Here is a 53982-nt window from a genome sequence, read left to right as displayed (position 1 = left end):
TGCACGCGGGCGGTGGCGCCGCTGCCGCTTACCGTGTCGCCGATGATCCAGCGCACCGTGTCGCCGGCCGCGACTGGCCCAGGTCCAACGAGCTGCTCACCTTCCTGAAGCGCGATGTCCGTCACCTGGCCGGGAGCGGCATAGACTTGATACAGCGCGCCGTCGGTCCACGGATATTGCTGAATGGCGTTGAGGAAGCCGTCGCGCACCGGCTGCACGCGAGCGGCGTCGTTGGCGTCGCCGACACGGCGGCGCGGATCGGCGGGCTCTGGCGGTCGCGCGCTCTCCGTCATCGGCTTCAACTGGCCGGGCAGCGGCAACGGCTCGAGGATCGTGACGATCTCGACCGCGCGGGGCGGCTCTGCCGCGGGCGTCGCGGCGATCGCGGGGGGCGGATCGTCGAACGCGATCACGGGCGGCCTGGCCGACGTGGTAGCGCAGCCGGCGAGCGCGGATGCGGAGACGAACAGCGCGGCAGTGGTCGCGCGGCGGATGGGTATGCCGGTCATTGCGACAGCTCCTTCGACCAGTTGAGGGCATTGACGAAGACGCCAAGCGGATTCTTGCGCAGGGCGTCGGGGGTGCGCGGAGGCTGGACGACGATGGTGAGGATCGCGGACCAGCGTTCGGTGGCGGCAAGGCTGCCGTCCTGATAGCGGCGCTCGATCCAGGCGACGCGGAAGCTGTCAGGCGATGCCCGGATGACGCTGGACACTTCCACCGCGACCTGCACCCGCCCGACATTGGCGAACGGGTCGTTGGCCCGCGCATAGTCATTGAGCGCAAGCGCGCCGCGATCGGTCGTGAAGTCGTAAGCCCTGAGCCAGTTCTGACGGACGATCACCGGGTCGGCGGGGATCGCGCGGACCTGCTCGATGAAGCGGGCGAGATGGAACGCGACCTGCGGATCGGTCGGGCGATAGCCGGCCTCGGCGGGCGCAACCGCCTGAGCTTCGCCCAGCCGATCGACCTGCACGACCCACGGGACGATATGGCCGCGCGTCGATTGCCAGACGAGGCCGCCAGCTAGACCGCCCGAAAGCGCCAACGTGCCGAAAAACGCGAGCCGCCAGTTCTTCGCCTGCACGCGCGCCGAACCGATGCGGTCGTCCCATGCCTGCGCGGCGCGCTGATAGGGTGTGGCCGGCTCGGGCGTCTGGCCGTAGCGGATGGTCGGTCGCTTGAACATGGATCAATCCTTCTGGCTGGTATCGACCGACGCGCCGCTGCCGCCGCCGTCGCCGGAGCGCAGCGTGTGGGCGGCTATGGTCGCGCCGTGAGTCATAGTTTGACGGTTCTTCATCGCGGACGCCCAGGCGGGCGCACCGGCGGAAGTGTCCGGCGACGGCGTGGAACTGCCGCCTGAAATGGTCCCGCCCGTTGCGGTGACGGCGGCGCGGCCGCCCGAGCGATAGCTGTCCTTGAGCGAAGCGGCCGCCTTGCGAAGCGGTGACATGACCGCACCGGCCGCCGCCTGGCCGACGCCGCCAGCGCCGCCGGCGACCGCAGCCCCGCCGGTCTTACCGGCGGAGCCGAGCGCATAGGCGCTGTTGGCTGCGCCCGAGGTGAAGGCGGCGCCTCGCGCCGCGCCGCCGATCGCACCCGCCGCAGCGCCGGCGCCGAGGCGGGCGGCAGCGGCGCCACCGACAAGCGCGCCGCCGGCTGCGAGCACGGTTCCCGCTGCGGCGCCTGCGCCAAGCGCCGGGCCGCCTGAGACGATGCCATTGGCGATCGACGGGCCGAAGATGCCGAGGCCGAGAAGACAGAGCGAGGCGAGCGCGACGGCCATCGCGTCCTCGATGCTGGGCTGCGCGCCGCCGAACCCGGCGCGGAACTCGTCGAACAATGTCGAGCCGATGCCGACGATGACGGCGAGCACCAGCACCTTGACGCCCGACGAGATGACGAGTCCCAGCACGCGCTCGGCCATGAAGGCGGTCTTGCCGAACAGGCCGAAGGGGATGAGGACGAAGCCGCAGAGCGTCGCCAGCTTGAACTCGATCAGCGTCACGAAGAGCTGGATCGCCAGAATGAAGAAGGCGAGGATGACCAGCAGCCAGGCGATCAGCAGCACCGCAATCTGGATGAAGTTCTCGAAGAATGCGACCCAGCCCATCAAGTCTGAAATGGATTCTAGGATCGGCTGACCCGCCTCCAGCCCGACTTGGGCGACGCGGCCCGGCTGGAGCAGTTCGGCCGCCGTAAAGCCGGTGCCCGACGCTTTGAGCCCGAGCCCGGCGACGCTCTCGAAGACGATGCGTGCCAGGCTGTTCCAGTTGCCGATGATGTAGGCGAAGACGCCGACGAACAGCGTCTTCTTGACGAGGCGCGCGATGATGTCGTCGCCTTCGCCCCACGTCCAGAACAGCGCGGCCAAAGTCACGTCGATGACGATCAGCGTCGTGGCGATGAATGCCACCTCGCCGCCGAGCAGGCCGAACCCGCTGTCGATATAGCGGGTGAAGACATCCAGAAAGCGATCGACGACGCCGGTGCCGCCCATATCAATTCTCCTGCGGGGTAGCGCCATCGGCGATGCGGGCGGCGGGACGCGCGCCGGGCGCGAGGAACCGACGACGGTTCTCGGCCCAGGCGCGCAGGCAATCAGGGTCGCTCGCCCCGGCCGCGCCGATCGACTGGCAGCGGCGCAGCTCGATCAACAGCGGGTCCGTCGCCGATTTCTCGGCGACGGCCACCGGCCCCGCGCGCGGTGGCTCTGGTGCTCGGCTCATCTCGATCGCCGTCATCGTGGTGGCGATGGCGATGAAGATGACGGTGCCGATGCGCGCGAGGAGCTTGCTGTCCATTACGATCAGTCGTGGAACATGCGGGCGTTGCCCGGCTGATAGCCGGTGGACCGCGTGAGGAAGCGGCGAAGCCGTTCGCGGCTCTCGGCTTCGACCGCGGCGTTGCGCGCCGAGTCGAGCGCCTGCGCCCGGCCTTGCGCGGCGAGCAGTGCCGTCAGGTCCGCGAGCTGCTGCGATTGCAGCGCGAGTAGCTGGTTGCCCGCCTGTGCCGCCTGAAGCGCGCCGGTCGCCGACTGGCTGGACGTGACCAGGCCGTCCATCGTGATGCGCGCGCCGTCGATATTGCCGACCACGCCAGCCTGAACACGCAGCGCGTCCTCGAATGCGCCGACGCTATCCTCCCAGCGCGCATTGGCGTTGGCGACCATCTGCGCGTGGGTGCCGGTGAGCGCCGCGCCCTTGTAGCGGCTGCTGAACGCCTGCTGGACGTTCTGCACGTCGTAGGCGATGCGCTGCGCCTCGCCGAGAAGCTGCTGGGTGCGCTGCACTTGGCTCTGCAACTGTTGGAGCGAGCTGAACGGCAGCGAAGTCAGATTGCGAGCCTCGTTGATGAGCGAGGTCGCCTGGTTCTGGATTTGCTGAATCTGGTTGTTGATCTGCTGGAGCGACCGAGCGGCGGTCAGCACGTTCTGCGCATAGTTGGTCGGGTCATAGACGATCCCGCCGAACTGAGCGTGCGCCGGCGTGGCGGCGGTGATGCCGATCATGCTCGACGTGGCGATGGCGCCGGCCAGCATGGCGCGGTGCAGGATGTTGGGCTTCATAGGGTCATATCCTTCAAGGCAAGGGGGATCTGGCCGGCATCTTCCCGGCGACCGGTCAGCGGATCGGGTTGGGGTTCGGGAAGAAGATCGACCGCCCAGGCCAAGCCGCGATGGCGCAGCCACTCGGCGGCGAAGCGTTCGCGGCCGAGAGCTTCAACCAGTTCGGCGATGCGGAGCTGGTCTGACTTCGACGACGCGGCAGCGAAGGCCAGCGCGACCTCGCCCAGCCCCAGCTCGAACAGCCGGTTGCCGCGCCGCGACTGGCAGTAATAGTCGCGCTTGGGCGTGGCCCGGCTGAGGATTTCGATCTGGCGGGCGTTGAGGCCGAACCGCTCGTAGATAGTGGCGATCTGCGGCTCGGCGGCGCGCTCATTCGGCAGGAAGATGCGCGTCGGACAGCTTTCGATGATGGCCGGCGCGATGTTCGAGGTTTCGATGTCGGCGAGGCTCTGCGTGGCGAGCACCACACTGGCGTTCTTCTTGCGCAGAGTTTTCAACCATTCGCGGAGCTGCGCGGCGAAGTCCGGGCTGTCGAGGACCAGCCAGCCCTCGTCGATGATGATGAGCGTGGGCGAGCCGTCCAGCCGGCCTTCGATCCGGTGGAACAGATAGGACAGGACGGCGGCCGCCGATCCGGCGCCGACCAAGCCTTCGGTCTCGAACGCCTGAACCGACGCCTCGCCGAGACGCTCGGCCTCCGCGTCGAGCAAACGGCCCCACGGCCCGCCGATGCAGTAGGAGGCGAGCGCCTGTTTGAGCTGCTGCGATTGCAACAGCACGGCCAGCCCGGTCAGTGTGCGCTCGCCGATCGGCGCGGACGCAAGTGAGCCGAGCGCCGACCATAGGTGCTCCTTGGCCTGGGGATCGACCGCGACGCCTTCGGACGCAAGGATGGCAGCCAGCCATTCCGCCGCCCATGCCCGCTCGGCGGGATCGTCGATGCGCGCCAATGGTTGAAGCTGGACACCCGTGCCGGCCTCGTCGGACAGCATTCCGCCGAGATCCTGCCAGTCCCCGCCCATGCCGAGCGCGGCGGCGCGGATGCTGCCGCCGAAATCGAAAGCGAACACCTGTGCGCTCGGATAGCGGCGGAACTGCATCGCCATGAGGGCGAGCAGCACCGACTTGCCCGCGCCGGTCGGGCCGACGATCAGCGTATGGCCGACGTCGCCGACATGAAGGGAAAACCGGAACGGGGTCGAGCCTTCGGTCCTGCCATAGAGCAAGGGGGGGTGTCCGAAATGCTCGTCCCGTTCCGGCCCCGCCCATACCGCTGACAGGGGGATCAGGTGGGCGAGATTGAAAGTGGAAAGCGGGGGCTGACGGACGTTGGCATATGTGTGACCGGGAAGTGAGCCGAGCCACGCTTCCACGGCGTTCATCCCCTCGGGAATGACGGTGAAGTCGCGGCCCTGAATGACCTTCTCGACCAGCCGCAGCTTCTCGGCAGCGATGGCGGGATCGCGGTCCCACACCGTCACTGTCGCGGTGACATAGGCCATGCCGGCATAGTCGGCGCCCAGCTCCTGCAGGGCGGTGTCGGCGTCTGCGGCCTTGTTGGAGGCGTCGCTGTCGAGCAGCGTGCTCGCCTCGTTGGTCATCACCTCCTTCAAGATGGCTGCGACGGACTTGCGCTTGGCGAACCACTGGCGACGAATACGGGTGAGCAGCTTGGTCGCGTCGGTCTTGTCGAGCATGATGGCGCGGGTGCTCCAGCGATACTCGAAGGCCAGCCGGTTCAACTCGTCGAGCAGGCCGGGAAAGGTGACGCTGGGAAATCCAATGATGGTGAGCGTGCGGAGATGATGGTCGCCCAGGCGCGGTTCCAGCCCGCCGGTCAGCGGCTCGTCGGCGAGCAGCGCGTCGAGGTGCATCGGGGTCTCGGGAACCCGGACTCGCTGGCGCCGGGTCGAGATGGTGCTATGCAGATAGGTGAGCGTCTCGCCGTCATCGAGCCAACGGACCTCGGGCACGAAACCCTCGACCAGATTGAGAACGCGGTCGCTGCGATCGGTGAAGCCGGCCAGCATCTCCCACGGATCGACGCCAGTGCTGGACCGGCCCTCGTAGAGCCAGGTTTCGGCCCGCGCCGCTTCCTCGGCCGGCGGCAGCCACAGCAGCGTCAGGTAGTAGGCGCTCTCGAAATGCGCGCCGTCCTCGCGGAACTGCTCGCGCCGCTCCATCTCGACCAGAGCGGAGACCGGATCGGGAAATTCGGCGTCCGGGTAGTCGAGCGCGGGCGCTCGCCGCGCCTCGACGAAGATCGCCCAGCCCGAGCCCAGGCGGCGCAGTGAGTTGTTGAGCCGAGCGGTGGTGGCGACCAGCTCGGCGGGCGTCGCCGAATCAAGGTCCGGTCCCCGGAAGCGCGCAGTGCGCTGGAACGAACCGTCCTTGTTGAGCACGACGCCTTCGCCGACCAGCGCGGCCCAGGGCAGGAAGTCGGCAAGGTGTGCCGCCTTGTTGCGGTATTCGCGCAAGCTCATCATGGCTGCATCCAGCTCGGGTAGCGGAGGTGGCGGCGGGCCACGTCCACGAATTGCGGGTCACGGCGCGCCGCCCAGACTGACAGGGCATGGCCGATCGCCCAGATGACGAGGCCAGCGATCCAGAGGCGCAGGCCGAGGCCGATCGCACCGGCCAGCGTGCCGTTCACGATAGCGAGCGAGCGCGGAGCGCCGCCGAGCAATATCTGCTCGGTCAGCGCCCGATGGACCGGGGCGAAATAGCCCGCGATCGGTTCGCCATGATCGGCCGCCCCGTTCATGCGATCAGCGCTCCGCCGCCGAAGCTGAAGAAGCTCAGGAAGAAGGAGCTGGCCGCGAAGGCGATCGACAGGCCGAACACGATCTGGATCAGCCGGCGCGAGCCGCCCGATGTGTCTCCGAACGCCAGCGTCAGGCCAGTCACGATGATGATGATGACCGCGACGATCTTCGCCACCGGCCCCTCGATACTTTCGAGGATCGACTGGAGCGGGGCTTCCCACGGCATCGACGATCCGCCCGCATGAGCCGGAACGGCGAAGGTCAGCGCGACGACGCTGGCGGTGGCGGCGAGCATGGCGCGGCGTGCGCCACGCCGAAGGGCATGGATCATGGCAGGTCTCCTGGCTGGGATTGGGAAAGCGGGATGAGGCGGTAGTCGCCGGTCGAGGGGTCGAGCCCTTCGACACGGGCCAGCTCGGCGAGGCGGCGGCCGTGTCCGTCGCGGACCAGCACGGCGATGAGGTCGATGGTCTCGGCCAGCAGAGCGCGGGGGACCGTGATGACGGCCTCCTGAATGAGCTGCTCCATGCGGCGCAGTGCGCCGAGCGCCGTGCCGGCATGGATCGTGCCGATGCCGCCGGGGTGGCCGGTGCCCCAGGCTTTGAGGAGATCGAGCGCCTCCGCGCCGCGCACCTCGCCGATGGGGATGCGATCCGGGCGCAGCCGCAGAGAGGACCGGACGAGATCGGACAGCGAGACGACGCCGTCCTTGGTCCGCATGGCGACGAGGTTGGGCGCGGCGCATTGCAGCTCGCGCGTGTCTTCGATCAGGACGATGCGGTCGGTGGTCTTGGCGACTTCGGCCAACAGCGCATTGACCAGCGTGGTCTTGCCGCTGCCGGTCCCACCCGCGACGAGTATGTTGGCGCGGGTTTCGACACCGTGCCGCAGCGCCTCAGCGTGAGCTGCCGACATGATGCCGGCCGCCGCATAATCGTCGAGCATGAATACCGCGACGGCAGGTTTGCGAATCGCGAAGGCAGGCGCGGCCACTACCGGGGGCAAGAGCCCCTCGAACCGCTCGCCTCCTTCCGGCAGCTCGGCCGAAACGCGCGGGGATCGGGCGTGAACCTCGACGCCGACATGGTGCGCGACCAAGCGGACGATGCGTTCGCCGTCGGCCGCGCTCAGCAGCTCGCCGGTGTCGCTGATGCCTTCTCCGAGCCGATCGACCCACAACCGGCCGTCCGGGTTGAGCATGACTTCGATGACGGCTGGGTCGTCGAGCCAGGTAGCGATCGACGGCCCGAGCGCGGTGCGCAGCATCCGCGCGCCGCGTGACTTCGCCTCGGATCGGATCGGTTGAACGGTCAAGGATCGGCCCCTGGATTGGGCCGGGCGAACCGCCGCCCGGCGTCAGGAGCACATCAAGAGAGCCAGAAATCCGGCCGGTGCAACAGATAGTCGAAGGTGTAGTAGAGTCGGCGGCTTATACTTACAGGCTGCGGTTAATGCCGACGGTAATCGCTAGGCTTTCGGTCTGGGTTACGGGGTCTTGGGTAAGGGAATCCGGCGAGCATCGGTAGAAAATCTCTTGATTCGCTACGCGAGAATTCGCGAATTACTGGAAGAATTCCAATCGCAGGCGATCGCTGCCATCGTCCGGCGGGCAACTTCGCTCAGCAACCTGATCAGGTCTAATGCGTCGGACACGATCTTACATTGGGAAGAAGGCGACGCGGAACGTGCTGGCTGAACGGCAACCGATGCGCACGACAGCCCGAGCGATCCCGCTTCCTCCTTGACGTGGCAAATTCTTCGCCTGCGCGATGTGCCAACCGAGCAGATATTCTATCGGCGCAACGCCGCCTTCGCAGGTCCACGACCGTGCAAGTCTCCAGGGCATTCATGCATTGCAAACTGCCCGTCCGAAACGCTTCAGAATGGCCTAGGCAGGGCTTCTCAGGTAAAACCTCGCCAGTCTCACCGCGAGAATAGGCTGACCAGCAGCGCCATGTTCTCCTCGATGGTCGGCAATCCCTTTTCAGCGTGAAGCTGGCCCTGGGCTTCCAGAAGAACGAGGCCGTGCATGGCGGCTAGCAGCAGGCTGGCGAGGCTCTTTGTCGGCGCATTGGGCAGAGCTTTCGCGCATTTGCATTCATCGACCAGTGCCATGATCTCAGCGAGACAGGCCGAGCTGCACGCCTGCAGATCAGGATTTTTCTGGGCAAGCGTCGGTGCGCCGAAAACCAGTCGATACCGCGACGGCCGCAGGCGACTGAACGCAATCAGGGCGCCGATGGCGGTCAGCAGTTTGACCTTGGGCGCCTGCTCCGACCCGCGTATGTCGGCGAAGTTGGTCGTAAGCGTCTCAAGGTCAGCGGCAGCGACGGCGGCCAGCAGGGCATCCCGGTTCGTGAAATGCTTGTAGGGGGCATTGTGCGAAACCCCGGCCGCATGACCGACGGCCCGCAGGGTGACGGCCTGTTCGCCGCCCTCATCCAGCAGGTTCGCCGCGGCCTGAATGAGCGTGTTACGGGTGCTCATTTCAGGCGCTCGGGCTCTTCGTCCGAGCCGACCCCCACCAGCTTTTTCGAATCGCGCCAGAGCGCCTGAGCCAGTTCCTCGTCGTATGACATCGCGGCCGAACGTCTCTCGCCAAGGACGCCGTCCTTCCACTGATAATAGCGCCCTGACCCGACATTCTTCGCGGTAGCGAGACCGGCAAGCGCATGGCCGGACTGGACCAGATCGCCGAGGGCTAGACCCATCCGCCGCATCAGCCAACGGACAGGCGGCGATCCGATCATTGCCCGCGCCGGTCCCGGCAGGTCCCTCAGCAACCCGGTTTCCGCAATGGCGCCCGGATCGTAGGCGATGGAGGAGATACCGAGACCCGCAGCCCTCAGCCGCCGGTGGAGCTCGTAGGCATGCAGCACGGTGCAGAGCTTAGAAGTTGTATAGCGCGTGCCTCCGGAGAGCGGTTTATTTCCGTCCAGTCCCGTCTTCGCCAAAGCGAATGCGTCCGGCCTTACCGCGCGGCCGATGAACTTGCCGTCGGCCGTATCGGGATCGTGCGTCCCGCTGGCGGTGAATACCACGCGACCATCCTCTTTGAGGCTATCGAGCAGCAACTGGATCAGCAGGAAATGGCCGAGATAATTGGTGGCGAAGGTCAGCTCATAGGCGTCCCCGGTGTAGGTGGGGTCGCCGCGGAATGTCGCTCCGGCATTGCACAGAATTGCCTGAAGCCGACTGATCGCGCCTCTTTCCATCATCTGGCGGCATTGCGCGGCTGCTGTGCGGACCGAGCCCAGCGACGAGACGTCCAACTCGACGGCGGCCACCTTCACGCCCGCGCCCGAGCGGATCGACGATGCAGCCGCTTCAAGCTTCGCAGGGTTCCGGCCTGCCAGAACCAGATCGATACCCTGTGTCGCCAGCCGCTTGACGCATTCGAAACCGATGCCGCTATGCCCGCCAGTGATCAAAATTGTCGACATGTACGGACCTTTTGGTTGATCTCGTCAACCAAATATAGACGAAGGTTGACGTCGTCAACCTGGGGCGGCGCGTTATCGGCTCTCAGGTCGAGTTGGCGCGAATGCATCGTCGCGGCTTTTGCTTATTACAATCCAATTATCGCTGTGGCTCGCCGGGGTGCTTCAGCCAAACATCCTCCGGGATTTCATTCATCAGACTCTTGCCGCTCGCGTAACGCCGGCCGAGCGTTTCGACGAAGCCTTCATAGCGCTTGCGGCCCTTCACCTGAGCTGCGGCCTGCTCGTCGTCGGGCAGTTGCGGTGTCACGGACAGCCAGAAACGGACGAACAATGTGAGCGCTTCGGTCGTCAGCCCGGTGTTACGCTCCAGCCGCTGGACTTGACGCGACAAGCGGTCGAGCCGCCGCGCGAACGCAGCCTCCATCCGATCGGCGCCATCCGGCGATAGGTAGGACGCCACTGCCGCCTCCACGATCGCCGAGCGCGAGATGCGCCGCCTGATAGCCAGCTCGTCGACCTGCTTGGCGAGCGCAGGCGGGAAGTAGACGTTGAGCCGGGTACGCATGGCAGCCTCCTACAATTCGATGCCGTCGCCCGGATCGAGCGACGCCTGACGCGCAATGCCCTGCATCCGGCGACGCACGGCCGCCTGCCGGGCCGCGTCGTCCTGCTCGTCGTCGACGATCGAAAACTCCTGCGCCGCAGGCGCCGGGGTTTCCGGCACGATGGCGACATGCTCGGGCAGCTCCGGTTCACGGCGCAGCCCGCCATTGGCGGCGTCCTCGGCGTCGCGGATGATCCGTGCGACCTGCTTCGGATCGGCGACGACCTGCCTCCCGGTCCAATCGTCAGGACGGATCGCAGCGGCCGGGGACGCTGGCGCCTGCATGATCCGCTCGGACAGGCGCCGGTCCTGAAAATAGCGCGCCTTCTTCGCGCGGATCGGATGGACGCCCGCCACCATGACGATCTCGTCGTCGGGCGGGAGCTGCATCACTTCGCCGGGGGTGAGGAGCTGGCGGGCGGTCTCTGACCGCGACACCATCAAATGCCCGAGCCAGGGCGAGAGACGATGCCCAGCATAATTCTTCATCGCCCGCATCTCGGTGGCGGTGCCGAGCGCGTCCGACACGCGCTTGGCGGTGCGCTCGTCGTTGGTGGCGAAGCTCACGCGGACATGGCAGTTGTCGAGGATCGCGTTGTTGGGGCCGTAAGCCTTCTCGATCTGATTGAGCGACTGCGCGATCAGGAACGCCTTGAGCCCGTAGCCCGCCATGAACGCCAGGGCGGACTCGAAGAAGTCGAGTCGGCCGAGCGCGGGAAACTCGTCTAGCATCAGCAACACGCGATGGCGGTTGCCCTTCGGGGTCAGCTCCTCGGTCAGCCGGCGCCCGATCTGGTTGAGAATGAGACGGATCAGCGGCTTGGTGCGCGAGATGTCGCTGGGCGGCACGACCAGATAGAGCGTCGCCGGGCGATCGCCCTCGACCAGATCCGATATGCGCCATTGGCAGGCCCGCGTGACGTGGGCGACGACGGGATCGCGGTAGAGGCCGAGGAACGACATGGCCGTGCTGAGCACGCCCGACCGCTCGTTGTCTGACTTGTTCAGCAGCTCCCGCGCGGCCGAGGCGACGACGGGATGCGCGCCGGCTTCGCCCAGGTGCGGCGTCGCCATCATCGCCGCGAGTGTCTGCTCGATCGTGCGCGCCGGATCGGACAGAAATCCCGCAACGCCGGCCAAGGTCTTGTCAGTCTCCGCATAGAGGACGTGGAGGATGGCGCCGACCAGCAGCGAGTGCGAGGTTTTTTCCCAGTGATTGCGGCGCTCGAGACTGCCTTCGGGGTCGACCAGCACATCCGCCGCATTCTGCACGTCGCGCACTTCCCACTGGCCTCGGCGCACCTCCAGTAGCGGATTGTAGGCGGCCGATGCGGCGTTGGTCGGATCGAACAACAGCACGCGGCCGTGCCGCGCCCGGAAGCCCGCCGTCAGCGTCCAGTTCTCGCCCTTGATGTCATGGACGATCGCCGAGGCCGGCCAGGTGAGGAGCGACGGCACGACCAACCCGACGCCCTTGCCGCTGCGGGTCGGCGCGAAACACAGCACATGCTCGGGGCCGTCGTGGCGGAGATAGTCGCGGGCGAGCTTGCCGAGCACCACGCCGTTCGGCCCGAGCAGCCCGGCGCTGCGAACCTCGCGCTCCGTCGCCCAGCGCGCAGACCCGTAGGTCTCTGCGTTTTTCAATTCACGCGCGCGCCAGACCGACATACCGATAGCGACGGCGATCGACACGAACCCGCCCGATGCGGCGATGAACGCCCCGGTCTTGAAGATGTCGGGCGCATAGGCGTCGAACGAGAACCACCACCAGAAGAAGGCGGGCGGCGGATAGACGGGCCACTCGCCGAGCACGAACCAAGGCGGCCCCAATTCCGGCTGATAAGCGAGCGCCGCGGCAGTCCATTGGGTCGCACCCCAGACCGCGGCGAGCACGATCAGGAACACGGTGATGACCTGGCCCCAGAGGATCTTGGTCGCGGACATAAATTCTCCTGTGGTTAGAGGCCAAGGCCGCGCTTGCGGCCGAGCGTCCAGTCGATGCCGCCGCCAGCGCGGACGATGCCGGACACCTGACGGCCGAGCTGCTGTTCAAGGGTGCTCGCCCACGGCACGAGCCGGAAGCCGAGCCCGTCGTCGATCATGGCGAAGCGGCCTGATGCGAGCGCGAGGCGTTGGCGCACGACGCCGGCGATCTTCTCGCCGGACGCAGCAAGGCGATAGGCAAGACCGGTCTCCCCCGCGATCTTCGCCCCAACCGCGTCCAGCTCGCGCTTGCGGAGCGTGTCGAGCATCCCGCGCTCGAACACCGTCCGCTCGCCGAAGCGGCGCGCCAGCCCTTCGCGGACAAGATGGTCGGTGCGCGCGTCCATCGCGCGGCGCACCTCGGCGCCGAACCCGCCGTCCGCAACGCTGGCGCCACGCTCGATCAGGCGATGGTCAAGCCAGGTCGCGCCGGGCGCTTTCACCTGCGCGGCAAGGTCTATGTCCGACCGCGTGGCGAGCACCAGCGTCGGCTTTTCCTCGCCGGGCCGGCCGACGCCGCGCAGCTCGACGATGCCGCCAAGCTTGGGGCTGTGTTCCAGCGCCTCGATGCCGGGCAGCCGAACATGGTGGGTGCGCCCGTCCGTGCCGTCGATCACGGCATAGGCGGTGCCGGTCAGCTCGTCGTGCAAGCCTTTGTCGATCAGCCGGCCGGCGATCGGTTTCTCGGGCGGGCCGCTGACAACGGCGTAGCTGTCGAGCGGCCGGTCCTGCCCGTGGTCTTTGAGCGCCGTGCCGATCGTGCGGATGATATCGCCGCGTGCGGCCAGCTCGCGCAGCTTGGCTTGCGCGCCCTCCGCCACCGCCCACTGTCCGGACTCGCCCTCGGCCGCGAGCCCCATCGTCTCCAGATGCTGCAAGCGGCCGATCATCAGCCGGCGGCGCGGCGGATCGTCCGGGCCGGAGCGCTCGGGGCGTAGGTCGATCACGCCCAGCTCGTCGGCGGAACGCTGGATCTCGGTATCGAGCCGGGTCCAGCGTTCCGCCGTCACCTCACGGTCGAGCGCGCGCTGCACCTCATGTTCGGGCTTCGGCCCAAGCTCGGCGAAGGCCAGATCTTGCGCGCGCGAACGGAGATTGTGGCTGATGTAGTCGCGGGAGATGACGAGATCGGCGCCCTGATCGGTAACGCCGCGCACGAGCAGATGGACGTGCGGGTTGTCGGTGTTCCAGTGATCGACCGCGACCCAATCGAGCCGCGTCCCAAGGTCCACCTCCATCTGCCGCATGAGGTCGCGCATGTATTCGCGCAGGTCGGTCAGCTCGGCGGCGTCCTCGGGCGACACGATGACCCGGAAATGATGCCGGTCATCCTTGCACCGTTCGGCGAAACCGCGATCGTCGGCGTTGTCGCCAGCCGCGTCGAACATGCGGGTCGGCGAGCCGTCGCGGGTGACGCCTTCGCGCTTCAGATAGGCGACGTGTGCGGACAGTGGCGCCGAGCGCCGGGCGCCCCGGCTGCGGGTGGTCACGGGCAGCATCTTGACCATGACGCGCCGGCCCGAGCCGAACACGCGGCTGCGGGCGAACGCGGTGCGTCCCCGCCCGAAGGTCGATTGTGCACCCCGGCGCGCGCCGATGGCGCCGCCGCGCCGGCCGCCGCTGTGGATCGCGGCAACGCGCAGCACCTCGGCGACCAGGCCGCGCGCGTTGCGGCCCTGCGCCTTGCTGCGCTTGGCCTTGCCCGGCCGGACGCGGAACTCGCTGTCTTCGCTCACGGCCGGGCCGCCATCGGCCGAAAATGGCCTGTGGTGCCATTCGAGGCGTTGTTTTTGCTGGCTTTTCCCTTCCGCGCGGCACGCGCGCCGACCGACGCCCCCGCGTGAAGCCACGGAAAAGCCTCGGCTTTTCGGCTGAACGGGGCGCTGCTTATATCTTGCCCTCGTCTGTCCCTGCCGTTTTCCTCCTCCCCAGCCACTTTGCTGCTTCGGACGGATGAAGGGAGCGACTGGCCGATCATTGCGGTCGGCCCGCGCGGGCGCGGGACACGAACAGTGTGTCGCGCGCCACATTCGGCGACGGATCGGGCGTGCGACCGCCGTCAGATTCTACGCTGCCCGAGGGCGTTTCCGGCGCGGTTTCGCCGCTGCCGGACTGCACGCCAACTGCATCTGATGCGGCGCTCCCCGTGCGGACAAACAACGCGGCGCGACGCCAGGCGAACGGATCAGGCGGCACGCTTACCGCCACCTCCACAGCGCCCGATCCGCCAGTGATCGGCGCGAGCTGGGCGAGATAGCCGACCGTCTCGGCAGGCAGCGGACGGCCGCGCGACACGAAGTCGTCGTAGCGGCCCGGTCCCGCATTATAGGCCGCCAGCATCGCGCTGGCGTTGCCGTAGCGGTCGTACATCTCGCGCAGATAGGCCGCGCCCGCCATGATGTTGTCGCGCACGTCGAACGGATTGGTCCCGAGGCCGTGACGTGCGCGAAGGCCGGCCCAGGTCGCGGGCATGATCTGCATCAGGCCCATTGCTCCGGCTCGCGAGACTGCGCGAGAATTGCCGCCGCTCTCGACGCGCATAACCGCCCAGATCCAAGCCTCGGGGATGCCGAACCGCCGTGCAGCATCGGCGACATGATCCGCGTATGGATGGACGGCCGATAATCGCGCGGCCGGCATCTCCTGCGCCATCACCGGGACAGACAGAGCGGTGCCGGACAACAGCACGACGGCGAGCGCCACCGCAGATCCAACTCCGCTCCGCCGCCAGCCTGCCAGCGTGCTCGCTGCGGTAAAGGGTGCGCGCGAAGCGCCGGCCGTTGGCCGCCCTTGACCTGCGCTGTGCGCGCCGGCCGGCCTGCGACCGAGCGGGACGGAGGGATGAGACGGTCTCCCCGCGAACACAGGGATGAGGATCGAACGCATCAGATCAGTCCTGCTCGCGCGACTTCGGCTGACGGTTCCAGCGCAGCGACCACGCCGATTTGTCGCCCGTGTTCTGGAACAGCGCGGCGCGGAGCGGCTGCGCAAAGGCCGGATCGTCGATGTGCAGCGAGACGTAATCGCCGGCGCGTTCACCGCTTTCGTTCCAGCCGGCGCCGATCTCCGGCCCTTCGCCGCTGTCGCCACGGTGGACGCGCCAGTCCGGCGCCTTCTCGGCATCGCTCTGCTCGGCGGGAACGATGGAAATGCGGATGTCGAGCGTCGCCGTCTCGATGATGCCTTCGTAGCCGTTGGTGGTGCGGAAGAAGCTGCCGATCTGCATGATGATCTCCTGTGGGGTTGGCAGTTGGGAAAGCGGGTCAGCGCCAGGTGAGCGGCGCATTGGGGGTGTCGCGGGTGAGGATCGGCGTGGCGCGGCCGAGCACGGTCGAGGCCGGCAACGGGCCGAAATAGCGGCCGTCCATGCTGTCGGCGTGATCGGGATTGAGCATCAACAGCTCGCGGGCGCGCAGCGTGCGGCAGCCCTGCCAGACCGGCAGCGGCCGACCTCGTCCGTCACGCGCCAGGGCAACGGCGACCGGCCGGGCATCGACGCTCACGACGGCGCCGATCCGGCACACAAACTGCCCCGGCTTGGCCGCGACATGCTTCAACAACGGCACACGCTCACCGAGATAGCCGCGCTCGGCCAGCCACCACGCGAGCGGCGCGGGCGGCGTGACGGCGACCAGCGTGCCGACGGAGGGATCGCGGTCTGGTTCTATTCGGTAGAGGCCGAGCGGTGCGCTGGCGCTGGCGTTCCAGATGACACGCGGCAGCGGGTTGAGGGCGGCGACGGCGGTGAACGACACGGCGAACAGCGACGCGGCGGAAGCCGTCGCGATGGTCCATCCACGGCGGGTCATCCTTCGATCTCCCGGCGCTTGAGCCAAGCGCGGTGGCGCTCGATCGTGTAGAGCCGCGGCTGATGTCCGGCGGCGATGCGGTTGTGAACGTGCCGCCAATGATCAGGCGCGGCGTCGCAAGGATCAACGCCGGCTGCCTCGGTCGCGTCGATCGCGGCGAGAACTTGGCTAACCTTGGGCCATCCCTCGATCTTGAGCAGGATGTCGCCGCCAGGCCGCACGAACGGCAGCGTCGTGAAGGACTCCCCGGTGCCGACCGCGCGCACGATGTCGATGCGCGAGCTGACCGTGCCATAGTCATTCGCCGCCCAGCGGACGAACGCGAAGATGGCGCCGGGACGGAAGCGAACGGTGCGGCGGCGACGGTCCATGATCTCGTCCACGGCGACGCGGCCGAACCGGATCCAGTGCTCGATCCGCTTCTCGATCCAGGTCAGCTCGACGCGCGTCATGCCGTCATCGGAAGGCTGGCGGTGGCGTATAGGTGACGGCGACCCGCTCATCGCCGGCTCCGCGCGATGGCCGAATTCGCGCGCGGCATGAGATCGTTCTGCCCCGGATCGGAGGTCGAGTGCTTGATGCCGATGTCGGCCCAGGCGCGCAGGTCATCGACCGAATAGACGACGCGGCCGCCGATCCGCCGGTAGGCCGGGCCGGTCCCGAAATAGCGGTGCTTCTCAAGCGTGCGTCCCGAGAGGCCAAGAAAGCGCGCGGCCTCCGGCGTGCGCAGGAAGCGAGGCGGCAGGTTGGTGGGCGTATCGGACAAGTGACGGCTCCTGCGGGCGGTGGCGGCGGGAGACGTAATTGTCAGATCGGAGGCGGCCGGGTGGGGTATGAAGATGTGCGGTTGCACGGATGCGACCACCCCCTGCGGGGCGTCGCCGGAGGAGAACGGTCAGCGGATACGGAGCAGTTTGCGGTAGTCGCCGTTCATCATCGCGATGCCGTCGCGGACCAGCCGCACCACGAACGAGCGCGAAGCGGACATTTTCCAGTCGCTCGCGGACAATCGCGCTGCCTCGTCGCGCCCCAGCGCGATGGCGATCTCGCGATAGGTCGCACCACCGTCGCGCAGGTCGAGCGCGCGGAGCATAAGGTCGAGCCGCGCAAGCCGGTAGGCGGTCAGCGGCCAGCCACGCGGCAGCGGACCCGCCGCGCGACCGAGCAGACGGCGGTGGAAGCGCAGCAGGCTGGCGATGCGTGTGAGGAAATCCTTGTCGAGCGGGATGACAGCAGCGAGCGGCCGGCCGGGCGTCGGGTCGCGCAGCCACAGCCGATGCTCTCCGGCTGCATCGGCGACAATGACATGGCGTCCATCGATCCCGGCCAAGTCGGCGAGCAACGCGCCGAGCGCGCGTGGATCGATCGGGCCGGCGGTCTCGTATCCCTCCGGCGCGGCGTCCAGAATGACCGTGACAGCGGTCAGCTCCGGGCGCCAGACGACCGGCTCTGACAGGTCATCCGGCGCCGTGGCGAAAGGATAACCCCCAGCGCCGCGCGAACGCCGCTTCGGCAGCGTCCTTCGCGACGGCGCCGCTCGCGATGCGCTGCTGCATCTGCGTGTGTTCGGCGCGGTAGGTGCGGTTTCGCCGAAGGAATTCGGCAGCTATGTCGGCGCGTCCGAGCGCGTCGGACAAACCGCCGGCGCGTCGCGGGCGCCGACGCTGGGGCGTCGGCATTGCATCCTCCCAACCGCGTTTCGAGCGGATTTCAGGAAGTTCAGCGTCACCTGTGAAATATCGGGCGAATAGCGCGAAGGCTGCGCTCAATCATGCCGCGAAAGCCGTGCCAGAGATGAACGAATGCAACCGAATGGGATTGAAATCTTAACGTTTTAACGGTCGTTCGCATCCGAGCAGATGGGCATAGCCAACCTCGGTCATCCATCGCGCTCGCGCAAGATGACTGTCGTGCATTGTTTTTGCCCGGCGCGGTTCGGCGGCCGCGTCGATGCCGAGAATACAGGCGGCGGTTTCGCGCCAGTCTGCGCCTTCTTCGTCGGCGTCGAGCAGGCGCAAATAATCGGTGAGATGGCTTTCGTCATAGGCGGTGAGCTGCGATATGTTCGGCGCGCGATCCGCGAATTGGCTGGTGCTCATGGCGCTCCCGTCATGTTTTTCGTTAACAAAACTAGACCAAATACGGACGTCAAATAGGCGCAAGTCTTGCATCGTTCGCTGCACCTTTGGCAGCGATGAGGCGGTGCGAAGCTGTCGATACACCTTATATGAGATAAACCGCATAGTGTGTATCGTCCAGCTTGCCGCGCATGGATATGCGCCGCCTCGTGGGACTGAACTTCGCCAGACTGAGGAAGGAGAAGGGCTTTACCCAGGAGCGCTTTGCCGAGACGTCAGGTTTTACCCAGCAATATGTCAGTGATCTTGAACGGGGTCGCCGTAATCCAACGGTTGTGACCTTGTTTCATCTGGCCTCCCCACTAGGCGTCACGCCGGCTGATCTACTCGCCGAAGCTGACCAGTCCGAAACCAACTAACCACATCCCTTTAGATCGCGAACCGGCGTTAGCCCGGCGAGCGCACTTCATGCGGCCGCGCGGACCTTCGGCACGCGCGGCCGCCGCCGATCCGGTGCAGCGGATCGGCGCGAAAACGGCAAAGCCGCAGGGCCGGAAACTCCGGCCCTGCGGCAGCTATGGTCAGGCCGCTTTGAGGTGCTGCATCCCTTCGGCGAGCGTCCAAAGTGCGCGGTTGAGCGTCACATTCTGGTCGATGCCGTTGATCGCGCGGGTCTGCGCACGGCGGATACGGCCCTCGGCGTTGCGCTTGCGGCCCTGCAACCCACCGCGAACGACATTCTCCTGAATGACGTTGAAGGTGGTCCACAGGCTGCGGTCCACATCCTCGCGGCGGCGCGGCTCGATGATCTGCTCGGGCCGCAATGGACTTTCATCGTCGCCATAGCGGGCGACAAGGCTCACCTCTGCTAGCAAACGGCGTTCGTCCTCGGAAAGACGAACCTCTTTCATTGCCTCGCTTGCGTCGATCAGGCGGGGGAAGTCCTCGGCGACGGTATAGACGCCTTCGATAATGTCGTGCTCGATATTGCCCTTGTGTGGAACGCGGACCTCCTCGAACCGCTCGCCCGCAATCATGGAATTGGTGCAGACGAAGCGCAGCATCCCGGCGAACATCTGGTAGGCGCTCGTCCCGTCATGGCTGTTCACGATGATGACTTCGGCGGCCTCTGGTTTTCCGATTCCCTCGTCACGACGAAGGCGCAGCATGTGTTTCGCATGGCCGTGGCGCGAGCCGTCGCGTGGAACCGACTGGACGGCGAAAAACGGGAACCATCCTTCCCGGCGCAGCCCCTCCACGATGTCGATGGTGGGGACATAGACGTAGCGATCTGAACGGCTGTCGTGCGCCTCGCGGGCGAAGATGGACGGGACGTGCCGATACAGCGCCTCGTTGTCGAGCGGCTCCCGGCCGCTGATCTGATGGGCATTGCGGCCGAACCGAGTGGCAAGCTGGTAGTGCATTTTGGCCTCCTTGGGCTTGGGTTTCCGCGCAGCGGAGCGCCGCGCTGAAACCCTGCCCGTCGGCGAGACCGGGGGTGCAACCGGAGTGGGCAGCTTCGCGGGGAACCGGCTGCACGGAACGCGCAGCGTGGAGGAAGCTGGGCGGAAGCCGCTCCGAAGGGCGCTGGGGGCGGCGCCCCAAGCACCTCTGACAACATGCCGGGCCGACTGGCCCGTCCGCTTTGACAACCGGCGAAAAAAGCGCACGAAGGCACCCCGCTCCAATGGAGCGGGGTGCCGTGTCGGGGTCAGCGGGACCAGATCAGCGCGTATTCGCCAGCGCTCTCGGTCTCGGAAAGAGTGGCGTAGATCGGCGCCGGGAAGGCGGGATCGTCCAGCTTGACCGAGATGTAGTCGCGGTTCTCGCGGCTGGTCTTCTTCCATCCCGCGCCGCACTCGACGGAGCCGACCGCGAGGCGGTAGTCGGGGGCTTTCTCGCTCTCCTTCTCGATCGGCCGGAGAGTGGCCTTGGCGTTAAGAGTGAGGGTCTTGATGGTTCCGGTGAAGGAGCCGTTGCCCGCCTGGGTGAAGGTGCCGATGGTCGCCATGTCAAAGTTCCTTTCGCTCTCGGGCCACGACCGCCGCGGCCTCGATGGCGATCGGTGAAGCGGGGATGATCGGACGCGCACCGCTTGCGGCCGGAGCGCAGCGGAGGATGGCGACGCGCGGCTTTTTTGTTTCGCGATGCAAAGCCGAAGGCGGCGGAAAAAAGCCGCGCGTCGCCGTTGCGCCAAGCCGATCAAGGCGAAGCCGGCCCCGGTTAGATCAAGCCAATCGAGAGGCCGCGCAGTCGCGGGCGAAGTGGTAACAGGCGATAATAGCGAACCGGCACCCATCCCGCAGCGGGAGATGATCCACCAGAACCTTCAGACGTTTTCTCACGGCATCGGCTGTCCGCCTCCGCGCGACGATGGCGGCATGCACAACTCTGTCATTGCTTGCCGAACGATCTGCAAGCCCCCGGAAATTTCAAGACCGGCTAGAATCGCAGCAACGATAATGTCGGGCCAAGCCGTAGTGCCGCACACGCCGAGCGCCACCATCACGGCGATGTAGCCGGTGGCATCATGCTTTTCGAGGGCGCACCTGCCGCATTGACTATCCCATATTACGAATATATCCGTAGGATCGTTGATTCGTCAGGAGCAATCCCATGAAGCGTATCCATCTGCACGTCAGCGTGCCCAATCTCGCGCAGTCCATCCAGTTCTACGAGACGCTGTTCGGCGCCGCTCCGGCCGTCGTGAAGGATGACTATGCCAAGTGGATGCTCGACGATCCGAAGGTCAACTTCGCAATCTCCGAGCGAGCGCGCGAGACGGGGATCGACCATATCGGTATCCAGGTGGATAGCACCGAGGAGTTGGGCGAGTTGGCGGGTCGCCTGAAAACGGCGGGTGCCGAGACGTTCGACCAGGAAGCGACCACCTGTTGCTACGCCCAGTCCGACAAGAGCTGGGTCCACGATCCGGCGGGCGTGCGCTGGGAAACCTTCTTCACCTTCGGCGAGGCGACCAGTTACGGCGAGGATGAAGTGCTGCCGGAACCGGCTTCCGGTGCCTGCTGCGGCCCGGTCGTGGCGCCGGCCAAGGCGTGCTGCTGATGGACGCACACGCTGCCGTTGCGGCACTCTCCGCGCTCGCCCATCCCGGCCGTCTCGATGTGTTCCGCCTGCTGGTGCGCGCCGGGAAGGACGGCATGGCCTCGGGCGAGATCGCGCGGGCGACCGGTCATGTCCCACAGACGCTCTCGGGCAACCTCAACATTCTCGGCCACTCCGGACTCATCTCGTCGCGGCGCGAAGGCCGCTCGATCATCTACACGGCCAATTATGATCGCATGACTGGCCTGCTTGGCTTCCTCATGGAGGATTGCTGCGCGGGCAAACCCGAAATCTGCGCGCCGCTGGCCGATGTTGTCGCCAAGGCCGTCTGCTGCCAACCCGGAGCTGTTCAATGACGACACGCATTTTCAACGTGCTGTTCCTCTGCACCGGCAATTCGGCGCGCTCGATTCTCGCCGAAAGCGCGATGAACAAGCTCGGCGAAGGCCGCTTCCGCGGCTTCTCGGCTGGCAGCTTCCCCAAGGGCGCGATCAACCCCGATGCCCTCGCGCTGCTCGAACGTATTGGCTACCCGACCGAGGGCTTGCGCTCGAAAAGCTGGGAGGAGTTTTCCAGGCCCGACGCGCCGCAGATGGATTTCGTATTCACCGTCTGCGATGACGCGGCCGGCGAAACCTGCCCGATTTGGCCCGGCCATCCGATGACGGCGCATTGGGGCATCGAAGATCCGAGTCATGTCGAGGGCAACGCGATGGAGCGCGAGCGCGCGTTCGTGACGGCGCTGCGCTATCTGGAAAACCGGATCAAGCTGTTCACTGCCCTGCCGTTCGACCAGCTCGACACGATGGCCCTGAAAGCGCATGTCCAGGAGATCGGACAGAGCGAAGGCGCCAGCAGCCGGCGCGGGGATGCCGCATGATCCGGCTCCACGGCTGATCGCCCGCGCCATGACCACCGCTCCGCTCGCCGCCGCCGCGACGGCCCGTCCCGGCATTTCTTTCTTCGAGCGCTACCTGAGCCTGTGGGTGGCTCTCTGCATCGTCGTCGGTATCGCGCTCGGCCATGCGCTCCCCGGCCTGTTCGGCGCCATCGCGTCGGCCGAGGTCGCGCGCGTCAATCTCGTGGTCGCGCTGCTGATCTGGCTGATGATCGTGCCGATGCTCCTCAAGATCGACTTCGGCGCGCTCGGAAGCGTTCGACAGCATTGGAAGGGCGTCGGCGTCACCCTGTTCATCAACTGGGCGGTCAAGCCCTTCTCGATGGCGCTGCTTGGGACATTGTTCATCGGCTGGCTGTTCACGCCGCTGCTACCGGCAGGGGAAATTTCCTCCTACATCGCCGGGCTGATCCTGCTCGCCGCAGCGCCCTGCACGGCGATGGTATTCGTGTGGTCGAACCTGTGCGACGGCGAGCCGAACTATACGCTGAGCCAGGTGGCGCTGAACGATCTCATCATGGTGTTCGCCTTCGCGCCGCTGGTCGGGCTGCTGCTCGGCGTCGCCTCGATCACGGTGCCGTGGGAAACGCTGCTGCTATCGGTCGGTCTCTACATCGTCGTGCCGGTGATCGTGGCGCAGCTCGTGCGGCGGCGCGCGCTGGCGATCGGCGGACAGGCCGGGCTCGACCGACTGCTGTCGCGTCTCGGTCCGGTCTCGCTAGTCGCCCTGCTGGCGACGCTGGTGTTGTTGTTCGGATTCCAGGGCGAAGCGATCATCGCGCAACCGCTGGTGATCGCGTTGTTGGCCGTCCCCATTCTGATCCAGGTCTATTTCAACGCGGGGCTGGCCTATTGGCTAAGCCGCCGGTTCGGCGTGGCGTGGTGCGTGGCGGCACCGGCCGCGCTGATCGGCGCATCCAATTTCTTCGAGTTGGCGGTGGCGGCGGCGATCTCGCTGTTCGGCCTCCAGTCCGGGGCGGCGCTTGCTACCGTCGTCGGTGTGCTGGTCGAGGTGCCGGTGATGCTATCGGTGGTCGCTATCGTGAAGCGCACGCGCGGTTGGTATGAGCAAGGCGCGGTGGTGTCCCGTCCATAGCGAGCCGGGCCTTGGCCCGGCGAGCGCGTGGCCTGCATAGCATAGAGGGCCGCGCCCAAGAGGGCGCGGCCGAAATTTTGGGAGCAAGGCCGGGACCGTCAGCACGGCCCCGACCCCTGCCGCTATTCGGCGGCGACAGCGTAGGACGCTTCACTGTCTTCCGCTTCGGACGGCTGCTCCACCGCCTCGGCATCCTCGCCCTCGACCGTCGCGGGCTGCACTGCCTCCGGCCGCGGAGTCCGCAACACGGCGGGAAGCCAGCCGGTCCCGGCTAGAAGCTGCTCGGCGGCCTGCGCCATGTCCGGCTTCTTCATGTCCGCGATACGGCGGGCGGCGTCGTCCGACACGCCTTCGGTGACGGCCTCAACGATATGCGCCTTGGTGACACGGCCAAGATAACTGTCCACCGTGGGCGTCCAGTCCTTCGCCGCGTCCAGCGCCAACGCGCTCGCCAGCCGGTCGGCGGTTTGCAGCGTCCGGGGCTTGCGGTCCCACGGCAGCCGCAGGGCGTTGACGGTGCGAGCCGCGCAATGCGCCAGCAGCGCAATCCGCTTCGCCTCGTCCAGCCCGACGATGAAGCCCCACAGGTCCGCCACGTCGCGCGGCATCCGCTCGGCCCATGCCTCGTGCTGCTCGCTCGCCCGCGCGGCCAGCGGCGTATCCTCGATCCCGTCCGCATGGCTCCCCAAGGGGGTCACGGTCGGACGAACTTCAAGGCAACCGGCCTCCGCATAGCTGTAGAACAGTTGTGCGGTGAGCGTGTGGGTCAGCGCGATCAGCGCCATATCGGGCTGCTCGGCCAGCGCCACGCGGAGCGCCAACGTCCGCTGAGCGGACAGGTCGCGGGTGAGGCTGTCGGAAATCGGCTTGCCCGGTTCCTCGTCCTCATCGGCATCCTGCACGTCCTCGTCACCGTCGTCCGGCTGTTCGTCCTCTCCGATCTCCGGGGCGGTCGCGTCGCCTTCTTCCGGCTCCGGCTGGGGGTCCGCCAACGCCTCGTCCTCGGCCCGCACAAACCCACGCTCGACCCGAACGCTGCCGTTATGATGCAGCACGACGAACGCCCCGCCATGCGCGATCACATCGGCGTCGTAGGCGGAACGCTTGGCCGCAATCACGTCGATCTCGTCGGATACCGCCTCCAGCTTCGCCGCCGTGTCCTCGGGCATTTCGTCATAGGACGAATAGCCTTCGGCCAGTTCGTCATATTCGGCAGACAGCGCCTCCAGCCGCGCCTCGTCCTCGTCGGACAGGGCGACGGACTGCGGATAGAAGCGCCGCATCCCGTGGGCGTGAGGATAGTCGATATGGGCCTCGACCCATTTCCAGCCCTCGGCCTGCACCTCGCCCGCAATCTCGCGCAGCTTTTCGGTCGCGAGCATATCGAGCAAACCCGCATCCTCGAAGAACCCGCCCCGGTCCTCGCTGAACAGGTCACGGATGATATTGCCGCCCGCCTCGACATAGGCGTCGGCCCCGACGAACACCGCGCGCCGGTCGGCGGCGGGCACGTTGGCGGCGGTCATATCGCGCCGAATGATCCACGGCTCGCGATTATGGTGCAACCCCTCGAAAACCTGCTCTTGCCGGGCATGGTCCTCGGAAATCCCGAAGGCCATCAACTGGTCCAAGGTCAGGCCATCCTCGCGATAGACCTGCAACAGCTTCGGGCTGACAGCGCCCAAACGTAGCCGCTGCTTCACCACGCCTGCCGACACGCCGAACCGCGCGCCGATCTCTTCCGCGCCCCATCCCTTATCGCGTGAAAGCTCCGCAAACCGCTCGAACTGGTCGGCGGGGTGCATCGGGGTGCGCGTGACGTTTTCGTCAAGGCTGACCTCGGAAGGGTCGTTCTGCGTATCCAACCAGCAGCGCACCGGCTCGGACTTCCTGATCTGCTTACGCTTGGCGCGCAACAACATCGCCAGCCTGCGGCCTTCGCCTGCGGTCACGAAATAGGCGCCGGTCGGCGTCCCGTCGTCTTTGACCTCCGGCTCCACGACAAGGTTCTGGATTAACCCCTTGTGCTGGATCGAAGCGGCCAGCGCCTCGATGGCGGCCTCCCCATGCGGCACCTTGCGGGCATTGCGCGGGGACTTCTTGAGCTTGGCGAGCGGCACGAAGATTTCGACGCCCGACACAGGCTCGACGGCTACGGTTTCGGTAACGGCGTTCATCACACTTCTCCTAAAAAACCGCACTCACCCCGGAATGGGGTGGGCGGCGAAGAAGCGACCGGCAGGCCCGCCGGCGGAGCCGGGCAGCATCCGTAAGGACCGGAACGCAGAGGAGGTAAGCGCGCCTGCGCGCGTTGCGGCCCGGCGCGGCGGGCCTAAAGGGAAGCGTCGCCCACCCCATCGACGGGGAGAGAACGACCAAATGCGATCGGGCGGCGCAGCCCGGCCCGATCTCCGCAGTCCGAAAAGACCCCAATCCGCGCGACGGATTGCCCGAACGGCGCGCAAGCGCCACCCCGCCATGCTGATCGTCACCCGACAGGGACGAGACCCGACGGGGCTCGGTCGGAGCGCAGCGGAGATAGAGCGGCGGTCCCGCAGGGAGGCGTCACATCCTCTGAACTTGCTTTTCCAGCCGATTTCGATTATATTTTAATCGGACTGATATCAGGTGATGAACATGGCTACCGAGACGAAAGTATTGACCGCACACGTCCCATTGCACCTCGCGGAAAAGGTCGAAGCGATGGCTTCGCGGCTTGAACGCTCGCGCGGCTGGGTGATGAAGCAGGCGCTCGCCGCGTGGGTCGATCAGGAGGAAGAGCGTCACAGGATGACGCTCGAAGCGCTGGAAGATGTCGATGCCGGGCGTGTGATCGACCATCAGGCGGTGCGCGCATGGGCGGACAGCCTCGGCACCGACAAGCCGCTGCCGCCGCCTTCAGCATGAGGATCAAGTGGACCGGCAAGGCGTCCTCGGATCTGGTGCGGCTGCACGAACATCTGCGCCCGGTCGCCCCGGAGGCGGCGGCGCGGGTCGTGCAGCAGCTCTCGCGGGCACCGGATCGGCTGCTCGACTATCCCCGGATCGGCGAGAAGCTGGATGCCTACGAACCGCGCGAAGTTCGGCGCATCATCGTGGGCAACTACGAGCTGCGCTACGAGATCGCGGACGCGACGATCTTCATCCTGCGCCTGTGGCATTGCCGCGAGGAGCGCAGCTTCGAGTCGGACGACTGACGATGAGGACGGCCGCACGGAACGCTACGATGCAGCGCGCCGCCCTTCGCCCCTATCTGCGCTTCGCCGCGACAGATGATTTGCATGAGGCACGGAGGCGACGCAGCCTGTCGGGATGGCCCTTGCCCGCAAAGTCCATCGTTGCACCAGTCGCCGCCGGGCGGAATGCCCGGACGACCTGTTCGACTATGCCGCGCTGCCGGTCGGCGGCGTCCGTCCCTGCGCGGGGCGAAGTCCGAAGGACGATCTTTCGACCTGGATCGTCACCGACGACTGGCCCGACCCTGTGCCGGTCACGAGTGGGGAAGTGGATGTGTTTGAGGCATGGTTCGGCGACGTTTTCGACGAGCTGTTCGGGCCGTGCCGATGATGTGAGGAGTTCGCTGCCATGACCGTGCCGCTGCGCGCCGCCCTCTACCTGCGCGTCTCGACGGCGCGGCAGGCCGAGCATGACGTGTCGATCCCCGATCAGCGCAAACAGGGCGAAGCCTATTGCCTGTCGCGGGGACTGGAACTGGTCGATACCTTCGTGGAGGCGGGGGCATCCGCCACCAATGATCGCCGACCCGAGTTCCAGCGGATGATCGAGGCCGGGACGAGTAAGCCCGCACCCTTCGACGTGGTAGTCGTGCACAGCTTCTCTCGCTTCTTCCGCGACCATTTCGAGCTGGAGTTCTACGTCAGAAAGCTCGCCAAGAACGGCGTCAAGCTGCTGTCGATCACCCAGGAAATGGGCGACGATCCGATGCACGTCATGATGCGGCAGATCATGGCGCTGTTCGACGAATATCAGTCGAAGGAGAATGCGAAGCACGTCCTGCGCGCGCTCAAGGAAAATGCGCGTCAAGGCTTCTGGAACGGCTCACTGCCGCCGATCGGCTACCGCGTCGTCGATGCCGAGCAGCGCGGCGCGAAGATGAAGAAGAAGCTGGAGATCGACCCGATCCATGCCGACACGGTGCGGCTGGCGTTCAAGCTGGCGCTGGAAGGCGACGGCACGTCCGGCCCGATGGGCGTGAAGTCGATCACCAAGCACCTCAACGAGCGCCGCATCTTCACGCGCGACGGGGGCCGCTGGGGCATCGGCACGGTCCATCGGATGCTGACCCGGCCGACCTATATCGGGCGTCACGAGTTCAACAAGCGCGGCAAGAGCAAGGAATTGAAGCCCGCCGAGGAAGTGATCGCGGTGGAGGTTCCGCCGATCATCGACCAGCCGACTTTCGACGCGGTGCAGGCGCATTTGAAGGCGCGCAATCCGAAGATCGCCCATCCGCAGGTCGTCGGCGGTCCGACGCTGCTGACGGGGCTGATCCATTGCGGGAAGTGCGGCGGCGCAATGACGATTCGCACCGGGAAGGGCGGCCGCTATCGCTACTACACCTGTTCGATGAGGGCGCGGCAGGGTGCGACCGCCTGCGAGGGCATGACCGTTGCGATGGAGCGGCTGGACGATCTGGTCGCAAACTATCTGGCCGAACGGTTGCTCGATCCCGATCGATTGGAGGACGTGCTGGCCGAGGTTCTGGATCGTCGGCAGGAACGCAGCGACCGGCGCCGCGAGCATATCGCGGAATTAAACCGGCGATCCGCCGAAACCGAGCTGCGCCTGAAACGGCTCTATGACGCGATCGAAAGCGGGGTTGCCGATCTTGATGACCCGGCGCTCAAGGATCGCATCGTCGCCTTAAAGGCGACCCACGACCAGGCGCGGGCGGATGCCGAGCGGGCCTCGGGCCTCCTGCTCAACTCCGCGCAGCAGGCCATCACGCCGGCTACGCTGCGAAAGTTCGCGTCAACAGCGCGGCGGCGTATCCGTCTGGAAGGCGGCGGCTATCGCCGCGACCATCTTCGCGCCCTGGCGCAGCGGGTCGAGGTCGATCGCGGTGAGGTCCGCATCATGGGATCGAAGAGCAACCTGCTCCGCGTGCTGGCCGCCAATGGCGTAGCCACGGCGGCGGGCGGAGTGCCCATCGTTGTTCCGAAGTGGCGGAGCGGGAGGGATTCGAACCCTCGATACGCTTTTGACGTATACTCACTTTCCAGGCGAGCGCCTTCGACCACTCGGCCACCGCTCCGCAGGAACCCCATCGTCGCTGTAAGCGGCGTGAATCGGGTTCATATTCCATCGCACTGGAGGCGGCTCCCTATCGCGCGATAACGCACTAGGCAAGGGGTGCTTTACTTTCTTGCGCGGCAATTGTTTGATTGCGTCATGACCCTTCGCCGCCGCGCCGCGCTGCTCGCGCCCTTCATCGCCATCCTGCCCCTTGCCGCTGCCGATGCGGCCGATCCGCCGGCCACGCCCGGCGCGGTCGTGGCGCAGGCGCCGGCCAGTGTCTGGCGCGCCGTCCCGGCGCAGGATCTGCTGGTGATGACGATCGAGGGGGGCAAGCGCGTGGTGATCCAACTGGCGCCCCAATTCGGCCCGCGCCATGTCGCCAATATCCGTGCGCTCGCCACCGCCCATTGGTGGGACGGGACCAGCATCAACCGGGTGCAGGATAATTATGTCGTCCAATGGGGCGACGCGACCGAGAAGAAGCCGCTGCCCGCCGGCCTCGCGCCGACCAGTCCGGCCGACTATGTCCAGCCGCTTGGGGGCATGAAGGCGAAGCTGACGCCGCTGCCCTATCCCGATCCCTATGCGCGTGCGACCGGCTTCATTGATGGCTGGCCGGTGGCGATCGACGGGGACGCCGCCTGGCTGCCGCACTGCTATGGCATGATCGGCGTCGGCCGCAACATGTCGCCCGATGCCGGCACGGGCGCGGAACTCTATACCGTGATCGGCCAGGCGCCGCGCCAGCTCGATCGCAACATCGCCGTGGTCGGGCGCATCGTCGAGGGCATGACGGCACTCACCAGCCTGCCGCGCGGCAGTGGTGATCTGGGCTTCTATACCGACGCCGAACGCAAGCTGCCGATCGTGTCGGTGCGCCTGGCAAGCGATCTGCCGGAAGCGGCGCGCCCGCACTTCCAGGTGATGGATACCGGCTCGGCCAGCTTCGCCGACTATCTGCGCCTGCGCGCCAACCGGAAGGATGATTTCTACGACCGGCCGGCGGGCGGCGTGGACCTGTGCAACGCGCCGGTTCCGGTGCGTCTGGCGCCCTGAAGTGGCCAACAATCAAACGGAAAGGTCGCGCAGCCGATAACCGCGCCAGTCGCGGATGCGGCGGATGGCGAAGCTGGTGCGGATCGCCGACACGCCGGGCAGGCGGGCGAGGCAGTCGCGATGGACCGCGTCGAAGCCCTTGAGGTCGGCGGCGGCGACTCGCAGCAGATAGTCGGCCTGGCCCGCCATCAGATGGCATTCCAATATTTCCGGGAAGCCGGCGACCGCCGTCTCGAACCGCTCCATCGCCTCGCGGCTCTGGCTGGTCAGCGAAATCTCGACAAAGGCCTGGAGCGTCAGGCCGAGCGCGGCAGGATCGAGCCGGGCGGCATAGCCCTCGATCATGCCGGCATCCTCCAGCGCGCGGATGCGGCGATGACAGGCGGAGGAGGAGAGGCCGATCTGTTCGCCCAGTTCGTTCATCGACCGGCGGGAATCGCTCTGCAGCGCCTCCAGCAACGCGATGTCGAACCGATCCATGCAATGTCATCCCGATCAAATAAGATTTTTCGATATATTGTCCTGCATGCGGGCGATCGCAAGCGCAAATCAGGGAACAATCGCCACCCGCTTGGCGATATGATGGCGCCACAACCGGCAGGGCTGCGTTGTCCTTTCAGGATGGGCCATCCCGCTGCAAAATGGAGAGCGTCTCATGATCGTCGGCACCGTCAAGGAAATCAAGAATCACGAATATCGCGTCGGCCTGACCCCCGAGAGCGTCCATGAACTGACGGCCCATGGCCATGCGGTTCTGGTCGAGACCGGTGCGGGTGAGGGCATCGGCGCGCATGACACGCTCTATGAGCGGGCCGGCGCCACGATCATCGCCACCGCTGCCGAAGTCTTTGCCCGCGCCGAGATGATCGTGAAGGTGAAGGAGCCCCAGCCGGTCGAGCGCGCGATGCTGCGCCCCGGCCAGATCCTCTACACCTATCTCCACCTCGCGCCCGATCCGGAGCAGACCCGCGACCTGATCGCCTCAGGTGCGACCTGCATCGCCTATGAAACCGTGACCGATGCGAGCGGCGGCCTGCCGCTGCTCAAGCCCATGAGCCAGGTTGCCGGCCGCATGTCGATCCAGGCCGGCGCGACCGCGCTGGAAAAGGCGCATGGCGGCCGCGGCGTGTTGCTGGGCGGCGTACCCGGCGTTCTGCCGGCCAAGGTCGTGGTGATCGGCGGCGGCGTCGTCGGCTTCAACGCGGCGCAGATGGCGGCCGGCCTTGGCGCCGACGTCACCATTCTCGACCGCAATCCCGAAGTGCTCGAAAAGCTGGGCATGTATTTCGAGGCGCGCGCCAAGACCCGCTTCTCGAACCGCGCGAACCTGGCCGAATGCGTGGCCGAGGCCGATCTAGTGATCGGGGCGGTGCTGATTCCGGGCGCCGCCGCGCCCAAGCTGGTCAGCGCCGACATGCTCAAGACCATGAAGAAGGGCGCGGTGCTGGTCGACGTCGCGATCGACCAGGGCGGCTGCTTCGAAACCAGCCATGCCACGACCCATGCCGACCCGACCTACATCATCGACGGCATCGTCCATTATTGCGTTGCGAACATGCCCGGCGCGGTCGCCCGCACCAGCACCTATGCGCTCAACAACGTGACCCTGCCGCATGCGCTGCGCATCGCCGAACTGGGCTGGAAGGATGCGCTGCGCCGCGATCCGCACCTGCTCGCCGGCCTCAATGTCTGGGACGGCAAGGTCACCTACAAGGCCGTCGCCGACGATCTGGGCCTGCCCTACACCCCGGCGGAAGACGCGATCGCCTGATCGTCCCGCCTCTATTTCCCGGCGCCCCGACAGCGGCCGGGCAAAAGGACGTCAGCCCTCCCTTGCGGGGCTGGCGTCCTTTTTATTTATGGCATGGCCGCGACGTTCAGGGGATTTGTTGCGCAATTGTCAAATAATCGGGACGGATTCTCTTGCGGGTTCCAAGACCTCGTTCGTCTAGTCGGGCAGGGGGACATGACCACATGCCCCCCATGCATCCTGGTTCCGCCGAAGAGAGGCATGGTTTAACATCATGGTCGATTTCCCTACATTCGCCGCCTTGATCCGCAAAGGCGAACGCTCCATTCTGCGCGCCTGTCGCGCACTGCAGAAGGGGGCGTGCTGATGTCCGGTGATATCATGACCTGGCTCGTGCCGCTGGTTGCCATGCTGGCCGCCGGCCTGCTCGCCGGCTTTGCCGCCGGCATCTTCGGCATCGGTGGCGGCTTCGTCGTCGTGCCGGCGCTGCTGGTCGTGCTGCCGCTGCTGGGCGGGACGAAGGACGGCATCGCCCATGTCGCGATCGGCACGTCGGCGGCGACGATCATCCTGACCTCCATACGATCGCTGCTGGCGCATTCCAAGCGCGGGGCGGTGGAGTTTGACGTCCTCAAGACATGGGCGCCCTGGATCATTCTGGGCTGCGGCGCGGGCGTCGTGCTGGCGGGCCATGTCGATGGCCGCACGCTCAAGATGATCTTCGGCGCAGGCGTCATCCTGATGTCGCTCAACTTCCTGATCCCGGTGCTGAACGGCAAGGTGATCAGCGACCAGATGCCGTCGGGGCTGGCGCGCATCGGCATTGCAGGCGGGTTGGGCACCTTTTCCTCGCTGCTGGGCATTGGCGGCGGCACCATTGCCATCATGACGATGACGCTGTGCGGCCGCACCATCCACCGCGCCATCGCTACCGCATCGGGCATCGGCACGCTGATCGCCATCCCGACCACCATTGGCTTTGCCATCATCGGCTTCCGCGAAGGCGGCCTGCCCTGGGGTTCGCTGGGCTATATCAACATCCCCGCGACGATAGCGATCGCATCGATGTCGATGCTGACCGCGCCGCTGGGCGTGGCCGCCGCCCATAGCCTGCCCGCAGGGCCACTGAAGAAGATTTTCGGCGTCTATCTGCTGATCATCGGTGCGCTGATGCTGCGCGCGGGGCTCAAGATCTGATAATGATCTGATAATCTGGCTGTATTTCTTAACGGCCGCCAGTGAACGCCTTAACAGGCTTTGTCACTGGCGGCCGTTCGCGCTATCTGACAGGCGGTGAAGATGGCGCAAACCGACCCGATTTCCGTGCTGCTGGTGGAAGATGACCCGGCGGCCCGCGCCAATATCGCCGAAATACTGGTCCGCGCCGGCATGGTCATTGACCTGGCCGAGGATGGCGCGGAAGGGCTTAAGCGCGCTGCATCGGGGCGCTATCATGTCATCATCCTTGATCGCACCCTGCCGCATCTTTCGGGCATCGACGTGGTAACGCGCATGCGCGTCGCCGGGATTGAGGCGCCGGTGCTGATGCTGTCCGCGCTTGGCCGCAGCGAGCATCGGGTCGAGGGGCTGGAAAGCGGCGTCGATGACTATATGGCCAAGCCCTTCGAGCCTGACGAACTGGTCGCCCGCGTGCGTGCTTTGTGGCGTCGGGCCGGGCGGTTGCAGCAGGATTCGGTGCTGCTGTTCGGCGACCTGGAATGCCATGTGAAGGCGCGCACGGCCCATCGCGGCGGCCGCCATGTGCCGCTGTCGCCCAAGGAATTCGCGCTGTTCCGATACCTCATGGAACATGCCGGCGAAGTGGTCACGCGTGAGATGCTGCTACGCCATGTGTGGAAGCTCAGCTTCGATCCCCAGACCAATGTCGTCGACGTCAATGTCGGTCGCCTGCGCCGCAAGCTCGAGGAAGGGTTCGACAGCGCTGTGCTGGAGACGGTCTGGGGCACCGGCTATCGGCTGATCGCCGCCCATGGCTAGGTTCGGTCTGCTGCGCTCGGTCTTCGGCCGGGTCACGCTGTCGGCCCTGCTGGTCAGCCTGGCATCCACGCTGGTGCTGTTCCTGGTGGTCGAAAAGATTGTCGAGACTGACGGGCGGATGATGCTGGGGCGAGAGGTCGATACCGATCTGGCGGGCCTCGCCGACATCTATGTCAGCAGTGGCGAGACAGAATTGAGGGCACGCATCGCCGATCGGCTGGCGATGGAACGGGGCGACAGCGAAAAGGCCTATTATCTGCTCGCCGATGCGGCCGGGCGCCGGGTGGCGGGCAATATCGATCATTGGCCGGCGCTTGCGTCCGAAGTGTCCGAGGCGCGGTTGATTCGCCTGCCCGGTGGCACGAGGGTGTTTGCGCGGGCCACGCTGCTTGGCCCCGATACCAGGCTGATCGTCGGGCGCAGCAATCATCGGGCGCAGGCGCTGCAGACCCGGCTCGCCATCGCCTTTGCCATTGCCGGGGCCATCGTCGCCCTGCTCAGTCTTGCGGCTGGTCATTTCGCGGCGCGCCGCTTGCGGCGCCGGGTCGAACGGATCAATCATGTCTTCGACGCGGTGCGCGCCGGCGACATCGCCGTGCGCGCACGCGCCACCGGGGCAAGCGACGAACTGGCCGAACTGGCCGCCAATACCAATGCGATGCTGGATCAGGTGCAGTGGCTGATGGAGGCCCAGCGCTCCGTGTCGGATCAGACAGCGCATGAAATCCGCACGCCGCTGATGCATCTCGACACGCGTATTCTGAAAGCGATGGAGCGGACCGGGGATGAGGGGCTGTTGCGCACCCTGGGCCGGTCGCGCGACGAGATTCGCAGCGTCGTGCGATTGCTCGATTCCCTGCTCGACATTGCCGGCACGCAGGCGCTGCGCGGCGATCGCCGGGGTCTGGCCGATGTCGATCTTAGTGAGATCACCGACAATCTGGCGGACCTGTATGGCGCCAGCGCGGAGGAACTGGGCATTGCCTTCAACGCGATGGTGGCGCCGGGCATATCCTTCCGGGCCGATCCGATGCAGATCACCCGGCTCTTGTCCAACCTGCTCGACAATGCGTTCAAATATGTGCCGCGCGGGGGTAGCGTGCTGCTCAGCCTGGCGCCCGGCCCACTGATCATCGTGCAGGATAATGGCCGAGGCATTCCGGCCGACGCGCGCGAACTGATCTTCGACCGCTATGTCCGGCTCGATCCGTCGCCCGGCAGCGGCCATGGGCTGGGCCTGGCGCTGGCCCGTGCGATCGCCGAACGCCATGGCCTGACCATCCATGTCGAGGATGCCGCGCCCGGCGCCCGCTTCGTCGTCCAGCCGGAGATGACGGATGATTAGGCTATTCCTGCCCCTCCTGATGCTGGGCGTCGGTCCGGTCGCAGTGGTCGAGGAGCCGATGCCGACCGATGCGCTGATGCGCACCCTGGCCGAGGGTGACCTGGCGCAGGCGAGGGGCGATCAAGCCGCGCTCGCGGCGGCGGCCGACAATCTGAACCTGCTCGGCGCGCGCCCGGCCGAGGGGCAGGATGACCTGTCCATCCTCTGGTCGCAGCAGGCGCAGGCAGCCGGCGCTGTCCATGCCGGACCGGTCTATCGCGGCCGCGCGCTCGGCCCCGCCTATCGTCGCGGTTCGCTGGCGGCGGGCGGGCGGGTGACGCTGCGCCAGCTTTTCCTCGCCGGTCAGCGGGCGCAGATTTCGGTCGCGCGCGCCACTGGTGTGGCCGCATCCCTGTCGGTCCGGGTGCGCAATGCCGATGGCGGTACGCTCTGCGCCAAGCCGGTGGCCGCACCGCAGGCCGATTGCGCTTGGCTGCCGCTGTTCACCGAACGCTATGCGATCGAGATCGAGAATGGCGGCAGCGCGCCAGCGACCTTCTATCTGGTGATCCGCTGATCTGATCCCAATCGCCTGAAAATAAGGCGGAAAAGCCCGAATTTTGGCCTTCTTGCGCGCTGCGATCCATCGCCGCCGCGCCTCGCTTCGTCCATTCTGCACATCCGTTCAGGCGCAAAATGCCGGTCCCGGTGCGTTATTGCCGCAGGTTCGATGAGGAAAGAGGAGAAACGTCATGAACCGTTCGATGCTTCTGACCGCCATCGCCATGGTCGGCATGACCCCGATCGCCGCCATGGCCCAGCCCCAGGCGCGTGGCCCGGCTCCGGGTGAAGGGCCGGTGAGTTATGAAGAACAACTGGCGTCGGTCGAGGATCAGCTTGTCTATGACGCGCCGATCGCCGGCGTCGAGAACAACTATTGGTTCAATTACCAGACAGACCTGGCCGAGGCGCGCAAGGAACTGACCAAGGATCTGCGCCATTCCAGCGATGCGGAGGATAATCGCGACGCTTGGGAAGAATATCGCACCGAACTGGCCGATGCCCGCGGCGATTATGCCAAGGAAATGGCCGAGAAGGGCTATCCGGTCGGCGAAGTCCGGGTGCTGGGCAGCAGCGGCCGCTGATCCGCGCGCGCTGACCCGAATATAAAAGGGCTGGTCCGGTCATCCGGGCCAGCCCTTTTCGCATTACTGCGTATAGGCCTTGGTCAGGCGATAGAGGAAGGCGCGGCCGTCGAGCAGCGACTTCACGCGGATGCGCTCATTGAGGCCATGGACCCCCTGGCCGTCGGGATCGGCGAACATGCCCGACACGCCATAGGTGGGGATGCCCGCCGCATTGGTGAAGCGCCCGTCGGTCGCTCCGGTGGCAAGCCGCGGGATCACCGGCACGCCCGGCCACATTTCCTTGGTCAGCGCCTCGATCGGCGCCATGATCTGCGGCGTCAGCTGCGGCGCCGACGATTTGGGCTGCGGCGGATCGGCGAGCGTCACCTTGGCCTTCTCGTCGCCGCCTATCTGCGCCAGCTTCGCGCGCACCGCCTCGACATCCTCGCCCGGAATGATGCGGCAATTGACGTTCGCGGTCACCGACTGGGGCTGGGCATTGGGGGCATGGCCGCCATTGATCAGCGTCGGGATGCAGGTGGTGCGCAGGGTAGCGTTCCAGCTCGGATTGGCGGCCGAGATCGCGGCATAGTCCGCCTCGGTCGCCTTGCCCGCGCCGACCGCCGCCATCGGCTGCGACAGCTTGGGATAGAGCGGCGCCGACGCGCCGAAATAGGCCTTGGCCGCCGGGGTCAGGTTCACCGGGAAATCATAGGCGTTCACGTTGGCGAGCGCTTGCGCCATCCAGCCGATCGCGTTGAAATGCGGTTCCTGGCGCGAACTATGCCCGCCCGGCGCGGTCGCGGTGAAGGTGAAGTCCTGATAGACCTTCTCGCCCGCCTGCACGCCATGGCTGACCGGCTTGCCATTTTCGTCCAGCGACCCGCCGCCGCCTTCGTTGAGCGCCCATCCGGCCGCCATCGCATCGGGCTTGTTCTTCAGCAGATATTCGACGCCGTTCAGCGCCTTCTCCGTTTCCTCGCCACAGGTCAGCGCCATCTTGATCGTGCGCTTGGGCTTGTAGCCTTCCTGCTTGAAGCGGATCATCGCGTCGGCGAAGCTCGCCGCCATCGCCTTGTCGTCCGACGTGCCCCGGCCATAGAAATAGCCGCCTTCCTCGATCAGGGTGAAGGGATCGCGGGTCCAGTCGGCACGCTTGGCCGCGACCACGTCGATATGGGCGAGCAGCAGCAGCGCGGGCAGCTTGGCATCGGAACCGCGCAATATGGCGGTCAGATTGCCTTCCTTGGGATGGACCGGATCGACCACGACATTGAGGTCGCCATCGGCATAGCCCGCCGCCTTCAGCCGCGTCGCAATCTGTTCGGCGGCCACGGTGCAGCTGCCATTGGGCCAGCTCGAATCGGTCTCCACCAGTTCCTTGTAGAGGGTGCGGAAGGCGGCCTCGCCGGCGCGGGCCTGCGTATCGGCCGCGGTGGCGGCGTGCAGCGGGCTGAGGCTGGCGGCCAGCAGCGCGGCGGCGGGCAAGGCGGCAACTAAGCGACGGGATGGCATGGGGCGATGTCCTTGTTCTGATTGTGCGACGCTTGGAAATGCGTCTCCCTGGCCCGGCTGGGCGGCGCGACTGTGCAGAAAGCCGGGGGCGGCGGCAAGGGGATGATTGATGCCCGCTGGCCCTGTTTGGTTGTGCATGTCATGCACAATGACTGTGCCTTGGGCTCATATTGTTTCGCCACATGGACAGGCGCATAGAGGGCTTGCCTGAAGCTCCAGCAATGCGCGCCCGATCCGGCGTAGCGGGCCGACGCGTCCGGCTTTCATTCTCCCGACCGGCGTCGCCGCCCTGCCTGGCCCCGCCCGATGATGCTGGATGTGCCGCGTGACGCCTGCCTTGCCTCAAGCGCGCTGGATGGCCGATCGCTACGGCGGCCATGACGCGCTGTTCACGCTCAAGGCCTTTCTCGCGGCGATGCTGGCCTATTATATCGCGCTGCGGATCGGGCTGGACCGGCCCTATTGGGCGATCATCACCGCCTATATCGTCGCCCAGCCGCTCGCCGGCGCGGTGTCGTCAAAGGCAATGTTCCGCCTGCTCGGCACCGTCATCGGCGCGGGTGTGGCGATCCTGCTGGTGCCGTTGCTCGGCAATGCCCCCGAACTTCTCTCGCTTGCGCTGGCGCTGTGGCTCGGGCTCTGCACCTTCGTCGCGCTGCTCGACCGGACGCCGCGCGCCTATACCTTCCTGTTGGCGGGCTATACTGCCGGCATCGTCGCCTTTCCGGCGGTCGAGTCGCAGGCGACGATCTTCACCGCCGCCAGCCTGCGCGCACAGGAAATCGGCATCGGCATCGCCTCGGCCACGCTGGTTCACAGCCTCGTCTTCCCGCGCACCGTGTCGGCTCGCCTCCAGGCGCGGATCGATGCGATCATGATCGACGCCGAACGCTGGTCGCGCGATTCCCTGCGGGTCGACCATGGCGATGCGGTCGTGACCTGCGACCGCCGGCAATTGGCGACCGACATCCACGAACTGCACCAGTTGGCCACCCATTTGCCGTTCGAAAGCAGCGCGCTGCGGCTGAAGGCCGGGGTGCTGCGCGCGCTGGAGACCCAGCTTTGCCTGTTGCTGCCGCTGGCCAGCGCGGTCGAGGATCGCTGTCGCCAGTTGCAGCGCGCCGATGCCCTGCCGCCGGCGGTCCATGTCCTGCTGAACGATGTCGTCGCCTGGCTGGACGCGCCTGACGGGGAGGGGGCCTCGCCAGAAGCGTTGCGCGCGCGGGCACGCGCTTGCGAGCCCGATTGCCGCTTGCCCTTCGCCTGGCACGCGGCATTACAACTCAGCATGCTCGACCGGCTGGCCGAACTGGTCGCCGTCCATGCCATCTGCCGCGAATTGCAGGCAGCGATGGGCGCCGACCGCATCCCCCTGTCACCGCCCGCGCGGGAAGCGATCCGCAACGCCCGCCGCCGCGTCCTGCACCGCGACTATGGCCTGGCGCTGCGCGGCGCGCTGGCGACCAGCCTCACCGTGCTGATCGGCTGCCTGCTCTGGATCGCATCGGCCTGGCCGGCCGGGGCAGGGGCGGTGGTCATCGCCAGCATCACCTGTGCCCTGTTCAGCAATATGGACGATCCCGCGCCCGCCGCCTGGAAAGTGTGGCAGGGCACCTGTTGCGCGGTGCTGGTGGCCGCGCCCTATGCTTTCGCCATCCTGCCGCGCGTGTCCGACTTCCCGGTGCTGGTCGCGGTGCTGGCGCCGGCCTTCCTGCTGGTTGGCGCGATGATGGTGCGGCGGCGGCTGGCGGCGATGGCGATCGGCATGATCCTCTCGCTACCCGGCCTGATGGGCCTCGATGGCTATTACACCGGGCAGTTCGACAGTTTCGCCAATGCCGCCATTGCCCAGATGCTGGGCGCCTTGCTCGCGGTCTGGGCGCTCAAGATGGTTCGCGCCGTGGGCGCCGAACAATCCGCGCTGCGCCTGCTCCGGGCGGGCTGGCGCGATCTTGCCCTGCGCACCGATCCGCGCCAGCAGCCCGACACGGTCAAATGGATCAACACCATGCTCGACCGTATCGGCCTGCTGACCCCGCGCCTTGCCGAGTTGGGCCGCGACACCACCACGCCCTTGCTCGATATATTGCGCGACACGCGCGTGGGCATGTCGCTCGACGATCTCCACCGCTTCCGGATTCGCGCCACTACCCGCGACGATCGCCTGCTCGATGTGGTGCTGGGGCGGGTGCGCCAGCATTTCGATCGGCTTGGCGCCAGGGGGCAGGGCGATCCCGATCCCGCGCTGGTGCGCGCCATCGACACCGCACTTGCCGCCATCGGCCGGAGCGGCGCGGTCGATGATCGGCGGCTGGCGCTGCTGGCGCTCACCAGCCTGCGCCGCAACATCGCCCCCGATGTTCCGCTCAATCCGCGTCGGGATCGCGAAAATTCAGCCGCCGCGTGACGGTATAGTCCAGCACGCCGACCAGCAGATAGCTGATCCACTGCTTGATCAGCGTCAGGCCGGTGCGGCTGGCGCGATAGGTTTCCAGCGAAATCTGCCGGCTCTCGCCCGTCCGCTGGGTGATGAAGCCGCGCATCGCTTCGGCAAAGCCGGCATCCTCCACCCGCAGCATCAGCTCCAGGTTCAGGAACAGGCTGCGCATGTCGAAATTGGCCGATCCGATATAGACCGCATTGTCGATCACGATCAGCTTCATGTGCAGCTTGCAGGGCTGATATTCATATATCTCGACCCCGCGCCGCAGCAGCGGACCATAGAGCAGCCGCGCCGCCGCGATCGTCGCGCCATTGTCCGACAGGGCCGGCAGGATCAGGCGCGCGCCCTTGCGCCGGGCGGCGCGGGCGATCCGCTTCATCATGCCCCGGCCGGGCGAGAAATAGGCCTCGACCATGTCCAGCCGCTGCGCCCGGTCCATGTCATGCTTCACCACCTGCGCCCACGGGCTCAGCCGTCGGGTCGGCCCGCCGATCAGCCAGCGGAACGGATCGGCCGGATCATGATGCAGCGAGGGATGCCAGTGCCGCACCATCGCCCGCAGGCTGCGGAACCTTTGCCCCTTGCTCGTGACCCAACGCCATAGCTGGCCATACCAGCGCGCCATCGCCTCGGCCTGCGGCCCTTCCAGCAGCATCCCCAGGTCGCGCCAGCAATCGTCGGCGGGTATGCCGAAATAGCCATCCTCGACATTGAAGCCGCCGATCATCAGCCGCTTGTCGTCGGCCAGTGCGATCTTCTGATGGTTGCGGATCAGATAGCGGGTCGATCGGCGCGTCCCGAACCGGCCGAAATGGCCGCCCGCCGCGATCAGCGGGGCGAACAGGCTATCGGGGGTATCGGACGACCCGAAGCCGTCGATCATCAGCGTCACGGCCACGCCGCGCGCCCGCGCCGCCACCAGACGCTCGCAGATCAACCGGCCGCTGCCATCGTCGGCAAAGATATAATAATAGAGTTTCAGGCTCGTGCGCGCGCCATCGATCAGGGCGACCAGCGCATCGCGCAGCATCGCGCCTTCCTCGATGACGGTCAGTCGATTGCCGTTCAGCGTGACGCTGATCGGGCTGGTCGGGGCTTCCTGGTGTCGCGACGCCATGGTCCCTTCATGCGCTGCTTTGGCGCGGTGCGCCATGGCTTTATGGGCTTTTCATTGACTCGACAGGCCATCGCTGCTAGGCGCCAAGTTCAAGATTCCCTATTGATTTTTCAGGAGGCCCGATTGGCCCGCGTCACCGTCGAAGATTGCGTCGACAAGGTTACCAACCGTTTCGATCTCGTCCTGCTCGCCGCCCAGCGCGCGCGTGAAATTTCCGGTGGCGCCGAGCTGACGCTCGAGCGTGACCGCGACAAGAATCCGGTCGTCGCCCTGCGCGAAATCGCCGAGGAAACCGTTCTGCCCGCCGACCTGCATGATTCGGTCGTTGCGTCGCTGCAGAAGGTCCAGATTGACGATGACGATACGCCCGATGAAATCGGTTCGATCGCCCAGTCGGCGGAGGCCCTGCGCCTGACCGCTGCGGCGCCGCCGCGCAACCAGAATATCGGCGGCGATTACGACGGCTGATTTTCCACTTTCCGGTTTGGAGAGGGAAGGGGTCCGGCCCGCGCAAGCGGGACCGGGCCTCAATGATTCTGGGGGCTGGATTCGGCGGCGCTATTTCCAGGCAGCCGCCAGCATCGCATCCAGCATCCGGGCATAGGACCAGCCATCGGCCCCCGCGGCGATCGCCGACAGGCAATCCTGGTCGTCGCGGCCCGGCCGGCCCGCCCCGGTCATGTTCGGCTTCATGTTGAGGTCGAATAGCTTGAACTGACCGCTGGCATCTGCGCGACAGTCGATGCGGATCACCGCGCGCGATTCCACCAGTTCGGCCGCCTTTACACAGGCGTCCAGCATCGCCAGTAATGGCGCTTCTTCCATCCGTTCCGGGCCGATCGCGACGCTGTTCTGCGTCACCGCGACATCGCCATTATAGGGGGCGACACCGTCCTTCTGGTCGAAGCGCAGCACCGGGCGCAGCGCGAAATGCCGGTCGCCCTTTTCGCCTGACGGGCGCGGCGCGGCGGGCGGCAGGACGGTGATGGTCATTTCCTCCCCGCCCAGAAATTCCTCGACCATCAGCAGCGTGCCGAACTTGCCCTCGTCGATCAGGCTGCGGGCCGCGGCGTTCAGCGCATCGGCGTCGCGCACCAGCGTCACGCCCTGGCTGCCCCGGCCGCGCACCGGCTTGACGATCAGCGGGAAGGGAATGGCCAGATCGGCCAGAACCTGCCCGACATCGGCCAGCGCATGGACGCCTTCGCTCGGCCGATCGGCCAGCAAAAAGCCGCGCGCCACCGGCAGGCCGGCCTGTTCCAGCATCCGGTTGGTCGCGAACTTGTCGTCGAACTTCTGCGTGGCGGCCGGCGTCTGGCCGACGATCGCTACCTGGCCCATCACGGCCTCGATCGGATGTCCCTCGAACAGCACGGTATTGGCCCAGATCGTGTCGGCGCCGGCCGCGATCGCGGCTGCTATGCCGTCGGCCGTGTCGGGGAACACCCAATGCATCGCCTGTGCAGGATCGGGCGCGGGCATTGGCGTCACGACCGTGCGGCCCAGCCCCTTCAATGCAAAGCCGATATCCGCCCCGCCATCGGAATAGCCGCCGGGCTTGGCATCCTTGCGCAGCCCGTCGATCGTCGGCGGCGGCAGCGCCTGATAGAGCAGGGCGACGGCCGGCCCGCTCAAGCTGCCAGCTCCGGCAGTCGCCAGTCGATCGCGCCGCGCCCCTTCGCCTCCAGAAAGCCATTGGCCTGCGAGAAATGGCGGCAGCCCAGAAAGCCGTTATGCGCCGACAGCGGCGAAGGATGGGCGGCCTTCAGCACCAGATGGCGCCCGGAATCGACGAAGCCGGCCTTGCGCTGGGCATAGGCGCCCCACAGCAGGAACACGACCGGCTCCTCCTTCTGCGCTACCAGCCGGACGATCGCGTCGGTGAACGTCTCCCATCCCTTGCCCTGGTGCGACGCGGCCCGGCCCATCTCGACCGTCAGCACGCTGTTGAGCAGCAGCACGCCCTGCTGTGCCCAATGCTCCAGGAAGCCGTGGCGCGCGCGCGGCAGGCCGAGGTCGCTTTCCAGCTCCTTGTAGATATTGACCAGCGAGGGCGGCGTCCGCACGCCGGGCTGGACCGAAAAGCACAGGCCGTGCGCCTGGCCCTCGCCATGATAGGGATCCTGCCCCAGCACCACCACCTTCACCTGGTCCAGCGGGGTCAGGTCCAGCGCCCGGAAATACTCATTCCCCTTGGGAAAGATGCGCTTGCCTGCCGCCTTTTCCGCTTCGATGAACTGTTTCAGGCCCTGCATATAGGGGCTGGCGAACTGGTCGCGCAGCGGCGCGCGCCAGCTCTCGTGTAGCTTGATGGTGTCGCTCATGGCGGGCGTGATGGACCCCCGGCGTCCACCCGTCAACCGCGCGCAAACCCCGTCGCCAGATGCGTGAAATCACGATCAAATATCTTGCCACCCGACCCATGATGGGCGACAGACGGGCCATGCCGTCTCTCCGTCAAATTGGCGCCAGCTGCGCCGCCCTTGGCCTGTTCTTTGCGCCCTTGCCGAGCGCCGATGCCTTCGGCCCGCCGCCCCGACCGCAGGTGCTGCTGACGGCAGAGGCGCATCTGATGGCGGAGTTTGATCGCTTCGCCGCTTTGTCGGACGGTACGGTCGGCGTCGCGGTGCAGGATCTGCAGACCGGCGAGATCCAGTCGCGCAACGGCGACACGCTCTTCCCCATGGCCAGCGCCTACAAGGTTGCGGTCGCTGGGCGCATCCTCTCGCTGGTCGATGCCGGCAGCCTGAAGCTCGACGACCGGCTCGCGCTCGATCCCGCGCTGGCGAGCGAGGGCGGCATCGCCTGGATGTTCTCGCGCCCCGGCGCGACCCTGCCGGTCAGCCAGTTGCTCGACCTGATGCTGACGCGCAGCGACAATAATGCGACCGACGTGCTGGTCGCCCGCGCCGGCGGGCCGAAGGCGGTCAGCGATTTCGTCGCCAGCCTCGGCATCCATGGCCTGCGCGTCGACAGCGACACCGCGCATCTTCTCTACCGCGCCATGGGCATCAATCCCCAGTCCGGCACCTTCCAGCGCAATGCCGGCGCCGCCCGCCGCGCCGATCCGGTGATCCAGCGGCGCGATGTGCGCGACCTGCCGAACATGGACTTCATGCTCGATCCGCGCGACACGGCGACGCCGCTGGCGATGAACCAACTGCTGGTCGCCTATGAATCGGGCAAGGCGTTGAAGCCGGAAAGCACGCAACTGCTCTTCACCATCATGGGCCATTGCGAGACAGGCAAGCTGCGCCTGTCGGGCATGCTGCCGCCCGGCACCCCGGTCGCGCACAAGACCGGGTCGCTCAACGGCGTCGGCAATGATGTCGGCATCATCGGCCTGCCCGATGGCCGCCGCTTCGCGATCACCGTTTTCGTGATGAAGGACAGCCGGGGCCATGTCTCGCGCGATCAGATCATGGCCCAGGCGGCCCGCGCGGCCTATGATTATTTCCTCTTTGCGCCCAAGCGGCGCGTGGCGCTTAACAAGTTGAACGTCCACGTCTAAAAGATGGGGCATAACAGAGAGGATGCCCCCATGACCCAGATCAGCCGGTTTCGGGACTTCTGGCCCTATTATCTGCAGGAACATGCCCGGCCCGCGACGCGCGCCATGCATTATGCCGGCACCAGCCTGGTGGTCGCTATTGCCGCCACGGCTTCCGTCACCGGCCGCTGGTGGCTGGCCGCCGCGCTGCCGATCGCCGGCTATGGTTTTGCCTGGCTCAGTCATATGCTGATCGAGCGCAATCGCCCGGCGACCTTCCGCTATCCGCTCTGGTCGCTGCGCGCCGATTTCGTGATGCTCCAGCGCTTCCTGACCGGGCATATGAGTCGCGATCTGATCCGCGCCGGCATCCGCGCTGATGGCACGGTCGATCCGCGGCGTCGTATCGCGGGCTGAACCCCGGCACATTGGCTTGATTCCCGGCGCCGCTCTGTCACAAGAGGGGCGCGATGGGGTTCACCGCGACATTCTCTTTGCCGACCGATCGGTCGGCGCTGGCCGCCCGCTGGCAGGCGCTGGAGGCGCGCAGCGATGCGTCCTTCTTCCTGCGCTGGACCTGGGTGGGCGCCTGGCTCGACAGCTATGGCGTGCGGCCCGACCTGCTCGTTGTCACCGATGAAAGCGGACAGGATGTCGCGCTGGCGCTGCTCGGCCATGCGATGCGCCCGCGACTGCTCGGCCCGGTGGCGACGCTCAGTCTCAACCAGTCGGGCAACCCGGCGATCGACCGGCCCTATGTCGAATATAATGGCCTGCTCGCCGCGCGCGGGCAGGAGGGGGCGGCCGTTGCCGCCGCGCTCGATGCCATCGCCCGGCGGCGTGACTGGCGCGTGTTGCGGCTGAGCGGCATCGCCGCAGATTCGCCGTTGCTTGGCCTGCCGGCTCGGCGCAGGCTGCGGGTCGATGCCTCGCCCGTCTATCAGGTCGATCTCGATGCCGTGCGCGCCGCCGACGGCGACTATCTCTCGCTGCTCAGCAGCAACACACGCAGCCAGATCCGCCGCGCGATGAAGGATCATGGCGGGCCGCTGCCCGACGTCGCTGTCGGCACGCTGGATGACATCGCCCCCTGGCTGGACGAGATGGCCGCGCTCAACATGGGGCGCCATGCCGACAATGCCTGGGACGATCAGGGCTTTCGCCAGTTCGTCGCCACCATCGCGGCGCGCGGACTGCCGTCGGGCGCGGTCGAACTTCTGCGCTTTGCCGATGCCGGCGGCCCGATCGGCCTGCTGGTCAACTTCGTGCAGGACGGGCAAGCGATGAACTATCAGTCCGCCTTCGCCCAGCCGCGCACCGCCAAGGACAAGCCGGGCCTGCTCTGTCACGCCGCCGCCGTCGGCCATTATGCCGCGCGCGCCTTCAGCCTCTATTCGCTGCTCGCCGGCAAGGATCGCTACAAGCAGAGCCTCTCCACGTGCGAGGAAGCGCTGGAATGGTGGCATGTCGAGCGTTTCAGCCCCCGGCTGGAGGCTGAGGCGCTGGCGCGCAGGATCCTTAAACGCCCAGCTTCCGCATGACGCGGTAGACGAAGCGGCGAATGCCCTGTTGCTCGGGGCGTTCGCTCACCGCGCCGGTCGGCAGGCCGCGCTTGCGCAGCAATGCGTTGAAACTGTGCAGTTCGCCCTCTGCGACGCTGCGTTCGGATCGCCAGGTGATCGACAGGCTGATCGACACGGCGGGGCCATTTTCCACGAAATGCGGCGCCTTGACCGGCACATGGACGGCCTCGCCGGGGCTGAGCGGGAAGGGGGTGCCGCGTGCCTTGAATCCGTCCTGCCAGATCAGGTTGCGATGGCCGCCATTGTGGAATGCCTCGCTCTTCTGCGCCGGCACCAGTTCCTCGTCGCGCGCCGGGAACACGGTCATCACCTTGGTCCCCATGATCTGCAGCAGGATATTATGCTCCGGGTCCATGTGGAACGGGGTGATGCTGCCGGGGGAGGTCAGGAAGATGAACGCCTCTCGGTGCAGCATCGGCCCGGTGCTGCGCGCGACGATCGGCTCCAGTTCCGCCAGCGCCGCGTCCAGCAGCGCGCCATAGGCCGGATCGCGCTCGACATTCTTCAGCACCGCCCAGCTGCCATTGCTCTCGATCGTCCGGATCGTCTCGCCCAGCGTCAGTCCGTTCGATGGCGTATCTTCCGGCCGCACGCCCAGCGGCAGCTTGCCAAGATTATATTCGACCGCGCGCGCCGGCATCCGCTCGGCCAGCGTCGCGAGTGCATCCAGCGTCAGCAACTCATGCCCGACCAACTCGTGCGTCAGCTTGGTCGGCTGGTCGGGATATGCGGCGGCAAAGGCGGCGCGGGCGCTTTCCGAAAAATGCGGCGCGTCGGTGGCGGGCGCCATCGGGCTATGCACGGTCATTCCTGTCCTTTCATGCGGCTGGCGATCCGTTCGACCCCGCCGGCCAATGCAAAGGCCGCTGCCCGGCGCAGGCGCGTCGCGCCCTTGCCGTGCAGGGCGATACGATATTGCACGATGCTGCGGCGCTCGGCCCACAGGCTGTCGATCATCGGATGGTCGGCGGCGGCGCAACTGTCCATCCAGCCGATCGCCGGATCATCCTGCACCGCGTATAGATTGGCGATCTCGATCAGCACGCCGGGCGAAAAGCGGCCCATCTCCTCGTCGAAGGCGATCTTGAAGGAAAAGGCGCCGTCGCCATGGCGAAAATTGACCAGCATCGCGATCGCCCGGCCATCCAGGTCGATGCGCAGGAAATGCAGCCGGCCCGCGGCAAAGGCGGCGGCGCAGGCGGCGCGGAAGAAAGCGATGTCATCCGGCTTGCTCGCCAGCGCGCTGCCCTCGCGGCCCTTCCATCCCGATGCCTCCAGCGCCAGGAAGTCGCCGCACCAGCGCGGCAGGTCGGCGCCATCGTCCAGCAACCGTTGTTCGATCGTCCCTAATTCCGCCAACCGCTTCTGCAATCGCCGGATTTCCTTGCGCTTCTTGGCGCGGACATGGGTGTCCCAATAGGTATCGGCCGACAGGTCGGATCGCAGCATCGCCCGGTCATGGCGATGCACCTCGCGCCGGCCGCGCCCTTGTTCGACGCACAGCGCCTCCAGCGCGGCGGCATTGGCGCCGGCTGCGTCCAGCCCGCGCAGATGCAGAAAATGCGGTGCCCATTCCGCCGCGTCCAGTTGCGCCAGCAGGCTGCGCCACGCCGCCATCTCCTGGCCGCGCCGGATCAGCGGCGCGCCGAAGAAGCAATGATCGTGCATCCAGTTGGCGACGCAGCCGATCGGCAACCGGCCATGGCGCGCCTGCACCGTCACCGGCAGCAGGCCGATCAGTTCGCCATCCGCCTGCGCTTCGATCAGGCGCACGTCGCCATTGCCGGTGGGGCCATTGCCGGCCAGATGGTCGATCGCCGCCGCCAGCAGGTCCGGCGCGTAAAAGGCATTGGCTTCGGCCGCCTCCGCGGCGAGGGTCGTCCAGCGTGCGCGGAGGGCCGCCAGCGGCAGGCTGTCGGGCACAAAAGGGGGAGATGGGTGCGCTGCCATGTCCATCGCCTCGCCTTAGCCGGGAAAGATTAGGGAATGCCTAAGTATTAACCGCATAGCAGCATGCACCGAGTGGATTTGGAGGGAAAGTCCTTTACATCCTTTGGGGGATTGTCTGTGACGGTTGGGGTGGACGGTCCGGACGGCCGATCGAGGAGATAAGATGTGACGATCTTGGTAACCGGCGCAGCTGGTTTCATCGGCATGTCGGTCGCGGAACGGTTGCTCGCCGACGGGCGGGCCGTGATCGGCATCGACAATCTCAACGACTATTATCAGGTCTCGTTGAAGCGGGATCGCGTCGCTTGGCTGCAGCAGAGACATGGCAAGCTCTTCACTTTCCTGGAACTGGACTTTGCCGACATGGCGGGGCTGCGCAGCGCCCTGGCCGACCATGCGATCGAGGCGATCGTGCATCTTGGGGCGCAGGCGGGGGTGCGCTATTCGCTCATCAATCCCCACGCCTATGTCCAGTCCAACCTCGCCGGCCATGTGAACATGCTCGAACTGGCGCGGGAACGGCGGGTGCGTCACCTGGTCTATGCCTCCTCCTCGTCCGTCTATGGCGGCAATGAGGTGCTGCCCTTTCGCGTCGAGGATCGGGCCGATCACCCGGTTTCGCTTTACGCAGCGACCAAGCGCGCGGACGAGTTGATGAGCGAAACCTATGCGCACCTGTTCCGCATTTCGATGACGGGGCTGCGCTTCTTCACCGTCTATGGCCCCTGGGGTCGGCCGGACATGGCGATGTGGATCTTCACGCAGAAGATTCTCGCCGGCGAACCGATCCCGGTTTTCAACCATGGCCGGATGCAGCGCGATTTCACCTATATCGACGATATCGTAGCCGGGATTATCGGTTGCCTGGACCATGCGCCGGTCGATGACGGCGCCATAAAGGCAGGCGGCAGCCGCGCGCCGCATCGGCTCTACAATATCGGCAACAACAAGCCCGAGGAGCTGATGCACCTCATATCCGTGCTTGAGCGGGCGATCGGTCGCAAGGCTGAGGTTGATTTTCAACCGATGCAGCCCGGAGACGTTCCCGCAACCTTTGCCGATATCGGTGCTATTGCCCAGGATATCGGTTTTGCACCGGTGACCAGTATCGAATCGGGCGTGCCGCGATTCGTTTCCTGGTATCGCGATTATCATCAGCAATAATCTTCAACGGATAGTGTCGGAAAGGTTCCGCGCTTTGCCTCTGGAATCCCTCGTTTTGCCTCGCGGGATTGGTGGCACTGAACGATAATCTCGCGAGCGTTGCCATTCCGCAGGTGCGAAGAGGATTGCCATAAGTGCCTGAAACGGCGTAGACCATCCAACGGTGCTGGTTTATGGATCGGCGTGGGTCGCGGAAAAAGGGATGGACGCTGTGCTTTAATATGAGCGCAGCGCGCCGCGAACGACAGCCGGAAAATATCGGCGGCGATGCGCGGTAGAAAAGGGCAAAAAGCGTGTCGACAGTATCGAAGATCATACCGTTTGGCTCGGGCGGGCGCATAGTGGAGACAGCGTGCAGCAGTCTCTCCCTCGCGGCCCGGGGTTTGAATATTCTCGAAGCAAAATTTGCGGATCGGGAATTTGCGGCGACCTTCCTTCGGTTGGTCGGCGTCATCATGAATGTGCGCGGTCGGGTGATCGTTACAGGCATCGGCAAGAGCGGCATCGTCGCACGGAAGATGACCGCGACCTTGACGTCCACCGGCACGCCGGCGCTGTTCCTGCATCCGGCCGATGCCGGGCATGGCGATCTGGGCATGGTCACGCCTGATGATGTCGTGCTGATGCTGTCGCATTCCGGTGAATCCACCGAACTTGGCCCGATCATCCAATATTGCAAGCGTTTCGCCATTCCGCTGATCGGACTGACGGCAAGAACGCAGAGCACGGTCGCTGAAGCGGCCGACATCTGCATCCTGATGCCGGAAGTGCGCGAAGCCTGTCCGAACATGCTCGCGCCGACGACGTCCACAACGCTGCAGATGGCGTTCGGTGACGCGCTGGCGATGTCGCTGATGGAAATGCGCGGCTTTTCAGCCGATGACTTCCATAAATTCCATCCGATGGGCCGCTTGGGCGCGCAGTTGGTCAAGGTGCGGGAACTGATGGCGGCGGGCGCAGATGTGCCAAAGGTGCCGGAAGATGCCTCTTTGCTCGACGCGACGATCGAAATGACCAGGGCGCGTCTGGGCGGCACGGCCGTGGTCGATCGGGGGGGCAAGCTGATCGGCGCTTTCACGGATGGCGATCTGCGTCGGGCGGTCACCGGCAAGCAGAATCTGACCGATGCCATTGGCCGCTTCATGACCGCGACGCCCCTGGCGGTCGCACCCGATGAATTGGCTTCGGAGGCGCTACGCCTGATGCACGAGCGGAACATCACCTTGCTGTTCGTGTGCGACAAGGACCGGCTGGTCGGCGCGCTCCACATGCACGATTTGCTGCACGCCGGGGTCGCCTGACCATATTGGTGGTCATTCCGGCGCGGGCGGGTTCCTCGCGTTTGCCGCGCAAGCCGTTGCGCCTGATCGCGGGGCGCAGCCTGCTGCATCGCACGATCGCGATGGCGCGCACGGCGATCGGTGCACGGCCGGATGTCGATCTGGTCGTCGCCACCGATGATGACGAGATCGCCGCCCATGCGCAGGCGGCCGGCTGTCACGCGGTGATGACCGACAGCGCGATCGCCACCGGCTCCGGCCGCGCCCTCGCCGCCGCCCGGGCGCAGGCAACGCAGCCCCGCTTCATCGTCAACCTCCAGGGCGATTCGCCCTTCCAGCCCGAAGGGGCACTGGGCGCGGTGATCGAGGCGCTGGGTGCCGGCGCCCAGGTCGCGACCCCGGTGATCGGGCTCGACTGGGCCGCGCTCGATGCGCTGCGCGACCATAAGCAACGCTCGCCCTTCAGTGGCACGACCTGCGCGCGCGGTGCGGATGGTCGGGCGCTCTGGTTCTCCAAGACGATCATTCCCGCCATCCGTGACGAGGACAGGCTGCGCGCGGCCAGTCCCATATCCCCGGTCTGGCGCCATGTCGGCCTCTATGGCTATGCCTATGACGCGCTTACCCGGTTCGAGGCGGCGCTGCCGACGGCGCTTGAAAATCTGGAGGGGCTGGAGCAGTTGCGGCTTCTGGAACTGGGCATCGATATCATGACCGTCCCGGTCGATCCGCCTGTTTTCGACAGCAGCGGCATCGATACCGAGGCCGATATCCAGCGGGTCGAGGCGCTGATCGCCGCCCATGGAGACCCGACGCCGGCCCTGTCATGAGCCGGCGCATCTTCGTCATCCGCCACGGCAACACCTTCGCCTCCAGCGCCGACGCACGCCGGGTCGGGGCCGGCACCGACATTCCGCTGGTCGACAGCGGCATCGCCCAGGCCCAGCGTCTCGCCAGCTATTTCGCGGCCCAGTCACTGGGCATCGTGCGCCTCTATAGCGGGCCGCTGCAGCGCGCGCGCCAGACTGCGGCGCCGATCGCGGACGCCCTCGACCATCCGGTCGATGCCATCCTGCCCTGGCTCGACGAGATCGACCATGGCCCGGACGAGGGGCAGCCGGAAGTGGAGGTTATGGCGCGCCTTGGCGAAGCGGCGATCGCCGCCTGGGACCGGGACGGGATCGTGCCCGATGGCTGGACGGTGGATGCGCCCGCGCGCATCGCCGCCTGGCGCGACTGGTTCGCGACAGAGGGGGAAGGGGCCGAACTGCTGGTCACCAGCAATGGCGCGGCCCGCTTCGCCCTGCTGGCGCTGGGCCTTGCCCATGGCCAGCTCAAATTGCGCACCGGGGCCTTTGGCGAACTGATCGTCGATGCGCCGGGGCAGGTTCGGTTGCTGCGCTGGGACGAGCGGCCCTAGGGATTATTCCTGCCCGATCTACGCAAAGCCCGCGATTGGCTCATGCCCTCGATCCGGTCATTCTGCTCCTGCGCAGAATGTTCGAAAGGGGAAGGGCGCTCGACCATGCAGACCGGATATACTCGGAAGATCGCCTGGCTCGCCGGCCTGTCCGCCATGGCGCCGCTGCCGGCGATCGCGCAGGATGCGGGATCGCCGGCAGCGCCTGCCATCACCTCCGGGCCACCGCCAGCGGGCGGCAGCGACCAGGATCTGGCGCTGCAATTGTCTAACCCGGTCGCCTCGCTGATCAGCGTGCCGTTCCAGGAAAATCTCGACTTCGGTGCCGGGGATGATGGTATCAAGTCGACGCTCAACATCCAGCCGGTGGTGCCGATCAGCGTCGGCAAGGACTGGAACATGATCGTGCGCACCATCGTGCCGGTGGTGACCCAGAATGCCTATCAGGGGCCGGGCACGGATGCCTTTGGCCTGGGTGACATCACCCAGAGCTTCTTCTTCTCGCCCAAGGCGAACAAGGGCATCATCTGGGGCGTGGGACCGGCCATCCTCTATCCCTCGGCGACCGACCGCTATCTGGGCGGCGACAAATGGGGCGCCGGCCCGACCGTGGTGCTGCTCAAGCAGATGGGGCAGAATACGGTCGGTTTCCTCGGCAACCATATTTGGTCGATCGCCGGCAAGGATGACCGTTCCGACGTCAGCGCCAGCTTCATGCAGCCCTTCTTCAGCCACACCACCACGCATGCGACCACTTATGCCATCAATGCCGAGGCCGCCTATGACTGGAAGGGCAAGGATTGGTTGGTGCCGGTCAACCTCAGCGTGACGCAACTGACCAAGGTCGGCGACCAGGCGGTGCAGGTCGGCCTGGGCGGCAAATATTATGCCGTCTCGCCCGATGGTGGCCCCGAATGGGGCATCCGCATGATCTTCACCCTGCTGTTCCCGAAGAAATAGCAGCTTCCGCAGTCACGAAGCCGAAGGCCAGCGTCCCTGGAGCGGGGCAAACAACATCCGAAGCCATGGGCGCGACTGCCCCGGATCTGGAGCAGCATCGACACGATGCCAGCTAAATGGCCAAGATGGGTGGTTCGCAGACGGTCCGGTTTCGGAAACATGACCGGTGATAGCTGACGCTACGCGGAGAAAAATCGCTCGGAACAATCGCCCTAGTAGCAGACATTCACCCCCAGAGCCGTCCGCACAAGAAAATGGAAAGCTCTCTTGCGTGCTGACCCCAGTGGAAGTGATGAAGCCGAAACGCAAAGTGCGCGTCATCGATGCTCACATGCTCTGCGAACCAAATCACTTCGCGCATATCCAGCGTTAGGTCTGCTAGATCATCGATGGCGTCCGCCGTCATCAGTGCATCTTCAAGCGGTTTGGTCGGGTCAGCAACTGGATAATAGCCGAAATGCGGGAAGCGTTCGGCCACTTGTCGGTAGAGGGACGCGCCATCCTGTCGCGGCGCGTCGATCTCTGCATCCGTAACATCGCCACGTGGGGTCTCATGATACGCAGCGACGAGCCGGTCTAACGCTTTCAACAAAGTGTCATCGCTGGGAGGGTTCCCATCCCATACAGTCGCGAGAAATTCCTGAGCCGTAGCGATAATTGGCGAAGACTTCATGTGCGTCTGATCGCACGAAAGCGCAGCCTGCTCAATGTCGGCTTTCCACGGTGGGTTCAACGGGTGGCGGCAAGCCAAGCTTGGAAGCGCTCTGCGGGTGTTTGGTATTCGAGCGTTTTCCTGGGTCGTTCGTTGAGTTGCCGGGCAACGGCACTCAGTTTGGCCTGGCTGCATAACGACAGATCTGTTCCTCTGGGGAAATATTGCCGCAGCAGACGATTGGTGTTTTCGTTGGAGCCGCGCTGCCAGGGCGATTGCGGATCGCAGAAATAGACTTCGACATCGGTAGCCAGTGAGAGGCGCGGGTGGTCGGCCAGTTCCTTGCCGCGATCCCAGGTGAGCGACTTGTAGAGTTCGCGCGGCAAACGCTGCGTCTGCCTGATCAGCGCCGACACGACGCTCCTTGTATCCTTGTTGGCGACCTTGACCAGCATCACATAGCGCGAATGGCGTTCGACCAGCGTGGCGATGTAGCTGTTCTTCGTGCCGCCGATCAGATCGCCTTCCCAGTGACCGGGAATGGCGCGGTCCTCGACACAGGCGGGGCGTTCGCTGATCGA

The 53982-nt window shown here is 66.1% G+C and carries 59 protein-coding genes, 1 tRNA gene and 1 pseudogene (1 of these 61 only partly in view); 26 read left to right on the top strand and 35 right to left on the bottom strand.

Features of this window, described 5'->3' with window-relative positions:
* The 9 genes in view from trbG to trbB are tightly spaced (at most 5 nt apart) and all read right to left on the bottom strand, a layout consistent with a single transcriptional unit that may run on beyond the window.
* On the bottom strand, window positions 1–509 hold the 5' portion of the coding sequence (gene trbG / locus GGQ90_RS17035) for a P-type conjugative transfer protein TrbG (protein ID WP_188083194.1). Its footprint begins 508 nt before the window's first position; 509 of the gene's 1017 nt are visible here — the first part of the coding sequence; the start codon lies at window positions 507–509; the stop codon falls past the left edge of the window.
* A complete protein-coding gene (gene trbF, locus GGQ90_RS17030) occupies window positions 506–1189 on the bottom strand; it encodes a conjugal transfer protein TrbF (protein WP_188083193.1) in 684 nt (227 codons plus the stop codon). Before trbF ends, trbG begins: the two co-directional genes overlap by 4 nt.
* A 3-nt stretch (window positions 1190–1192) precedes the next feature.
* Window positions 1193–2503, bottom strand: coding sequence for a P-type conjugative transfer protein TrbL (gene trbL / locus GGQ90_RS17025; RefSeq protein ID WP_188083192.1), 1311 nt, complete (start codon window positions 2501–2503; stop codon window positions 1193–1195).
* A gap of 1 nt (window position 2504) precedes the next feature.
* Window positions 2505–2807, bottom strand: coding sequence for a putative entry exclusion protein TrbK-alt (gene trbK-alt, locus GGQ90_RS17020; protein ID WP_188083191.1), 303 nt, complete (start codon window positions 2805–2807; stop codon window positions 2505–2507).
* 5 nt (window positions 2808–2812) lie between these two features.
* Window positions 2813–3571, bottom strand: a complete 759-nt coding sequence (gene trbJ, locus GGQ90_RS17015; protein WP_188083190.1) for a P-type conjugative transfer protein TrbJ — start codon at window positions 3569–3571, stop codon at window positions 2813–2815.
* Window positions 3568–6057: a conjugal transfer protein TrbE gene (gene trbE, locus GGQ90_RS17010; RefSeq protein WP_188083189.1), complete on the bottom strand. Its 2490-nt coding sequence runs from the start codon at window positions 6055–6057 to the stop codon at window positions 3568–3570. Before trbE ends, trbJ begins: the two co-directional genes overlap by 4 nt.
* Complete coding sequence (locus GGQ90_RS17005; RefSeq protein ID WP_188083188.1) at window positions 6054–6335, bottom strand: VirB3 family type IV secretion system protein; 282 nt, start codon at window positions 6333–6335, stop codon at window positions 6054–6056. Before GGQ90_RS17005 ends, trbE begins: the two co-directional genes overlap by 4 nt.
* Window positions 6332–6667 carry a TrbC/VirB2 family type IV secretion system protein gene (locus GGQ90_RS17000; protein WP_188083187.1) on the bottom strand — a complete coding sequence of 112 codons (336 nt, stop codon included), beginning with the start codon at window positions 6665–6667 and terminating at the stop codon, window positions 6332–6334. Before GGQ90_RS17000 ends, GGQ90_RS17005 begins: the two co-directional genes overlap by 4 nt.
* Entirely contained in the window at window positions 6664–7650 is a 987-nt protein-coding gene (trbB, locus tag GGQ90_RS16995; RefSeq protein ID WP_188083186.1) for a P-type conjugative transfer ATPase TrbB, read from the bottom strand. The genes GGQ90_RS17000 and trbB overlap by 4 nt, the downstream gene beginning before the upstream one ends.
* A 181-nt stretch (window positions 7651–7831) precedes the next feature.
* Here trbB and GGQ90_RS29050 point away from each other — a divergent pair, with 181 nt between their 5' ends.
* Complete coding sequence (locus tag GGQ90_RS29050) at window positions 7832–8032, top strand: hypothetical protein (RefSeq protein ID WP_223178307.1); 201 nt, start codon at window positions 7832–7834, stop codon at window positions 8030–8032.
* 227 nt (window positions 8033–8259) lie between these two features.
* Here the strand turns inward: GGQ90_RS29050 and GGQ90_RS16990 are convergent, their stop codons facing one another.
* From GGQ90_RS16990 to GGQ90_RS16930, 13 genes are all read right to left on the bottom strand, one after another.
* Window positions 8260–8823 carry a TetR/AcrR family transcriptional regulator gene (locus GGQ90_RS16990; RefSeq protein ID WP_188083185.1) on the bottom strand — a complete coding sequence of 188 codons (564 nt, stop codon included), beginning with the start codon at window positions 8821–8823 and terminating at the stop codon, window positions 8260–8262.
* A complete protein-coding gene (locus GGQ90_RS16985) occupies window positions 8820–9779 on the bottom strand; it encodes an SDR family NAD(P)-dependent oxidoreductase (RefSeq protein ID WP_188083184.1) in 960 nt (319 codons plus the stop codon). Before GGQ90_RS16985 ends, GGQ90_RS16990 begins: the two co-directional genes overlap by 4 nt.
* A gap of 136 nt (window positions 9780–9915) precedes the next feature.
* Entirely contained in the window at window positions 9916–10344 is a 429-nt protein-coding gene (locus GGQ90_RS16980; RefSeq protein ID WP_188083183.1) for a ribbon-helix-helix domain-containing protein, read from the bottom strand.
* A gap of 9 nt (window positions 10345–10353) precedes the next feature.
* Window positions 10354–12327 carry a conjugal transfer protein TraG gene (locus GGQ90_RS16975; RefSeq protein WP_188083182.1) on the bottom strand — a complete coding sequence of 658 codons (1974 nt, stop codon included), beginning with the start codon at window positions 12325–12327 and terminating at the stop codon, window positions 10354–10356.
* A 14-nt stretch (window positions 12328–12341) separates the two neighbouring features.
* On the bottom strand, window positions 12342–14102 hold the full coding sequence (locus tag GGQ90_RS16970) for a DUF3363 domain-containing protein (RefSeq protein ID WP_188083181.1): 1761 nt from the start codon (window positions 14100–14102) through the stop codon (window positions 12342–12344).
* Between the two features lie 238 nt (window positions 14103–14340).
* Window positions 14341–15069, bottom strand: a complete 729-nt coding sequence (locus GGQ90_RS16965) for a lytic transglycosylase domain-containing protein (RefSeq protein ID WP_380766689.1) — start codon at window positions 15067–15069, stop codon at window positions 14341–14343.
* Window positions 15070–15256: 187 nt separating this feature from the next.
* Window positions 15257–15592 (bottom strand): DUF736 domain-containing protein, encoded by a 336-nt coding sequence (locus tag GGQ90_RS16960; RefSeq protein WP_223178306.1) that lies wholly within the window; start codon window positions 15590–15592, stop codon window positions 15257–15259.
* A 37-nt stretch (window positions 15593–15629) separates the two neighbouring features.
* Entirely contained in the window at window positions 15630–16175 is a 546-nt protein-coding gene (locus GGQ90_RS16955; RefSeq protein ID WP_188083179.1) for a S26 family signal peptidase, read from the bottom strand.
* A complete protein-coding gene (locus GGQ90_RS16950) occupies window positions 16172–16678 on the bottom strand; it encodes a DUF2840 domain-containing protein (protein WP_188083178.1) in 507 nt (168 codons plus the stop codon). The genes GGQ90_RS16955 and GGQ90_RS16950 overlap by 4 nt, the downstream gene beginning before the upstream one ends.
* Window positions 16675–16941, bottom strand: coding sequence for a helix-turn-helix transcriptional regulator (locus tag GGQ90_RS16945; RefSeq protein WP_188083177.1), 267 nt, complete (start codon window positions 16939–16941; stop codon window positions 16675–16677). Before GGQ90_RS16945 ends, GGQ90_RS16950 begins: the two co-directional genes overlap by 4 nt.
* A gap of 129 nt (window positions 16942–17070) precedes the next feature.
* A complete protein-coding gene (locus GGQ90_RS16940; protein ID WP_425506119.1) occupies window positions 17071–17580 on the bottom strand; it encodes a DUF2285 domain-containing protein in 510 nt (169 codons plus the stop codon).
* A gap of 52 nt (window positions 17581–17632) precedes the next feature.
* Complete coding sequence (locus GGQ90_RS16935; protein WP_188083176.1) at window positions 17633–17854, bottom strand: transcriptional regulator domain-containing protein; 222 nt, start codon at window positions 17852–17854, stop codon at window positions 17633–17635.
* Between the two features lie 147 nt (window positions 17855–18001).
* Window positions 18002–18346 carry a DNA -binding domain-containing protein gene (locus tag GGQ90_RS16930; protein WP_425506118.1) on the bottom strand — a complete coding sequence of 115 codons (345 nt, stop codon included), beginning with the start codon at window positions 18344–18346 and terminating at the stop codon, window positions 18002–18004.
* 98 nt (window positions 18347–18444) lie between these two features.
* On the opposite strand from GGQ90_RS16930, the gene GGQ90_RS16925 reads away from it, so the two are divergent.
* Window positions 18445–18672, top strand: coding sequence for a helix-turn-helix domain-containing protein (locus GGQ90_RS16925; protein WP_133494649.1), 228 nt, complete (start codon window positions 18445–18447; stop codon window positions 18670–18672).
* Between the two features lie 162 nt (window positions 18673–18834).
* On the opposite strand, the gene GGQ90_RS16920 is transcribed toward GGQ90_RS16925, so the two are convergent.
* Window positions 18835–19677 (bottom strand): DUF932 domain-containing protein, encoded by an 843-nt coding sequence (locus tag GGQ90_RS16920; protein ID WP_188083175.1) that lies wholly within the window; start codon window positions 19675–19677, stop codon window positions 18835–18837.
* A gap of 287 nt (window positions 19678–19964) precedes the next feature.
* Entirely contained in the window at window positions 19965–20264 is a 300-nt protein-coding gene (locus GGQ90_RS16915; RefSeq protein WP_188083174.1) for a DUF736 domain-containing protein, read from the bottom strand.
* 605 nt (window positions 20265–20869) lie between these two features.
* Here GGQ90_RS16915 and GGQ90_RS16910 point away from each other — a divergent pair.
* From GGQ90_RS16910 to arsB, 4 genes are read left to right on the top strand one after another with little or no spacing between them, the layout of a single operon-like run.
* A complete protein-coding gene (locus tag GGQ90_RS16910) occupies window positions 20870–21319 on the top strand; it encodes an ArsI/CadI family heavy metal resistance metalloenzyme (protein ID WP_188083173.1) in 450 nt (149 codons plus the stop codon).
* The gene (locus GGQ90_RS16905) at window positions 21319–21675 is read left to right on the top strand and encodes an ArsR/SmtB family transcription factor (RefSeq protein WP_188083172.1); all 357 of its coding nucleotides are present in this window, start codon (window positions 21319–21321) and stop codon (window positions 21673–21675) included. Before GGQ90_RS16910 ends, GGQ90_RS16905 begins: the two co-directional genes overlap by 1 nt.
* The gene (locus tag GGQ90_RS16900) at window positions 21672–22199 is read left to right on the top strand and encodes an arsenate reductase ArsC (RefSeq protein ID WP_188083171.1); all 528 of its coding nucleotides are present in this window, start codon (window positions 21672–21674) and stop codon (window positions 22197–22199) included. The genes GGQ90_RS16905 and GGQ90_RS16900 overlap by 4 nt, the downstream gene beginning before the upstream one ends.
* 28 nt (window positions 22200–22227) lie before the next feature.
* Window positions 22228–23313, top strand: coding sequence for an ACR3 family arsenite efflux transporter (gene arsB / locus GGQ90_RS16895; protein ID WP_188083275.1), 1086 nt, complete (start codon window positions 22228–22230; stop codon window positions 23311–23313).
* A 122-nt stretch (window positions 23314–23435) separates the two neighbouring features.
* On the opposite strand, the gene GGQ90_RS16890 is transcribed toward arsB, so the two are convergent.
* The gene (locus tag GGQ90_RS16890) at window positions 23436–25490 is read right to left on the bottom strand and encodes a ParB/RepB/Spo0J family partition protein (RefSeq protein ID WP_188083170.1); all 2055 of its coding nucleotides are present in this window, start codon (window positions 25488–25490) and stop codon (window positions 23436–23438) included.
* Between the two features lie 460 nt (window positions 25491–25950).
* Here GGQ90_RS16890 and GGQ90_RS16885 point away from each other — a divergent pair, with 460 nt between their 5' ends.
* The 3 genes and pseudogenes from GGQ90_RS16885 to GGQ90_RS29355 form a co-directional block, all read left to right on the top strand.
* On the top strand, window positions 25951–26220 hold the full coding sequence (locus tag GGQ90_RS16885; RefSeq protein ID WP_188083169.1) for a CopG family ribbon-helix-helix protein: 270 nt from the start codon (window positions 25951–25953) through the stop codon (window positions 26218–26220).
* Window positions 26217–26510, top strand: coding sequence for a type II toxin-antitoxin system RelE/ParE family toxin (locus GGQ90_RS16880; RefSeq protein ID WP_021691169.1), 294 nt, complete (start codon window positions 26217–26219; stop codon window positions 26508–26510). The genes GGQ90_RS16885 and GGQ90_RS16880 overlap by 4 nt, the downstream gene beginning before the upstream one ends.
* 388 nt (window positions 26511–26898) lie before the next feature.
* Window positions 26899–27924: pseudogene (locus GGQ90_RS29355) on the top strand (recombinase family protein); the annotation flags it as partial.
* A gap of 573 nt (window positions 27925–28497) precedes the next feature.
* Here GGQ90_RS29355 and GGQ90_RS16870 read toward each other — a convergent pair.
* Window positions 28498–28588 (bottom strand) — tRNA-Ser (locus tag GGQ90_RS16870).
* A 137-nt stretch (window positions 28589–28725) separates the two neighbouring features.
* On the opposite strand from GGQ90_RS16870, the gene GGQ90_RS16865 reads away from it, so the two are divergent.
* Window positions 28726–29628: a peptidylprolyl isomerase gene (locus tag GGQ90_RS16865; protein ID WP_188083168.1), complete on the top strand. Its 903-nt coding sequence runs from the start codon at window positions 28726–28728 to the stop codon at window positions 29626–29628.
* Window positions 29629–29640: 12 nt separating this feature from the next.
* On the opposite strand, the gene GGQ90_RS16860 is transcribed toward GGQ90_RS16865, so the two are convergent.
* Window positions 29641–30108 carry an Lrp/AsnC family transcriptional regulator gene (locus GGQ90_RS16860; RefSeq protein ID WP_188083167.1) on the bottom strand — a complete coding sequence of 156 codons (468 nt, stop codon included), beginning with the start codon at window positions 30106–30108 and terminating at the stop codon, window positions 29641–29643.
* 175 nt (window positions 30109–30283) lie between these two features.
* Between GGQ90_RS16860 and ald the strand changes: the two genes are divergently transcribed.
* The 6 genes from ald to GGQ90_RS16830 all read left to right on the top strand — a co-directional run bounded on the left by ald (window position 30284) and on the right by GGQ90_RS16830 (window position 35845).
* Window positions 30284–31399: an alanine dehydrogenase gene (gene ald / locus GGQ90_RS16855; protein WP_188083166.1), complete on the top strand. Its 1116-nt coding sequence runs from the start codon at window positions 30284–30286 to the stop codon at window positions 31397–31399.
* A 345-nt stretch (window positions 31400–31744) separates the two neighbouring features.
* A complete protein-coding gene (locus GGQ90_RS16850; protein ID WP_004208288.1) occupies window positions 31745–32575 on the top strand; it encodes a sulfite exporter TauE/SafE family protein in 831 nt (276 codons plus the stop codon).
* Between the two features lie 102 nt (window positions 32576–32677).
* Complete coding sequence (locus tag GGQ90_RS16845; RefSeq protein ID WP_188083165.1) at window positions 32678–33376, top strand: response regulator transcription factor; 699 nt, start codon at window positions 32678–32680, stop codon at window positions 33374–33376.
* Window positions 33369–34721 (top strand): sensor histidine kinase, encoded by a 1353-nt coding sequence (locus GGQ90_RS16840; RefSeq protein ID WP_188083164.1) that lies wholly within the window; start codon window positions 33369–33371, stop codon window positions 34719–34721. The genes GGQ90_RS16845 and GGQ90_RS16840 overlap by 8 nt, the downstream gene beginning before the upstream one ends.
* On the top strand, window positions 34714–35277 hold the full coding sequence (locus GGQ90_RS16835; protein ID WP_188083163.1) for a hypothetical protein: 564 nt from the start codon (window positions 34714–34716) through the stop codon (window positions 35275–35277). The genes GGQ90_RS16840 and GGQ90_RS16835 overlap by 8 nt, the downstream gene beginning before the upstream one ends.
* A gap of 175 nt (window positions 35278–35452) precedes the next feature.
* On the top strand, window positions 35453–35845 hold the full coding sequence (locus GGQ90_RS16830) for a hypothetical protein (RefSeq protein ID WP_188083162.1): 393 nt from the start codon (window positions 35453–35455) through the stop codon (window positions 35843–35845).
* Between the two features lie 63 nt (window positions 35846–35908).
* On the opposite strand, the gene GGQ90_RS16825 is transcribed toward GGQ90_RS16830, so the two are convergent.
* Complete coding sequence (locus GGQ90_RS16825) at window positions 35909–37342, bottom strand: M20/M25/M40 family metallo-hydrolase (protein ID WP_188083161.1); 1434 nt, start codon at window positions 37340–37342, stop codon at window positions 35909–35911.
* Window positions 37343–37697: 355 nt separating this feature from the next.
* Here GGQ90_RS16825 and GGQ90_RS16820 point away from each other — a divergent pair, with 355 nt between their 5' ends.
* Window positions 37698–39749 carry an FUSC family protein gene (locus tag GGQ90_RS16820; protein WP_188083274.1) on the top strand — a complete coding sequence of 684 codons (2052 nt, stop codon included), beginning with the start codon at window positions 37698–37700 and terminating at the stop codon, window positions 39747–39749.
* On the opposite strand, the gene GGQ90_RS16815 is transcribed toward GGQ90_RS16820, so the two are convergent.
* Complete coding sequence (locus GGQ90_RS16815) at window positions 39709–40938, bottom strand: phospholipase D-like domain-containing protein (protein ID WP_188083160.1); 1230 nt, start codon at window positions 40936–40938, stop codon at window positions 39709–39711. The genes GGQ90_RS16820 and GGQ90_RS16815 overlap by 41 nt on opposite strands.
* 87 nt (window positions 40939–41025) lie before the next feature.
* Here GGQ90_RS16815 and rpoZ point away from each other — a divergent pair, with 87 nt between their 5' ends.
* A complete protein-coding gene (gene rpoZ / locus GGQ90_RS16810; RefSeq protein ID WP_188083159.1) occupies window positions 41026–41370 on the top strand; it encodes a DNA-directed RNA polymerase subunit omega in 345 nt (114 codons plus the stop codon).
* 90 nt (window positions 41371–41460) lie between these two features.
* Here rpoZ and GGQ90_RS16805 read toward each other — a convergent pair whose 3' ends face one another.
* Both GGQ90_RS16805 and ung read right to left on the bottom strand, forming a co-directional pair.
* The gene (locus GGQ90_RS16805) at window positions 41461–42537 is read right to left on the bottom strand and encodes a D-alanine--D-alanine ligase family protein (protein WP_188083158.1); all 1077 of its coding nucleotides are present in this window, start codon (window positions 42535–42537) and stop codon (window positions 41461–41463) included.
* On the bottom strand, window positions 42534–43226 hold the full coding sequence (gene ung / locus GGQ90_RS16800) for a uracil-DNA glycosylase (RefSeq protein WP_188083157.1): 693 nt from the start codon (window positions 43224–43226) through the stop codon (window positions 42534–42536). Before ung ends, GGQ90_RS16805 begins: the two co-directional genes overlap by 4 nt.
* Before the next feature lie 119 nt (window positions 43227–43345).
* Here ung and bla point away from each other — a divergent pair, with 119 nt between their 5' ends.
* Genes bla through GGQ90_RS16785 form a run of 3 tightly spaced genes read left to right on the top strand, consistent with a single transcriptional unit; the run spans window position 43346 to window position 45933 of the window.
* Complete coding sequence (gene bla / locus GGQ90_RS16795) at window positions 43346–44413, top strand: class A beta-lactamase (protein ID WP_246428282.1); 1068 nt, start codon at window positions 43346–43348, stop codon at window positions 44411–44413.
* A 30-nt stretch (window positions 44414–44443) separates the two neighbouring features.
* On the top strand, window positions 44444–44809 hold the full coding sequence (locus tag GGQ90_RS16790; RefSeq protein ID WP_188083156.1) for an Mpo1-like protein: 366 nt from the start codon (window positions 44444–44446) through the stop codon (window positions 44807–44809).
* Between the two features lie 53 nt (window positions 44810–44862).
* Window positions 44863–45933 carry a GNAT family N-acetyltransferase gene (locus tag GGQ90_RS16785; protein ID WP_188083155.1) on the top strand — a complete coding sequence of 357 codons (1071 nt, stop codon included), beginning with the start codon at window positions 44863–44865 and terminating at the stop codon, window positions 45931–45933.
* On the opposite strand, the gene GGQ90_RS16780 is transcribed toward GGQ90_RS16785, so the two are convergent.
* Complete coding sequence (locus tag GGQ90_RS16780; RefSeq protein ID WP_188083154.1) at window positions 45911–46783, bottom strand: cupin domain-containing protein; 873 nt, start codon at window positions 46781–46783, stop codon at window positions 45911–45913. The genes GGQ90_RS16785 and GGQ90_RS16780 overlap by 23 nt on opposite strands.
* Window positions 46780–47931 (bottom strand): GNAT family N-acetyltransferase, encoded by a 1152-nt coding sequence (locus GGQ90_RS16775; protein WP_188083153.1) that lies wholly within the window; start codon window positions 47929–47931, stop codon window positions 46780–46782. The genes GGQ90_RS16780 and GGQ90_RS16775 overlap by 4 nt, the downstream gene beginning before the upstream one ends.
* A 159-nt stretch (window positions 47932–48090) precedes the next feature.
* Between GGQ90_RS16775 and GGQ90_RS16770 the strand changes: the two genes are divergently transcribed.
* The 5 genes from GGQ90_RS16770 to GGQ90_RS16750 all read left to right on the top strand — a co-directional run bounded on the left by GGQ90_RS16770 (window position 48091) and on the right by GGQ90_RS16750 (window position 52749).
* A complete protein-coding gene (locus tag GGQ90_RS16770) occupies window positions 48091–49089 on the top strand; it encodes an NAD-dependent epimerase/dehydratase family protein (protein WP_188083152.1) in 999 nt (332 codons plus the stop codon).
* A gap of 293 nt (window positions 49090–49382) precedes the next feature.
* A complete protein-coding gene (locus GGQ90_RS16765; protein ID WP_188083151.1) occupies window positions 49383–50390 on the top strand; it encodes a KpsF/GutQ family sugar-phosphate isomerase in 1008 nt (335 codons plus the stop codon).
* Between the two features lie 8 nt (window positions 50391–50398).
* Window positions 50399–51199: a 3-deoxy-manno-octulosonate cytidylyltransferase gene (gene kdsB, locus GGQ90_RS16760; RefSeq protein WP_188083272.1), complete on the top strand. Its 801-nt coding sequence runs from the start codon at window positions 50399–50401 to the stop codon at window positions 51197–51199.
* Complete coding sequence (locus GGQ90_RS16755) at window positions 51196–51789, top strand: histidine phosphatase family protein (protein ID WP_188083150.1); 594 nt, start codon at window positions 51196–51198, stop codon at window positions 51787–51789. The genes kdsB and GGQ90_RS16755 overlap by 4 nt, the downstream gene beginning before the upstream one ends.
* A 105-nt stretch (window positions 51790–51894) precedes the next feature.
* Window positions 51895–52749, top strand: coding sequence for a hypothetical protein (locus GGQ90_RS16750; protein WP_188083149.1), 855 nt, complete (start codon window positions 51895–51897; stop codon window positions 52747–52749).
* A gap of 226 nt (window positions 52750–52975) precedes the next feature.
* Here the strand turns inward: GGQ90_RS16750 and GGQ90_RS16745 are convergent, their stop codons facing one another.
* Together GGQ90_RS16745 and GGQ90_RS16740 are read right to left on the bottom strand one after the other, a co-directional pair.
* Window positions 52976–53422: a hypothetical protein gene (locus GGQ90_RS16745; RefSeq protein WP_188083148.1), complete on the bottom strand. Its 447-nt coding sequence runs from the start codon at window positions 53420–53422 to the stop codon at window positions 52976–52978.
* Window positions 53423–53478: 56 nt separating this feature from the next.
* On the bottom strand, window positions 53479–53982 hold a 504-nt coding region (locus GGQ90_RS16740), incomplete at its 5' end, for an IS30 family transposase (protein ID WP_188083147.1).

The sequence above is a fragment of the Sphingobium scionense genome, assembly GCF_014197035.1.
GTDB lineage: Bacteria > Pseudomonadota > Alphaproteobacteria > Sphingomonadales > Sphingomonadaceae > Sphingobium > Sphingobium scionense.
Note: the sequence above shows the minus strand (reverse complement) of the source record. Positions and strands in the feature narration are given on the sequence as shown.

What these genes read in the sequence shown, in the direction of transcription:
- trbF (WP_188083193.1), bottom strand. Translation starts at nt 1,189, where the DNA reads ATGTTCAAGCGACCGACCATCCGCTACGGCCAGACGCCCGAGCCGGCC.
- trbL (WP_188083192.1), bottom strand. Translation starts at nt 2,503, where the DNA reads ATGGGCGGCACCGGCGTCGTCGATCGCTTTCTGGATGTCTTCACCCGC.
- trbK-alt (WP_188083191.1), bottom strand. Translation starts at nt 2,807, where the DNA reads ATGGACAGCAAGCTCCTCGCGCGCATCGGCACCGTCATCTTCATCGCC.
- trbJ (WP_188083190.1), bottom strand. Translation starts at nt 3,571, where the DNA reads ATGAAGCCCAACATCCTGCACCGCGCCATGCTGGCCGGCGCCATCGCC.
- trbE (WP_188083189.1), bottom strand. Translation starts at nt 6,057, where the DNA reads ATGATGAGCTTGCGCGAATACCGCAACAAGGCGGCACACCTTGCCGAC.
- GGQ90_RS17005 (WP_188083188.1), bottom strand. Translation starts at nt 6,335, where the DNA reads ATGAACGGGGCGGCCGATCATGGCGAACCGATCGCGGGCTATTTCGCC.
- GGQ90_RS17000 (WP_188083187.1), bottom strand. Translation starts at nt 6,667, where the DNA reads ATGATCCATGCCCTTCGGCGTGGCGCACGCCGCGCCATGCTCGCCGCC.
- GGQ90_RS16990 (WP_188083185.1), bottom strand. Translation starts at nt 8,823, where the DNA reads ATGAGCACCCGTAACACGCTCATTCAGGCCGCGGCGAACCTGCTGGAT.
- GGQ90_RS16985 (WP_188083184.1), bottom strand. Translation starts at nt 9,779, where the DNA reads ATGTCGACAATTTTGATCACTGGCGGGCATAGCGGCATCGGTTTCGAA.
- GGQ90_RS16980 (WP_188083183.1), bottom strand. Translation starts at nt 10,344, where the DNA reads ATGCGTACCCGGCTCAACGTCTACTTCCCGCCTGCGCTCGCCAAGCAG.
- GGQ90_RS16975 (WP_188083182.1), bottom strand. Translation starts at nt 12,327, where the DNA reads ATGTCCGCGACCAAGATCCTCTGGGGCCAGGTCATCACCGTGTTCCTG.
- GGQ90_RS16960 (WP_223178306.1), bottom strand. Translation starts at nt 15,592, where the DNA reads ATGCAGATCGGCAGCTTCTTCCGCACCACCAACGGCTACGAAGGCATC.
- GGQ90_RS16955 (WP_188083179.1), bottom strand. Translation starts at nt 16,175, where the DNA reads ATGACCCGCCGTGGATGGACCATCGCGACGGCTTCCGCCGCGTCGCTG.
- GGQ90_RS16950 (WP_188083178.1), bottom strand. Translation starts at nt 16,678, where the DNA reads ATGAGCGGGTCGCCGTCACCTATACGCCACCGCCAGCCTTCCGATGAC.
- GGQ90_RS16935 (WP_188083176.1), bottom strand. Translation starts at nt 17,854, where the DNA reads ATGCCGACGCCCCAGCGTCGGCGCCCGCGACGCGCCGGCGGTTTGTCC.
- GGQ90_RS16930 (WP_425506118.1), bottom strand. Translation starts at nt 18,346, where the DNA reads ATGCAAGACTTGCGCCTATTTGACGTCCGTATTTGGTCTAGTTTTGTT.
- GGQ90_RS16925 (WP_133494649.1), top strand. Translation starts at nt 18,445, where the DNA reads ATGGATATGCGCCGCCTCGTGGGACTGAACTTCGCCAGACTGAGGAAG.
- GGQ90_RS16920 (WP_188083175.1), bottom strand. Translation starts at nt 19,677, where the DNA reads ATGCACTACCAGCTTGCCACTCGGTTCGGCCGCAATGCCCATCAGATC.
- GGQ90_RS16915 (WP_188083174.1), bottom strand. Translation starts at nt 20,264, where the DNA reads ATGGCGACCATCGGCACCTTCACCCAGGCGGGCAACGGCTCCTTCACC.
- GGQ90_RS16910 (WP_188083173.1), top strand. Translation starts at nt 20,870, where the DNA reads ATGAAGCGTATCCATCTGCACGTCAGCGTGCCCAATCTCGCGCAGTCC.
- GGQ90_RS16905 (WP_188083172.1), top strand. Translation starts at nt 21,319, where the DNA reads ATGGACGCACACGCTGCCGTTGCGGCACTCTCCGCGCTCGCCCATCCC.
- GGQ90_RS16900 (WP_188083171.1), top strand. Translation starts at nt 21,672, where the DNA reads ATGACGACACGCATTTTCAACGTGCTGTTCCTCTGCACCGGCAATTCG.
- arsB (WP_188083275.1), top strand. Translation starts at nt 22,228, where the DNA reads ATGACCACCGCTCCGCTCGCCGCCGCCGCGACGGCCCGTCCCGGCATT.
- GGQ90_RS16890 (WP_188083170.1), bottom strand. Translation starts at nt 25,490, where the DNA reads ATGAACGCCGTTACCGAAACCGTAGCCGTCGAGCCTGTGTCGGGCGTC.
- GGQ90_RS16885 (WP_188083169.1), top strand. Translation starts at nt 25,951, where the DNA reads ATGGCTACCGAGACGAAAGTATTGACCGCACACGTCCCATTGCACCTC.
- GGQ90_RS16880 (WP_021691169.1), top strand. Translation starts at nt 26,217, where the DNA reads ATGAGGATCAAGTGGACCGGCAAGGCGTCCTCGGATCTGGTGCGGCTG.
- GGQ90_RS16865 (WP_188083168.1), top strand. Translation starts at nt 28,726, where the DNA reads ATGACCCTTCGCCGCCGCGCCGCGCTGCTCGCGCCCTTCATCGCCATC.
- GGQ90_RS16860 (WP_188083167.1), bottom strand. Translation starts at nt 30,108, where the DNA reads ATGGATCGGTTCGACATCGCGTTGCTGGAGGCGCTGCAGAGCGATTCC.
- ald (WP_188083166.1), top strand. Translation starts at nt 30,284, where the DNA reads ATGATCGTCGGCACCGTCAAGGAAATCAAGAATCACGAATATCGCGTC.
- GGQ90_RS16850 (WP_004208288.1), top strand. Translation starts at nt 31,745, where the DNA reads ATGTCCGGTGATATCATGACCTGGCTCGTGCCGCTGGTTGCCATGCTG.
- GGQ90_RS16845 (WP_188083165.1), top strand. Translation starts at nt 32,678, where the DNA reads ATGGCGCAAACCGACCCGATTTCCGTGCTGCTGGTGGAAGATGACCCG.
- GGQ90_RS16840 (WP_188083164.1), top strand. Translation starts at nt 33,369, where the DNA reads ATGGCTAGGTTCGGTCTGCTGCGCTCGGTCTTCGGCCGGGTCACGCTG.
- GGQ90_RS16835 (WP_188083163.1), top strand. Translation starts at nt 34,714, where the DNA reads ATGATTAGGCTATTCCTGCCCCTCCTGATGCTGGGCGTCGGTCCGGTC.
- GGQ90_RS16830 (WP_188083162.1), top strand. Translation starts at nt 35,453, where the DNA reads ATGAACCGTTCGATGCTTCTGACCGCCATCGCCATGGTCGGCATGACC.
- GGQ90_RS16825 (WP_188083161.1), bottom strand. Translation starts at nt 37,342, where the DNA reads ATGCCATCCCGTCGCTTAGTTGCCGCCTTGCCCGCCGCCGCGCTGCTG.
- GGQ90_RS16820 (WP_188083274.1), top strand. Translation starts at nt 37,698, where the DNA reads ATGGCCGATCGCTACGGCGGCCATGACGCGCTGTTCACGCTCAAGGCC.
- GGQ90_RS16815 (WP_188083160.1), bottom strand. Translation starts at nt 40,938, where the DNA reads ATGGCGCACCGCGCCAAAGCAGCGCATGAAGGGACCATGGCGTCGCGA.
- ung (WP_188083157.1), bottom strand. Translation starts at nt 43,226, where the DNA reads ATGAGCGACACCATCAAGCTACACGAGAGCTGGCGCGCGCCGCTGCGC.
- bla (WP_246428282.1), top strand. Translation starts at nt 43,346, where the DNA reads ATGCCGTCTCTCCGTCAAATTGGCGCCAGCTGCGCCGCCCTTGGCCTG.
- GGQ90_RS16790 (WP_188083156.1), top strand. Translation starts at nt 44,444, where the DNA reads ATGACCCAGATCAGCCGGTTTCGGGACTTCTGGCCCTATTATCTGCAG.
- GGQ90_RS16785 (WP_188083155.1), top strand. Translation starts at nt 44,863, where the DNA reads ATGGGGTTCACCGCGACATTCTCTTTGCCGACCGATCGGTCGGCGCTG.
- GGQ90_RS16780 (WP_188083154.1), bottom strand. Translation starts at nt 46,783, where the DNA reads ATGACCGTGCATAGCCCGATGGCGCCCGCCACCGACGCGCCGCATTTT.
- GGQ90_RS16775 (WP_188083153.1), bottom strand. Translation starts at nt 47,931, where the DNA reads ATGGACATGGCAGCGCACCCATCTCCCCCTTTTGTGCCCGACAGCCTG.
- GGQ90_RS16755 (WP_188083150.1), top strand. Translation starts at nt 51,196, where the DNA reads ATGAGCCGGCGCATCTTCGTCATCCGCCACGGCAACACCTTCGCCTCC.
- GGQ90_RS16750 (WP_188083149.1), top strand. Translation starts at nt 51,895, where the DNA reads ATGCAGACCGGATATACTCGGAAGATCGCCTGGCTCGCCGGCCTGTCC.
- GGQ90_RS16745 (WP_188083148.1), bottom strand. Translation starts at nt 53,422, where the DNA reads ATGAAGTCTTCGCCAATTATCGCTACGGCTCAGGAATTTCTCGCGACT.